Below are 57,671 nucleotides of genomic sequence, written 5' to 3'. Positions count from 1 at the left end.
TTTCTGATACCGCCGCAACAGGACGTCCTGAGACATCTTGCACCGTTTGATAACTTGAATTGGCTCGAACCACAAGCGCCGAACCAATGCCGTAATTCGAGTTTTGTGGTGCTCTGCTGGTTAGCGTTGCCATCCACGACAGCGCGTATTGCCTGCCCAACCGCACTGCCTGACCTGGGTTGGTTAAGATGAAATCCATGGTCTGAAACTTCACCGCTTCGCCCATTTCATCCAAGTTAACGGGATGAAGGACAAAATGCACATCGGAAATTTGCTGATTGAGCCAATCAATGGTCGGTTGCCATCTCTGCTCAGCATAAAGATGGCCGCGTATCGCTAACACGCCCACTTCGACTTTTTGCTTGGCCTGTGGCTGCTCTGCTTTTTGCTCTTGCAGATCTGCTTGTTCAGAAACTGCGCCGTGAGCCAAAGATGCAAAGGCAACTAAGCAAAGAACCCAAAACTGAAGCAACCGTGGCGTTTTGTTCATGATGAGTAGAATCGTTCCTTCGAAAGTAATGGAGCAAGAATAACAGCTACCCTTGGTAAACCACATTTGTTTTAGATCAAGTTTGATCTGGGTATGTGGAAATCCACAATATAAGCCTCGCAGTGCATTTCTCACAATGGAATCAGTCAATTCAAATACAACAAAAAAAGCAGGTGAGTTATGGATTCCACCAAACGTCGCTTTCTCAGCGCGGTCACAGCCGGAGCCGCGTTAATTCCAGTCGCTGGCATTGGCACGGCAACTGCGGGAAACATTATTCGAAATAACCAGTCCGCTGACCGAAAAGGACAAGTCGGGAAGCGTTATGCCATGGTGATAGATTTGCGTAAATGTGTCGGATGCCAGGCTTGCACTGTGGGTTGCAGCATCGAGAACCAAGCGCCTATCGGTCAATTCCGAACCACCGTAAAGCAATACGAAGTTACGTTAGATGATGGCTCTACAGCCACGCGAGAAGCAAAAGCCTTTATGCTACCGCGCCTGTGTAACCACTGCGACAACCCACCTTGCGTGGCAGTGTGTCCGGTTCAAGCAACCTTTCAGCGCAAAGATGGCATTGTCATGGTGGATAACAGCCGCTGCGTCGCCTGCGCGTACTGCGTACAAGCTTGCCCTTACGATGCTCGCTTTATCAATGAAGACACCCTCACCGCAGATAAATGTACCTTCTGTGCTCACCGTCTAGAACAAGGTCTATTGCCTGCCTGCGTGGAAACCTGTGTTGGCGGTGCACGTGTAATTGGTGATTTGAATGATCCATCAAGCGAAGTCCGCCGCTTAATTGCGAAGCACCAAGACGATATCAAAGTGCTAAAACCCAATGAAGGCACCAAGCCACACGTGTTTTACATCGGCATGGATGAACGCTTCACCAGCCACATCGACGGACAACCTGCTATTTACGACCCACAGGGAGAGCGCGCATGAACATCACCGAAGTGTTAGTCCAACCTCAAGCAATGGCTTGGCTCCCGTGGGCAGTGCAGTATTTCTTCTACATCGGCTCAGCTTATGCGGCTGCTGTTTTATTCCTAATCGCCCTATTATTTGAAAAACACACCAGTCACAGACTGCGCGCTGCGCTTGTTCTGACGCTGGCCATCGGCGCCATCGTGGGGCCATTAGCGTTAACTGGCGACCTTCACCAACCGGGACGCGCATGGCATTTCTACGCACACATCACTCCGTGGTCATGGATGTCTTTAGGGTCGCTTTTCTTGCCTGTTTTCTCAGGTTTAGCGGTAGTGACTGCATGGCTGTATCTCCGCGAGGATCTGATCAACTTACGTAATCAGCCAGGGAAAGTACTGCCTCTAATTTCAAAGCTGTCACTGGGTGACTGGGCGCTCTCTCGTAGAGTCATGCTTATGGTGTCTGCCATCACGGTGCTATCAGGCATCACCATTGCAGTCTACACAGGCGCTGAAATTGCGGTCGTTAAATCGCGCTCTTTATGGCACCAACCCGCGTCACCAATTCTTTGGTTTGTCACTGCATTTATGGGCGCTGTCGGATTTTCTCTGCTGATTTGGTTACTGCTGCCTAGTCAGTCAAAGACGCTGACATCTGGCGATACTAATTTACTGAAAAAATCAGTGGTTACCAGCGGTGTATTAACGCTGATACTGCTACCGATTTGGGCATCCAACAATTCCGCATTTTCGCTCTATTCTAGCGAACAATGGATACACAACATTGCCCTGCTCACTTTTGTCGTTTTAGGTTGTGTTTTGCTCGCTTTCATCTTCTTGCGCGATACCAAAAAGTCCGCATCAGCCAGATTTCGTCACGTCATAGGGCTCAGTTTTGTGTCTGCTGCCGCACTGGAAAGTGCATGGCTGATTCGCTGGTTTACCATCATGGAAGTGCAAACCATCGCCAAGTTCGATGCAGGGCTGTATCCATACCAACTCACTATGGATGGAAATGGCTGGATAGGCATTATCGGCATGCTCGGATTATGGCTTGCACTGGCACTGCTCGGTTCGGAGCTGGTTCAGCCAAAACAAAAGATCGAAGTAAAAGCCTCATCACCCACCTTAACTGAACGCTAATCAAAGGGGATTTCATCATGGATAACAAACGCCGTCAGTTTTTGAAATCAGGCATTGCAGTGGGTGGGCTTGGCGCATTCGCTGCGGGTTACGCCACCACCACCAAACACATGGTCGAGGGTGCGCTCGAAGGCACTGCGGGAGAAAAAACGCGTGATATTCACCACGGTAACTCGCTTGAACCAGAGTACACGGTCAACAGCAAAGGCAACCTAATCCCTAATCCAAATCAGCGCGTTGCACCATCGATGTGCTTTGGTTGTTGGTCACTGTGCGGATTGCGTGTACGCATTGATAACCGCAACGACGAGATTTTGCGTATTACTGGCAACCCATATCACCCACTCTCTCATCAGCAACACATTCCGTTCGAAACGCCAGTCAAAGGTGCTTATTTAAGTTTGGCAGGAGAAGCGGGCCTTGACGGTCGTTCAACAGCATGCGCACGTGGCAATGGGATGCTAGAAATTCGCAACAGCCCGTACCGCATTACTCAGCCACTGAAACGAGTTGGAAAACGCGGCGAAGGAAAATGGATTCCGATCAGTTACGAACAACTGATAGAAGAAGTCGTCGAGGGCGGTGATTTATTTGGTGAAGGTCATGTGGATGGCTTACGCGACATTCGCGATTTAGCAACGCCCGTTGATCCTGAAAACCCAGAATATGGACCGAAAGCCAACCAACTGTTAATGACCAACGCCGGTAACGAAGGCCGAGACGACATATTCAAACGCTTCGCGTTCAACAGCTATGGTACGCGTAACTTTGGGCATCATGGCTCTTACTGCGGCTACGCATTTCGTGCTGGCAGCGGCGCATTCATGAACGATTTAGATAAGAACGCGCACTTGAAGCCAGACTTTGATAACGCGGAATACATCATCTTCATCGGTATGTCACCAGCTCAAGCGGGTAACCCTTTTAAGCGTCAGGCGCGCCAACTCGCCAATGCGCGAACAGAAGGTAGCTTGGAATACACCATCATCACACCAAGTTTGCCTGCTGGTTCATCGAGCTTGGCTGCCGGTGACAACAACCGCTGGGTACCAATCAAACCAGGCACCGACTCTGCCCTCGTGCTTGGCATGATCCAGTGGATCATCGAAAACCAACGCTACAACAAAACCTTCTTGGCGCAGCCGGGGGCAAACGCGATGAAGCGAGCCGGCACCGCGCACTGGTGTAATGCTACGCATCTCGTGATAAGCGATAATCAGCACCCGAGAAACGGCACGTTTTTACGCGCGTCGGACTTGAATCTGCCATTCGAGGGCGAAGCGTTGTCTGACTCCGACCCATACGTCATCGTGGATGAGCAAAGCGGCGAATTTGGTGTTCATACCCAAGAAGAGGAAGCGGCACTGTTTGTCGATAAAACGGTTTCGCTTGCATCGGGCGAAGTGCGCGTAAAATCGTCTCTACAAAGACTCAAAGAAGAGGCGTTCAAATACAGCCTTGCGTTCTACAGCCAACAATGTGAAATCCCTGTCGAACAAATTGTTGAACTAGCAAAGCGCTTCACCAGTCACGGAACAAAAGCGGTGGTCGATACCCACGGTGGCAACATGCACACCAATGGGTTCTATAACTCGTTTACCATCATGATGCTCAATGCGTTGATTGGTAACATAAATATGAAAGGCGGCGCGATGGCCAAAGCGGGTGGCTACCCAACTTCCGCTGCGGGTCCTCGTTACGACTTCACCAAATTTGCTGGCAAAGTCGGCCCGAAAGGCGTCTTTTTGTCGCGCAGTAAATTCCCCTACCACAAAACAAGCGAATACAAACGTCGCGTTGAAGCTGGTGAATCCCCTTATCCAACTCGCGCGCCTTGGTATCCGTTTGCCGCGCCACTGCTGACAGAGCACCTATCTGCGGCTATTGATGGTTATCCATACCGCGTTAAAGCGTGGATCAATCACATGGCGAACCCAATGTATGGTGTACCCGGTTTGAAAGCGCTGCTGGAAGACAAGCTTAAAGATCCAAAAAAACTCGGTTTGATTGTGTCTGTTGATGCGTTCATTAACGAAACCACCGCATTGTCGGACTATATTGTGCCGGACACGGTCACCTACGAAAGCTGGGGTATGGCAACGCCTTGGCACGACGTTCCGGTGAAAACCGTCACCGCTCGTTGGCCGATTGTGGGAGCGCGAACAGAGAAAACCGCCGATGGTCGTTCAATTTGCTTAGAAAACTTTTTGATTGATGTCGCCAAGAAAATGCAACTGGGCGGCTTTGGTGACAACGCGATTCAAGATGCGCAAGGGAATTGGCACGCTCTCCACAGCGCTGAAGATTTCTACTTACGTTCCGCGGCAAACTTGGCTTATGTGAAAGGCGGGGTGCCTGAAGTTTCGGCAGAAGACATTGCGTGGTCCGGCCTAGAGCGTTTAATGCCAGCCATGCAGAAGACGCTGACAGCGGATGAGATGAAACGTGTGGCGTTTATTTTTGCTCGCGGTGGACGTTTTGAAAATGCAACCGAAGCGTATCAAGGTGAGCAAATGAAGCACAAATGGACACGACCTGTCGCGATATGGAATGAACGTGTCGGCAGCGCAAGAAACACCATGACCGGTGATTTCTACACGGGTTGCCCAACATGGCATCCACAAAAACTGGCCGATGGCACATCAATGGAAGACCAGTTCCCAAGCTCAGAATGGCCTTTCAGCCTGACGAACTTTAAATCCAACATTCACAGTGCGGTATCCAATCTATCGCCAAGGTTGAACTCGATTAAAGGCGTAAACCCAGTGTACATCCATCCAATCGATGCCGAGCGCGCAGGCATTAAAACGGGTGATGAGTTTGTTATCGAGACACCATCTGCAAGCACCAAAGCACTTGCGATGATAGTCAACGGGATTCGCCCTGGCACACTCGGATTTGAACATGGGTTTGGTCATACCGAGCTAGGACAACGCTCGCACTGGATCGGCGATAAACAACAACCCGTAAAAACGCGCAGCCAAGATGGCGTCAACATTAACGACATTGGCTTAATTGATCCTACCCGAGAAGGTAAAGGTGTATTGTTGGATTGGGTAGTGGGCGCGGCGGCACGTCAGTCCTTGCCGGCCAAAATCCGCAAAGCGTAACGCCGCACGTTAAGACGTCTCTACCACTTAGAGCTGCCGATTTGTGCAGCTCTTCACCACTTTGTTTTTATCGCTTATAGAACAACCAATAAAAACAAATACGGCCATTTACACTTATTAAATATGTGGAAATCCACAATACCTTTCATTATTGACAAGGCCGACAATATCGTCCGAGTGACTACCAAGTAGCACTTAGACATATTAATAAAAATTAAAGTGAGTCAGCATGTCAAAAATTCTTCCAGTGGTGGTGGCCTGTTTGTTAGCAACCACTATGGGCGCAAGCGCCTCGTCTATTCCGGAAAAAGCCAGCGTATGTAGCGGTTGTCACGGCCAAGATGGCATGGGACAGCCAAATATCGCGCCGATGATCGCTGGTTTAAACGCGAATTATCTCAACACTCAAATCGAACTATTCCTTAGTGGCGAACGCCAAAATGTGGTCATGCAAGGCATGGCGAAGGAACTCAGCGATCCCGCAGGCCGTAAGGAAGTTATGGAGTACTTTGCTAACCTCCCGAGCTATGAGTTCACGAATCCAGAACAACGCGGCGACCAAGCTGATATTCGTAACCCGTATCGTAAGTTAATTTTCCAAGGCGATTGGGATAGAAATATTCCAGCTTGCGCAACTTGTCATGGAGCCAGCGGTATGGGCGTCGACAAGTTCCCTCGCCTCGCAAGCCAACATGCTGATTACTTAAAAACGCAATTGATGGCATGGAAAAACGGCACTCGCAGTGGCGACCCGCTCAATATGATGGGGACCATCGCAAAAAATCTCACTGACAAAGAGATCGAAAATCTTGCTTACTACTTTGCCTCATTACGTTACTAGGAGCAGTCATGAAACGTTTCTATTCTTTGTTCGCACTGCCTTTCATTTCTACGCTCGTACTAGCTAACGCTCCATTACCGGACCGCCAGAAAGAGCTACCTGCGATAGAAAAAGAAAAGCACGGTGAATACTTAAAACCGCGTGATCTCAGCACAATCCCAAACACCGCATTTGGTGAGCAAGTAAAACGCGGTTACTCGCTCTTTGTTAACTCACAACAAATGCGCGGAAAATACGTTGGCAACGAACAAAACTGTGTGAACTGCCATATGGAGGCAGGACGAAAAGCAAACGCTGCGCCACTGTGGGCAGCTTACATGGCATACCCGGCATATCGTAAGAAAAACGATCGCGTAAACAGCTATGCTGACCGTATCCAGGGTTGTTTCGAGTATTCCATGAACGGTAAAGCGCCCGCTTACGATTCGCCAGAAATTGTTGCCCTTAGTGCTTACGCCTACTGGTTAGCGATGGGCGGTTTGCTTGACAAACATGGTATGGCGGATGAACCCATTCCAGAGCTAGACGCAAAAGCGTTGCAAATTGGTGGAAAAGCAAAAGACTTTCCGTTGCCCGAAGCCATCGCACAAGCATTACCAGTTGAAAAGCGAGGTAATCTCTCTGGGCGTGGCTACCCAAAAATCGCCGCCCCTGAGCAAGAACCATCAATAGAGCGAGGCGCATTGGTCTACGAAAAGAACTGTGAAACTTGCCATCGCGCCGACGGTTCAGGCATCAAAGACACCAACGACCATTCATACATTCCACCACTTTGGGGCGAATATGCGTATAACTGGGGCGCAGGTATGCACCGGATTAACACTGCAGCCTATTTTATTTACGAAAACATGCCGCTTGGGAAAAGTGTGCAGCTGACAGAGCAAGAAGCATGGGATGTCGCAGCATACGTCAACAGCCATGAGCGTCCACAAGATCCTCGATTCAAAGGCAATGTCACCGCAAACGCGGAGAAATATCACCAGCACCAAGGCTATTACGGCAAAACGCTCAACGGTACGCAAGTCGGCTCCAATGCCTTTAAGAGCGGAACGGTCAAGTAAAGTACAACTAAGCACCTTAAATAAAATGCTCTTTTTCCCTGCTCAGATTATCTGGGCAGGGTTACTTACCCTTAAAAACAAGTAATTACCCCTCCACAGACAAGCAATATCACATTATTTTCGGCTTCCAACATACTCATCTTCGCCGTAAAATCTTGTACCAAACGCGACTTCGTTTATGTCTTAGATCTCCCATATCCTCTAATGCCAAAAGTAAGAAACTCGTAAACTCCTGAATCAAAACAAGCGTGCCTAGTGAAAAAAGAGTATTCTTAAAGCAAATGAATCTAAAACCTACCCGATGAGTATTCAACCTAATTCCCGTCAGTTAATTTCATGCGAAGAGTGCGGCCTTGTTGTTCGCATTCCCGATATCGAACAGGGGCAAAAAGCACAATGTCCTCGATGTTCGCATTCGCTGACTAAAGTGAATGCCAAGCCTTACCAAAGCGTGATCGCCATATCATCGGCATGTTTGATCATGTTAGTGCTAAGCATTTCTTTCCCTTTTATGTCGTTCAGCGTGCAAGGGTTGTCGCAAGAAATCACCTTGTTGCACGCTGCCAAAATGCTGGCTGAGTTTCAAAATGTGCTTTTGGGTGTGCTGCTACTCGCAACAGTTATCGTTTTGCCTGCAATCTATGTTGGTCTCATTCTCTTTCTTCACCTTGAAGCATTAAAAGCACGTAAACATACCCCCTCTAGAAAGCAGCAACGAATGGCAAAAGTTTTATGCCGTCTTCTGTTTCGAGTCGAACCCTGGTTAATGGTGGATGTCTTTTTGATTGGCGTGTTGGTCAGCTTAATTAAAATCGCTTCCCTCGCAGACATAGGAATGGGCACTTCATTCTGGGCGTTTTGTGTATATACCGTTCTGGTAGTCAAATGCATATCAATGGTCGACAAAAGCTGGCTCTGGGGGCACTTTATTCCAGCTATCGAGCTATCTGATGTAAAAGAGGGTGATACGCACCATAACCACAACCATATTGGTTGTCATACGTGTCACCAGCTCAACCCTATTGAAGCTAAAAAACACCAACACTGCATTCGTTGTAAAAGCCCTATTCACAAATACAACCCCGCAGACAATTTACAAAAAGCTTGGGCGCTTTTGTTTGCTTCAGTCATTTTCTATATCCCTGCGAACCTCTACCCTATGATGTACACCGTAAGCCTTGGACATGCAGAAGGTTCAACTATCATGGAGGGGGTAATATTGCTTTGGCATTTAGGTTCTTACCCTATTGCGATGGTAATTTTCTTTGCTAGCGTATTTATTCCAATGGCGAAAATGCTGGCACTCGCGTGGCTGTATTACAATGCGCAAAAAGCGCGATATCTTCCGCACGAAGAGAGTATTTCACGCTTAAAGATCTACCGCATAACTGAGTTTATTGGTCGTTGGTCCATGATCGATATCTTCGTCGTCGCGATCTTAGTTGCACTGGTTCAGCTGCAAAACTTAATGGCGATTTATCCAGGTCCTGCTGCGCTCTCTTTCGCGGCAGTGGTCATTTTTACTATGCTTTCTGCAATGATATTTGACTCACGTTTGTTGTGGCAATTGCCACAAAACGAAGTGCAGGAGCCGATTTCTGACAACTTAAACGAGAAAGCCAAATATGAGTGATGAGAACAACGTAACCGCTCAAATAAAACCGCAAAAGCAGATTTCTGCGATATGGATTGTCCCGATCCTTGCGCTAGCCATGGGAGCGTGGATGCTGTTCCAATATATCAACAGTACAGGCCCACAAATTACTCTCCAACTGCCAACCGCAGATGGGATTGAGGTTGGCAAAACCGAAATCCGAGCATTGAATGTAAAAGTCGGACTGATTACTGAAGTCACTCTCAGTGAAAATTACGATCACATCATCGCTAAGGCACAAATGAACAAGGATGCAGAACGCATGCTGCGAGATGACACCATGTTTTGGGTGGTGAAGCCTCGTATTGGCCGTGATGGCGTTTCAGGTTTAGAGACCTTGCTCTCTGGCGCTTATATCCAACTTCAGCCGGGTAAATCTAAAATAGAGAAAGAGCGCTTTACGGTCTTAGATGTTCCCCCAGTGGCCTCTCCTGATGCAGAGGGGTTACGCCTTGTGTTAACACACCGCGAGGCTGGTAAGCTAGGCGTTGGTGACCCCGTCATTTATAAAGGCTTTACGGTTGGTCGTGTAGAGAAAACTAGCTTTGATGTTGACACTCGCAAAGCGTTATACCAACTCTTTATTTTCAAGCCTTATGACAGCTTAGTGCGCACTCGTACCAAGTTCTGGCTGAATTCTGGCGTAGATTTACAGCTCAATGCTGAAGGGTTCGAAGTCAAGTTTGGCTCATTAGAGAGCATGCTAACGGGTGGTGTTACCTTCGATACCGTTCCAGGTCTTGAATCCGGTGAACAGCTCACTGAAAATATGGTCAACTTCCGCTTGTACGATGATATTAAACAACTTCGAGAAGGCATGTACGATGATTATATTGAATTCGTTATGCTTTTTGATGAATCGGTACGAGGACTTAAACGTAAGGCACCTGTCGAATATCGAGGCTTGAGAATTGGTACTGTGATGCGTGTACCAATGCGACTTCCAACCCCAGAAGAGAACTTTTCTGCGAAAAAAATCCCTGTATTGGTACGTATCGAGCTCGGCCGTGTTTATGGCGATTTCCAATCCCAATCTTTACCAATGTTAAAAGATAAATTGAAGAGTGAGTTTGCTAAAGGCCTACGTGGTACTTTAAAAACAGGTAACTTATTAACAGGCGCACTGTATGTTGACGCCGACTTCTATCCAAACGACGAGCCTTACGTACCGAGTAAGTTTGCTGATTTAGATGTTTTCCCAACCATGCGTGGTGGTTTTGCGCAGGTTCAGCGCCAAGTGAACGACTTCCTAAATAAGATTAATAACTTACCAATGGAAGAAACACTAGACTCTCTCAATTCAACGTTAAAAACGTCTGAAAAAACGTTAGCTTCAGCAGAACGCGTGGCGGACAGTATTGATAAACTTTTGAATCAAAAAGAGACGCAAGAGATCCCAACAGATATTCGCCAAAGCTTACAGCAATTACAAAAAACACTCGATGGTTATGGGCCCAACTCAACCATGTACAGCGAAATGGAAGCCACGCTAAAAGAATTAGAAAGCGTGATGACAGAGTTTAAACCCGTACTTAAACAGCTAAACGAAAAGCCAAACTCTCTCGTGTTTGGAGAAGATGAAATCAGTGACCCAATACCAGTTAAAGGCAAAAACTAATGAAACGAGTATTCTTTCTGTCTATCGCGCTATTTGTCGGTCTAACGGGTTGCAGTAGCGCTCCGCAAACTAAAGGAGCTATGTACCTTCTACCTAAGGCGGAACCAGTGACGCTGAGCTCTTCTGATATCGCTCAGCGCCCAACTTTAGTTGTTCGTCCAGTGACATTGGCGAGTTATTTGAATGATAATGGCATTGTTTATCGAACCTCTGAGACCCAAGTTATTCAGGCGAAGCACAATCAATGGGCGCACAGTATTTCTGAGCAAATCACTCAGAGAGTCGTCGCGGAACTACGTCACAAGCAAAGTCATTACTGGCCGACTGAAATGAATAATCTGTTGGATCAAAGCGGTGAAGCCAAACTCCAGCTTACGTTAAATAAATTTAATGGCAGCTACAAAGGTAATATCGAAATTGAGGGGGAATGGTTACTCATTAATGCCGAAGGTAAGGTAGAAAACAGCGCGCCAATACAAATCTCACAGCCGCTTCAAGATGAGGGCTATGAAGCGCTCGTCAACGCTTTATCCATAGGCTTAGAAAGCCTAACCTCAGACATTGCCAAACAACTCTAAGTCAATGTTAATTACAGGGAAGCAAGTTGCTTCCCTTTTTTATGCAGAGTGTAGCGACTTCTACTAAGCTGAAAGCTGACGAAAAGCCGAAAAGGAAATTGGATGAAACCATGTAACCTGCTATCACTCTCCTCACTCATTCTTGTATTACCTACATCAGTAGCGCTCTCAGCCGAGACACAAGAATCTCGTTGGCGAAATAGCATAGAAGTGTACATGCTAGGACTGAATATCCACGGGGATACCAGTATTGGTCGCTTTTCATCAGAGGTGGATGTCGATCCTAAGTTCATCGTAGACCACCTCGATATTGGGGCGATGTTGCGATTCGAGAGTATTTACCAAAGTAAGTGGGGCTACTACATAGATTATAGTTTCATGAACTTAAGTGGTGATGTTAATAATATCAAGGGCGCTCTGCCTAACGCTCGTTATCGTGCGGACATCGAAATACGGCAAGGTGTTCTAGAAGCAAAGGCATTCCAACGCGAACAATATTCATTTGGTAAACTGGATTATATGTTTGGATTACGTTGGTGGGACAATGACATCACCGGCAAGCTGTATCGTAATGACAACCGGGTACTAGAAGATAGACTGTCATTACAAGAAGATTGGGTCGATTTTTTAGTTGGCTTGCGACTCATTGATGAATTGAGCGAAAACTGGCGATTTCATGCCAGCATCGACGCCGGACTTGGCAACGATACTCACTTCACTTATGCCATTCAAACTGGTGTTCGTTATAGCTTTAACGAATGGTCTGATCTCAACTTAGCTTACAAGTCGACCTGGGTCGATTACAAAAATGAAGAGGTATTTGAATATGATACGGCTTCTCAAGGGCTTTTAGTCGGACTTGGCTTTTACTTTTGATTAGGTTGAACCCTAGCCTATATTCAAGCGTTGTAACTTGTACCAACTCTAGGTACACGTCTAGTGCCACGTTACAGATGCTTAAATAAGGCAAATTGATCTTCATCAGACTATAAATTGCTCTTCGGTGCTACTCTCTGTCACAAAATATAAAACCCCACTCTATGACCTCATATAGGTCTTGTTGATAAGGTTCCCGAATAGCAATGTCGATTAACATTTCCGATTTAACCACCGCCCTAAATAAGGTGGAGCATATTCATAAAGTGCAGCTTGAAAACGTACATCAGTTCTTCAAAGCAAACGAAGCTTTCTCGTTGCAAACATTCAGCCAGCTGATATCAAGCGACTCGCTTGATGATCGATTTAAAACCATCGATAAAGCGTTCTCTTTGCTTGGTGATGCAAAAACCTACCTTTTAGAAGCGTCTTACCTTATTAAGTAAAAAAGAAAGCCCCGATAAAATTCATTACCGGGGCTATCATTTTCTATCTAAACTACTGATTTACAATTTGTAACGATCATCAATTACCGTTAATTCTGGGAAGGTTTTACCCTCGTCCATCGCTTCTTCTGTCTCTTCTTTTACTTGGTTATCAATCCAGAAATTACCGATATCCATTGGATGAAGCACCCATTCTGTCGCTTTTGTCATGCCGTTTTTAGGAATTTTAACCCAGCGCCAATGAGCAACTCGAGAATAAGGCACCATGTAGCCAGGAACGATGATGTTCGCTTTGCTGACATAGTTTTGGATTTGATGCGACAAGTCGTAACGCTTCTCCTGATCAAACTCAGAATCATACGCTTCAATTAACTTGTCTAGCTCAGGGCTGCTGTAGTTGGTGTGAGCATTCGTTTGTGGTCGATTTGCATTATCCGAGTGTAGGTATTCCCAATACGCAGGGATCTCACCAGAGCCCATATTCAAAAACGCTAGCTGATGCTTTTTCTCAAGAATGTATTTAAACGCAGATGAGCCATCCACCAAATTTAACGTGAACTCAAGACCAGCAAGTTTCGCTTGCTCTTTCAGGTATGCAATACGCGGTGTCCAAGAGTTGTATCCATAGGTGATAGCAAAGCTCAAGCGTTGGCCCTTGTCGTTAATACGAATACCATCTGCGCCCACTTTGTCAAAGCCCGCTTTTTCGAAGTGTTTAACCGCCGCATCAGCATCAAACTTTGGCGGTGTATTGTTAGGATCATCGTATTCGCCATGACCAAAGCCGAGTCCATGCGGTTTACGTGAATAATCTCCACGCATGATGTTTTCAATCATGCCGTCATAGTCAGTGGCTGCCATAACACCTTTACGCACTTCTAGGTTATCCAACATCGGCATCGCTGTGTTCATCCAAAGACCACCTGCTCCTTGCGGTGCTTCGTTAAAGCCCCAGTACTTTTGGATATAGCCTTTTTTGTACACATCACTATTGGTTTTGTCATGCCAAAAGCTTGGTAGCACCATCTCAAAGTAGTCTAAGTTGCCTTTCTCAAAGTGCTTCATGGCAATATCAGGATCGCGAATCACCTTAATGCGAACCTTTTCAACGTTATAACGGTTTTTATAGTAGCGGTTGTTGTATCCCCACCAATCTTCACCGACATGTTTGAATGTCACGCTCTTACCTTTCTTCACTTGATCAATGTAGTAAGGCGCTGCGGTTGGCTCAGATTTAAAGTTAAACTTTCTGACGAAGTTATCAGGCATGCCATCGTTATTTGCGTCCTTTTCTCCTTCAAAGAAGTGTTCAGGACGAGGCTGAAAACCATTACTTGGCATGTTAATCATAACCATAAGTGAGTCATGACTTTGAGCTACAGCAAGATTGACTTTGATCGTGTAGTCATCAATTTTTTCAACACTCACAATACTGTTTGTGAAGAAGTCGTTATACCACGGGTCGATAATGTCTTTTGACGTGTAGTACTTCATCATAAAGACGTAATCATCTGCTGTAATTTTTTCACCATCTGACCACTCGGCCGTTTCGTCGAGTTTAAAGAATACGGTTTTGTTGTCCTCTCCAAATGCCCATGACTTAGCAAGTTGAGGGATCCATTTGCCAGTATTTGGATGACGCTGAGCCAGTTTTGGTGAACCATCCATTAAGTATTGGCGCAAACCTGAGTTCGCATCTGGACCAACACTTCGTAATGTTTGCGGAAAGCTCTGAATGTAAGTGCGATAGGTGCCACCTCGTACCGCTTCTTCAGAGGCAAATAGAGGTTCGTTGTTGTTTGAAATCCATTCGATATCAGCTGGCAATTCTGCCGCACTCAGTTGAAAACTGGCAGCGGTCAGTGTTGCTAGTACTGAAAATGGCAGTTTTTTAGTCATGTTTCTTCCTTGTTGTGTTTGCGCACTAAGGTCGTAACAAGGAAGACAGCGTGTGAAAGCTCACAGAAAGCTGCGATTTAAAATACGCAGATAGGAAATAATAGGAACGTAATATGAAGTGACGTCCTGCCAGCTTCTATATTAATTTCAAAGAGTTTCACTAGGTCATCCTAGACCTTACAACGCAGTGAATGCATCTTCGCCATAGTATTCTTTAGATATTTGTAACGCAAGCCATCAATAACACATGATTGCATTTTCGAGGCATCACAGTGAGTTATGTTACAAAAGTGTGATCAGCATAGTACCAAGCCCTACTTTACTCAGAATAAACCGCAGAACCTTTATCTCAATTGGCCCCGATATACCAGTTACAGCGAGTAAATGATCAGACATAGCTGGTTAAAAGGAATGGTTGTTTACCGCGATCAGTATTTTCATTCGATATAAAAAGTGAGGCATCTTAGCCTCACTTTTCTCCATACAATCGAGACAGTGCTTACATTTTAGATAAGCTCTCATTGATCGACTTCAGCACTTCTGCAGGATTTGACGCTTGAGTGATAGGGCGACCAATCACAAGATAATCTGAACCTGATTGGATAGCGTCTACTGGCGTCATGATACGGCGTTGGTCACCTTGTTCTGAACCAGCAGGTCGAATACCAGGGGTCACTAATTTAAATTCTTGGCCTAGTTCGCTCTTCAGTAGTGAGGACTCTTGCGCTGAACATACGACACCATCTAAGCCCGCGTTTTTGGTCAAGGTTGCTAGACGAATCACTTGCTCCTGAGGCGCAACATTCAAACCAATACCAGCTAAATCACTTTGTTCCATACTGGTTAGTACCGTTACACCGATAAGAAGTGGACGATCTTTACCATATGGCTCAAGAATTTCACGTGATGCCGTCATCATACGCTCACCACCGCTCGCGTGTACGTTCACCATCCATACACCCATTTCAGCCGCAGCGCGAACTGCTTTCGAACAGGTGTTTGGAATATCGTGAAATTTTAAATCTAGGAATACCGAGAAACCACGTTTATGGAGTTCACGTACAAAATCAGGACCAAATAGCGTAAACATCTCCTTGCCAACTTTTAGTCGGCATGACGCAGGATCAATTCTATCTACAAACGCAAGTGCATCTGCTTGGTTATCATAATCCAGTGCGACAATAACTTTTTGGTCGATCATTTCATCTCCTAACTGTTTTGGTTCTTATTAAATAAAAAGTTAAAAAAATGCAGCGGACAGAAACTCTGCCAGCTGCATTAAGAATTATTCACCATCCAATCCGCGGATTGGCTTGATCGTCCCCCATCCTTTACAGGACGGACAATGCCAATAAAGGGAATGGGTAGAAAATCCACACTTCCGGCATCGGTAATGTGGTTTCACTTTTAACTGTTCACCCACCATCGCTTGTAGTGTTGATAGGCTGTCTTTCGCTCGACCATCTTCTGCTTCTGCAATGTGGTAGTCAATTAAACGGTAGAAGCCCTTCATGGTTGGGTTTTTCAGCAATTGTTTCGTCAGTAACTCTTGAGCAGCCCCAACGTTCTCGTGATGAGCAACTAATTGAGCCAACATCAACTCGGCTGATACGCCAGCTTTCTTATCAATACAAGCTCGCAGAAACTCGACAAGTTCATCTTCCTGACCCAGATGATGATAGCATTCTGCAATAGTTGGCAAGACATCACTGATAAAGTCTTTATCTTGCTCAAGTACCCCTGTCAGATATTTGATGGTGTGCTTATAGTCTTCAGACTCTAGATAAATTCGTCCCAAAGCAATACTTGCTCGAACACACTTCGGGTCTTCCGCTAACGCTTTTTTAAAATGCTGTATTGCCTTATTAGTATTCCCATCAGCTTGGTCGAGCATGGCTATTTCACACCAAAAATGGGCAATATTTGCACGCATCCTTGAGCGTTTATTACCTAACTTAGCCAATTGGTTCGCGTAATAAATCGCCTTTTCCCATTCTCGTGTTTGCTGATAAATGGTCACTAATTGTTGAAGAGCCGCCTCTTTGTAATCTGGCTCTTCGACTAACTGTTCGAAGATTTTCTCTGCACGATCAAGAAAACCTGAGACCATGTAGTCTTTCGCTAACTGTTGAAGGGCGAGGTTCTTTTGGTCCAGTGTTAAGCCTGAACGAGAAATAAGATTTTGGTGAATTCTGATTGCGCGGTCGACTTCACCACGAGACCGGAACAGGTTACCCAACGCAAGGTGAGTATCGATGGTCTCGTTATCAACTTGGAGCAATTCAATAAAGTGATCGACAGCCTTATCTGATTGGTCAGAGAGCAACAGATTAAGACCCGTCATATACTGACGAGAGATTTGATGAGATTGCTTCTGCTTGTCTTGCTGAGCGCTGCGATGCCCCATATACCAGCCATACGCAGCAGCTATAGGCAACAACAAGAAGAGTAGTTCAAGCATTAAAGTTAAGCCTTATCCTTATGCCTGTTTTTCAATGGCTGGCTTATCAGCAGCGTTGTTTGATTCAGTTGGTTCGTACTTTTTCAGTTTTTTCTTTAAACGACGGACCTGTAGCTGAGTTTTCAGTTGGATGCTACCAAAGGTAACCCACGCTAAAGCAAAGCCAACCACAAATACTACACCTAATAGCGTAGATAAGTGGAACTCTCCTTTTGCTAGAAGATAGTTAAAAGTCACGAGCTCTTGGTTTTGGGAACCTAACGCCAATGCAATTAAAAAGAGAGCTAAAACAGCAACGATTTTTATAATTTTCATGTTACATCACCCTTCTAGGAGTAAGTCGGTAAGATTATGCAGGAAAATGCTTCTTCAGACTACGTATATTAGCAATAATCTATACCCAAGTAACCTCAAGATGCTTAGTTTGTAGACATGCTTAGAAGTTAAAGTTATTTGGGTATAGAAAACAGCTGAATCCACAATTAGATTAGTAAACGATCTTGGATGTATGACTAACTTGGATACATTACAAAAAAGCGGCATACACAAACGTATGCCGCTTTTTTCAAACTAATAAGAGTGCATTAACCAATATTTACACGCTCACGAAGTTCTTTACCAGGTTTGAAATGTGGAACGTATTTACCTTCCAATTCCACTTTATCGCCCGTTTTAGGGTTACGACCTACGCGAGGCTCGCGGTAATGAAGAGAAAAACTACCAAAGCCACGGATCTCGATACGGTCACCGCTCTCTAGTGTAGAGGCCATGTGCTCTAAAATATCTTTTACAGCATCCTCTACCTCTTTCGCTGATAAGTGTGTTTGCTCAGCGCAGAGTCTTTCAATCAGTTCAGACTTAGTCATAGTTGCCCTCTTTGAGTATCTTTATCACTTATTATAGTAAGTAATACTAATTCCAACAAACACTTGCTGACAATTCTAGACAAATTTTATGCAAAATGCGCAATGAAGAAATGCCTTTTATTAAGATAGTTTACTGTCATTAGTATTACTACTTAAATATGACCAAATATAAAAAAGGAGCCTTGCGGCTCCTTTTTTGCTTAAGCGAGTATATTATTCGCCTTTAGCAGCTTTGAAAGCGTCAGCCATTGCGTTACCGAATGCATTGTCATCTTGCTTGTTGATAGATGCCATTGCTTCTTGCTCGTCAGCTTCGTCTTTAGCTTTGATAGATAGGTTGATTACGCGGTTCTTACGGTCTACACCTGTGAACTTCGCTTCAACAACATCACCAGCGCTTAGGATTAGAGAAGCATCTTCTACGCGATCGCGTGATACTTCAGAAGCACGGATGTAACCTTCAACGCCTTCTGCGATTTCAACAGTAGCGCCTTTAGCGTCAACAGCAGTTACAGTAGCGTTAACTAGAACACCTTTCTTGTTGTCAGCAACGTAAGCATTGAATGGGTCATTTTCCATTTGCTTGATGCCTAGAGAGATGCGCTCACGCTCAGCGTCTACTGCTAGAACAACTGCAGAGATCTCGTCGCCTTTCTTGTACTCACGTACAGCTTCTTCGCCAGCAACATTCCAAGAAATGTCAGATAGGTGAACTAGACCGTCGATGCCGCCTTCTAGACCGATGAAGATACCGAAGTCAGTGATAGACTTGATCTTACCAGTAACTTTGTCGCCTTTAGCTTGTGCTTCAGCGAATGACTGCCATGGGTTAGCTTTACACTGTTTCAGACCTAGAGAGATACGACGACGTTCTTCGTCGATTTCAAGAACCATAACCTCAACTTCGTCGCCAACATTAACAACTTTAGAAGGGTGGATGTTCTTGTTAGTCCAATCCATTTCTGAAACGTGAACTAGACCTTCAACGCCTTCTTCGATTTCAACGAAGCAGCCGTAGTCAGTTAGGTTAGTTACGCGACCAGTTAGTTTGTGACCTTCTGGGTAACGCTTAGCGATTGCTACCCATGGATCTTCGCCTAGTTGCTTAAGACCTAGTGATACGCGAGTACGCTCACGGTCGAACTTAAGAACTTTAACTTGGATCTCGTCACCAACGTTAACGATTTCAGATGGGTGCTTAACGCGCTTCCAAGCCATATCAGTGATATGTAGAAGACCGTCAACGCCACCTAGGTCAACGAACGCACCGTAGTCAGTAAGGTTCTTAACGATACCTTTAACTTCAGAACCTTCTTGTAGAGTTTCTAGAAGCTCGTCACGCTCAACGCTGTTCTCTGATTCGATAACTGCACGACGTGAAACAACTACGTTGTTACGTTTTTGGTCAAGTTTGATAACTTTGAACTCTAGCTCTTTGTTTTCTAGGTGAGCAGTGTCGCGGATTGGACGTACGTCTACTAGAGAGCCAGGAAGGAAAGCACGGATACCGTTTAGTTCAACAGTGAAACCGCCTTTAACTTTACCGTTGATGATACCAACAACAGTTTCAGCTTCTTCGTAAGCTTTCTCAAGTACGATCCAAGCTTCGTGACGCTTAGCTTTCTCACGAGAAAGTTGAGTTTCACCGAAACCATCTTCAACAGCGTCTAGAGCTACGTCTACTTCAGCGCCAACTTCAACTTCAAGTTCGCCAGCAGCGTTCTTGAACTGTTCAGCAGGGATAGCAGATTCAGACTTAAGACCAGCGTCAACAAGAACGAAACCGTTCTCGATAGCTACTACAGTACCTTTAACGATGCTGCCTTGTTGGAATTCTGTTTCGTTTAGAAACTCTTCAAAGAGTTGAGCAAAAGATTCAGTCATTTAATTAATCTTCAATAAATTAAACTTCCACGGGTATCCTACCGCATGGGGTTATTAAATTCGCCAGTCATCATCCTTGCGACCAACGCTCTTAGCCTAGTCGAGTATTATTACTCAGCTAGCTTCGATTCGATATATTGTAGTGCCTTTTCTACTACTTCGTCGATAGTCATCGACGTAGAATCTAGCACAAGCGCATCCTCAGCAGGGCGTAATGGCGCCACTGGGCGGTTACGATCTCGGTCGTCACGCTCTTGGATCTCGCTTAAAAGGTCAGCAAATCTAACATCTAACCCTTTCTCTTGCAACTGTTTAAGGCGTCGATTTGCACGCTCTTCAGCACTCGCATCAAGGAAGATTTTTGCTTGCGCACTCGGGAATACAATTGTGCCCATATCACGACCATCAGCAACCAGACCCGGAGCGGTCTCAAATGCACGCTGACGACGTAGTAATGCTTCACGAACACGTGGCAAAGCCGCAACTTTAGATGCTGCCATACCCGTTTCTTCTTTACGAAGCTCCCCTGACACATCTTCGCCTTCTAGAATGACCTTAACTAAGTCACCTTCCGCGATAAATTGAACGTCTAGGTGTGTTGCTAGTGGGACAAGAGCATCTTCTGACTCGGTGTCGACACCGTGGTGAATCGCAGCGAGTGCAAGTACACGATAAATTGCGCCAGAATCTAAGAGTTGGAAACCCAACTTTTTCGCCAGCAACATACATAAAGTGCCTTTACCTGCACCACTAGGTCCATCTACGGTTACAACCGGAGTTTGAGAGGACATGTTCTTCTCCACCAATAGTTTCTTTTCAGCAATTTGCTCGGTTTTCGAGGCGCACATTATACGGGTAATCAGTCTTTGGAGCGAGGAAAAATGTCGTGTAAAGCATTACACCTAATGCGTAATTGGATTCATCAATAAACATAAAGTTCAACAAAAACGGCGAGAGCTTCCGCCCTCGCCGTTTTAAATGTCATGAACTTAAGCTCGATTAAACAATCGGCTTTTGACCACGCTCAGCTAACTTTAAAATCACACTATCAGCGACTTTACCCGCCACACCTGCTAGCTTGTCGGCCAGTTTTTTCTTTTGTACATAATGCACAGAAAGTACAGTTTTATCTTTGCATGCCGCAACAACGATATCATCAGATGTACTAATGTCATCCACCAAACCAAGCTCTTTCGCTTGTGTGCCGAACCAGTGCTCACCAGTGGCTACTTTGTCTAGGTCCAAACTAGGACGACGCTCACGGATGAAGTCTTTAAACAAGACATGTGTTTCTTCAAGTTCTTGCTTAAACTTATCGCGCGCTTTATCGGTATTCTCACCGAACATCGTTAGCGTGCGTTTATATTCACCCGCTGTTAGTTGTTCGTACTCAATGTCATGTTTCTTCAACAGTTTGTTGAAGTTAGGAATCTGTGCGATAACGCCAATAGAACCCACAATTGCAAATGGTGCAGAAACAATTTTATCTGCTACACATGCCATCATGTAACCGCCACTTGCCGCAACTTTGTCAACAGAGATGGTCAGAGGAAGACCCGCAGCTTTGATTCGGTCCAGTTGAGAAGAGGCAAGGCCGTAACCATGAACCATACCACCGCCAGACTCTAAGCGAAGTAACACTTCATCACCTTCACGTGCGACAGCCAAAATAGCGGTGATTTCTTCACGTAGAGACGCGACTTCTTTTGCGTCTATGCTACCGTTGAAATCAAGAACAAATAGGTGTGGTTCACGCTTGCTATCTAATGAACCGTCTTTGCTCGCTTGTTTGATTTCTTTCTCGCGAGATTTGTTCTTCTCTTTTTCTTCTTTCTTGACGGCTTTATCTCGAGCCTTGATGAAAGCATCGTCATGCAAATGATGCTCTAACTGCTCAACAGATTGTTTGTGTTGCTCTGAAAGGTTGGTAATCTCTAACTCCCCTTTCGCCGCACCCGATTTGCCACCAGCCGATTTTGCAATAATGAGCAGAACAATTATCGCAGCAACCACCGTGATAATTTTGGCCAGAAACAGACCATAATCTAATAAAAATTCCAACGAGAGCTCCTTTATCTCATTTCAGATGACGTTAGTATGTTACGCAGAAACATCAGCGAGAAGGCAGCGCGGTTTGTAACCACTTGTTCTGATTGATAGCATACCTAACGAAAGTTCTGGAATTGGTATAACACATGAATTGGTGTATTGTAACCATCTTGTCACGATTACCAAGATTTTCCATTGAGAAACAGGCGTTTTTTAGCGTCAATTAACTATCATGGACCCTCTTACAATAATAAGGATTTATCGCCGTGAACTACTCCGTTTCAGCTGATGCTCTAAAAGGTAAAGTCATTCTTGTTACTGGCGCTGGTAATGGCATCGGCCGTCAAGCCGCGCTTTCTTATGCCGAGCACGGTGCAACTGTTATTCTCTTGGGTAGAAATGTGCAAAACCTTGAATCTATCTATGATGAGATTGAAGCTGCTGGCTATCCACAAGCTGCTATCATTCCATTGGATCTCAAGGGTGCAACTCAGCAGAATTACATTGATATGGCAGAGACAATCGAAGGACAGTTTGGTCGCTTGGATGGTCTATTACACAACGCAGGTGTCTTGAGTTCGCTGTGTCCATTTGATCAAATCAAAGAGGAAGACTTCGACGATATCATGCAGATCAACGTGAAAGCCGAAGTGCTAATGACTCAAGCATTACTGCCTGTGATGCGTAAATCAGAAGCTGGGCGTATTATCTTTACCTCTTCAACCGTCGGCCACTCTGGCCGCGCATTCTGGGGGCCATACGCTATCTCTAAATTTGCCGTAGAAGGCATGATGCAAGTTTTAGCTGACGAGCTGAGTGATACACCGATCCGCGTTAACGCAATTAACCCTGGTGCCACTCGTACTCGCATGCGTGAAAAAGCATATCCGGGTGAAGATGCGAATACTCTCAAAACGCCACTGGATATCATGCCGCTATATTTGCACTTAATGGATCCTGCGGTTACCGATGTGAACGGTCAGTGCATCGACGCTCAACCGAAGCGTAAATAACTCATTCAGGTTACCTCACATAATCGATTGAAAAGGCAGCAAACGCTGCCTTTTTTCATTTCTCTCTTCATAAAAATCTTGCGACTTTCTCCCACAGAAATATACTGTACATATATACAGGTATTTATTATGCAAGATATTATTCAGAACTTAAAAAGCCAACACCTTGTTTGGCAAGCAAATTTAACGAAAGCAGATCCTCAGCAGTTGCAGACTAGTTCCGGTTTTTCTGAATTAGATGATTTGCTCGGCGGAGGCTTTCCACCTCATGGCGTAGTGGAGATGGAATCTATTGGTAGTATTGGTGAATTGCGTTTGCTCGCTCCCTATTTAAAAGCCACTCAGACCAATGGTATGACCGCATTTATTCAACCACCTGCGCTAGTGAATTCTCTGTTTTTACACTACATCGGGTTGGATATAAACCAAGTGTGGGTTGTTACTCCAACTCACCCCAAAGATGCTCTTTGGGCTGCAGAGCAATGTCTGAAAAGTGGGGTATGCAGTAATGTTTTGTTATGGCAAGAAGAGCTTGAAATACATCAAGTGAAACGCTTACAGGTAGCAAGTGAACAAGGGAGTTGCCCTCTCTTTATGCTTAAAACAGATACTATCAACCGCTTGTCTTTGCCTGTGTCACTCAGTTTAAAACTGAAAGGCGACGAGCAAGGGATTAATGTTGAAGTGCTGAAAAGGAAAGGAGGCTGGAATAGAGGTAGCGTTAGTATCGGCTTCCAACACCATTACCCGCAACTGGTGAAACCATCATCTGAAACTGTGCACTCGACTGTGGTCAATTTCCCACTGGCGAACCAAGGTTAGTGATATGGCTCTGTGGATTTACTTGCACTTCCCTCGCCTGCAGCTAGACGCACTCTTTGGTGATAACCAAGAACAACCCGTGGTGATTGTCGAAAGCCAACGTTGCCAGATTCTTCAATACAACGAGATTGCCGAACAACAAGGCATTAAGCCTGGTATGGGCCTAGGCAGTGCTGCGTCCTTGTGTCGAGATTTACAAGTGCATCCTTATCATCCGCACACCGAATTGAGCAAGTTACAAGAAATTGCTCAATGGCTGTATTTGATCACATCTGACGTTGTGTTGATGCCAAACCAAGGTATTTTGCTGCGTGCTACTCCAATGCTCGCTCTGTATGAAGGGCTTGAAAACTATTGGAATAAAGTCAGAGCTCACTTATCGGAGCTGAAACTGAGTTTTCAATTCGGATGTGGTTTTTCGCCTTTTGCTGCCAAATTGATGGCAATATCAGGAGCGAACGTCATCAGTGAAGACAAATCTGCCATACAAAAAGCTTTATCACCACTACCGTTAAAACTGACAGATTTATCAAACGCTACCGTAGAGAAGTTACAACGTGTAGGCGTCACCACATTGCAAAACCTGCTTGAACTGCCATTGCAAGACATCGCACGACGCTTTGATATCGATTTGGTGAACTACGTTGGTCGACTGACTGGGCAGTTTAAACACCCTGTCGACTTTTATCACCCTACCGAATCCTTCCAAGTTTATTTAGAGCTCTTGTTTGAGATCGAAAACGTTCAGTGGATTAAAAAGCCGTTGACCAAATTACTTCGTCAACTCGAAACCTTTCTAAAATTAAGAGATAAGGTCGCTTTTGAACTGTGTTTAACACTCCACCAGCGTGAGAAACAAGAGCAACACCTTCAACTCACTTCTGCGCAAGGTGATTACCTATGTCAACGTTGGCAACAGTTAGCGAGTTTAAGCTTAGAATCACTCTCGCTTAATGGCCCAGTCACAGGGCTAACGTTAAAAGTCATCCGTCAAGGTGAGCCTCTTAGTGCATCACGCGATCTCTTTGCTGGGCAGAAAGGAAACATGAATGCTTTAGAGCTGCTCTCTTTACTGCAAGCTAAATTGGGAAAAAGTGCCGTTTTAAAACCCAATATTGCTTGCGATCCTAGACCAGAAAAGGCCAGTCAGTATCGCCCTGCTGATGCTCCGGATGAAAAGGGGCACGCCATACCATCCATACTACGCCCAGCAATGCAATTACCGACTCCCATTGTATTGCAAGAGCAAGTTTCTTTGGTCCACGGACCTGAGCGAATAGTTTCTGGGTGGTGGGATGGTGATGAGATCATGCGTGATTACTACATTGCACACACCAAGCAAGGCCGCTGGTTATGGATATTTCGCGATCAGCACAAGCACTGGTTTCTTCATGGCTATTTTTGTTAAATCGACAGTTATTTTTGTTGGGTCATTATGAGTTACGCGGAACTATTTTGTCAGTCTAACTTCTCTTTTTTGACTGGGGCTTCTCATGCAGAAGAGCTGGTACTCCAAGCTGCTTTCTATCGCTATCAAGCTCTAGCTATAACGGATGAATGTTCAGTCGCGGGCGTTGTCAAAGCCCATACGACCATCGAACAACATAAACTCGATATCAAACAAATCGTTGGAAGTATGTTTTGGTTAAATGATGAATGCCAAATCGTACTGCTTTGCCCTTGTCGCAAGGCTTATGCCGAGTTGTGTCGTATCATCACAAACGCAAGGAGACGCAGTGAAAAAGGCAACTATCAACTGTTCGAATGGGATTTGATGTCGGTTCGACATTGTTTGGTATTGTGGCTGCCCACACATCAAGAGAGTGATCACTATTGGGGGCGCTGGCTCAATCAACACCACGCTAATCGTTTGTGGGTAGCGATTCAGCGCCATTTGAGTAACAACGATACTGAGTACATTGCGCACTGCGAGCAGTTAGCACATGAATTTCAATTACCTATAACTGCCTGCGGAGGCGTTCTCATGCATGACGTTGAACGCTTGCCATTACAGCATGTACTTACTGCTATAAAACATGGGTGTAGCGTCGATAAACTCGGTTTTGACCGTATTTCGAATACTGAGCGAGCGCTTCGTCCTTTTAAAAAGTTGATTCGGATTTACAAACCAGAATGGCTGGAAGAAAGTACTTACATCGCCGATTTATGCGAGTTTAAGCTCTCCGATTTAAAATACGAATATCCTACCGAGCTGATCCCAGATGGTTATACACCCGACTCTTACTTACGTATGTTGGTCGAACGTGGTAAAAAGCTGCGTTTTCCTGAAGGCGTGCCAGCAGAAGTCAATCAAACCATCGAGAATGAACTGGCGCTTATTCAAGAGCTTAAATACCACTACTACTTCCTTACTATTCACGACATCGTAATGTTTGCGAAACAGCAAGGTATTCTTTACCAAGGGCGAGGTTCCGCTGCAAACTCTGTAGTGTGTTATTGCCTGGAAATTACCGCCGTCGATCCTCGACAAATCGCTGTCTTATTCGAACGATTTATCAGTAAAGAACGTAAGGAACCGCCGGATATTGATGTGGACTTTGAACACGAGCGCCGTGAAGAAGTTATCCAGTATATTTACAAAAAATATGGTCGTGAGCGTGCAGCACTTGCTGCAACAGTGATCAGCTATCGCTTTAAAAGTGCCGTGCGTGAAGTCGGTAAAGCACTAGGGATTGAAGAGACCCAATTAGATTTTTTCATTAAGAACGTTAATCGCCGAGATCGCAGCCAAGGCTGGCAAGCTCAAATTATTGAACTTGGCTTACAACCAGAATCTCTCAAAGGGCAGCAGTTTATCCAATTGGTCAACGAGATCATTGGCTTCCCACGCCATTTATCTCAGCACGTAGGTGGCTTTGTAATTTCATCTGGCCCTTTATATGAGTTGGTACCTGTTGAAAATGCCTCGATGGAAGATCGCACTATCATTCAATGGGATAAAGACGATTTAGAAAGCTTGAAGCTACTAAAAGTCGATGTACTCGCACTCGGCATGTTAAACGCCATCAAAAAGTGCTTTCAACTGGTCGAGAAACATCACCAGCGATCCCTCTCGATTTCCGAGATCACTCGCCGACAAGATGATCCACACGTGTACCGCATGATCCAAAAAGCCGACACGATAGGCGTATTCCAAATTGAATCTCGTGCACAAATGAGCATGCTTCCTCGCCTAAAGCCTGCTTGTTATTACGACTTAGTGATTCAAATTGCAATTGTTCGTCCAGGCCCTATTCAGGGTGATATGGTGCATCCTTTTTTAAAACGACGAGATCACAAAGAGCCTGTCAGTTATCCATCGGAAGAAGTAAAAAGCGTTCTGGAGCGGACTATGGGCGTCCCTATTTTCCAAGAGCAAGTCATCAAGCTAGCCATGGTAGCCGCAGGGTTTAGCGGCGGCGAGGCCGATCAACTCCGTCGAGCGATGGCATCATGGAAAAAGAATGGCGATCTCGCTAAATTCAGACCAAAACTGATCAATGGTATGCAAGAGAGAGGTTATGACTTAGCGTTTGCTGAGCGCATTTTCGATCAGATTTGCGGCTTTGGTGAGTACGGCTTCCCTGAAAGTCATTCAGCGTCTTTCGCAGTGCTGGCATATTGTTCTGCATGGTTAAAATATTATTACCCAGCCGAATTTTACACTGCATTATTGAACAGCCAACCAATGGGATTTTATAGCCCATCGCAATTAGTACAAGATGCTCGCCGACATGGCGTCGAAGTATTGCCGGTGTGCGTCAATCATTCAAAATATCAACATCATCTCGTCTCACGTCCGAATGGCAGGCTCGGCGTGCAACTTGGTTTTCGCTTGGTGAAAGGCTTTAACGCAGAAAGCGCACAAAGGCTTATTGAGCGCAAACCACTTAATGGTTACCGATCGATTCAAGAAGTAAAGCAGATATTAAGAAGCCGAAGTGACATTGAATTATTGGCTTCAGCCAATGCATTTCAGGCCTTATCGGGAAATCGTTATAACGCTCGCTGGGCAGCAATGGATTCCTTATCTGACCTACCATTGTTTCACAAGGTCGAAGAACCCAATGTTAGCTACCAGACTCAACCCTCTGAATATGAAAATTTAATTGAGGATTACGCAAGCACGGGACTATCTCTTAGCCGCCATCCAATTAAATTATTAGAAGAAACGGGCAAACTCCCTCACTTTACCCGCATGAGGCAACTGACAGAGAAACCGCATAAGTCACTGGTCACAGTGGTAGGTGTGGTAACAGGAAGACAATCTCCAGGCACCGCCGCTGGCGTGACATTTTTTACGTTAGAAGATGACACGGGCAACATTAATGTGGTCGTTTGGCAAGCTACAGCACGAGCCCAAAAGCAAGCGTATTTAGGCGCTAAAGTATTAATGGTGAAAGGCATTCTTGAAAGAGAGGGAGAAGTCACGCACGTCATTGCTGGTAAGTTGATTGATTGCACGCACTACTTGAACAATCTACAAAGTAAATCTCGGGATTTCCATTAGTACAGAGGAATTAAGGAGAGAAATGTTAAAAATCAGAGAGAGGTGCGCTCCCTCTGATTTCACTAGATCTAATCATGCACTTTTAGAAAGCATCTGGCGTAACCGGTCTTGAGCAACTTCAACCAACAGATCTGGTTGGAATTTAGAGATAAAACGATCACAACCTACTTTTTGTACCATGGCTTCATTAAAACTACCGCTCAGAGAAGTGTTCAATGTGATAAACAACTTAGACATACGTGGATCTTGGCGCACTTCATGGGTCAGTTTATAACCGTCCATTTCAGGCATTTCAGCATCCGTAATCATCATCAATAGCTCTTTTTCTACATCTTTACCTTCATCACACCAACGTTTTAAAACCGTTAACGCTTCTAGCCCGTCACGGCACTCGATGATATTCATACCTAATTGAGAAAGCGTATCGCGAACTTGATTACGAGCTGTAGAGGAATCATCCACAATCAGAACATTACGCCCGACCATTGCTTGGGCCAATTCTTGATCGAGAATGTCCTCCGAGATAGTCACGTCGTAATGCACGATCTCTGCTAAAACTTTTTCAACGTCAATAATTTCGACAATTTGAGAGGCATCCCCCTCTTTGATTTGCGTGATAGCCGTGAGGTAATTCGAGCGACCAGACGTGGAAGGAGGCGGCTGAATTTCAGTCCATGCCGTATTAATAATGTTTTTAACCGGACCGACTAAGAAGCCCTGCACCGTGCGGTTGTACTCTGTCACGATCAAATTTTCTTCTTCCGCTTCACCACGTAAAGCAGGAAAACCAATTGCGCCTCGTAAATCAATCACTGGTACCGCTTCACCTCGTAGAGAAGCAACCCCACGAATATTGTAGTGCGATCCTGGGAGCTTGGTTAACGGCGGAAGCTTGATGACCTCTTTCACTTTGAACACATTAATCGCAAATAATTGGCGACTATTTAAAGTGAACAGCAGAAGCTCTAGTCGATTTTCACCAACCAAGTTTGTACGCTGGTCAACCGTATTTAACACTCCGGACATACTACTACCTAAATTATGGATAATTCTTATTTTACTCGAAATCAGTACAGACACAGCAAGGTTATATAACCAAATAACCTTAAAATATTTGGCTTTTCGAGCACAGCTTTAAAGTACAACAGTTTTAGCGTATTACTTCTCTTTGCATCAGACGCAAAGTCACGCAGCACATTGAAAGCCATTTTGTTTATTTACTTGAGCTTTTTAGGAAATTACATGAATGGCGCAGATATAGCAATGCAACATAACTCAAATTCCCTTTCTAGTAATAGGCGATCAAAAAGGGTGAGCCGTTAAGTCTCACCCTAAATCACCTACAAATGCAGTCTCAACAGCCAGGCACATCATCATGTTAAAAAGTACTTAACCTTCCACAACCTTCATCAATAGTTGACCATCGTACAACGCTTGCTTAATCAACGCGGCACCAGGCATTGTGGCTTGCTTATAGAAACGAGACTCCACCAGCTCAAGATCTTGGTGATAAACAGGTAAACTCTGCTCTTCGATACAGCGACGAACCGCAGGATAAAGCACATCTTTTGCTTGGTTAATCACACCACCGATCAAGATTTTCTCAGGGTTAAATAAGTTGATCACAATAGCAATTGCAGAGCCTAAGTAGCCTCCAAGTTTTTCAATCACATCGACGGCCAAAGGATCACCGTTTGCAGCGGCTTCACAAATGCTCTCAATACTCATTTCTTCTTGTTTAGCAAGAATAGAGTCTTCGCCATCAGCGATTCGTCTTACGACTTCTTCACGAATTGCCTGAGAACTGGCAACGGTTTCCAAACAGCCAATATTGCCGCAATGACAACGTTTTCCATTTGGGTCAATTTGAATATGCCCGAGTTCACCAATGTTACCGTGACGGCCTTGCAAAACGCGCCCATCCAGAATGATGCCCGCACCTAAACCGTGGTGGATAGAGATAAGAACGGAGTTGTCATTATCTTGAGAATGACCAAAAAGCTTTTCTGCTAATGCCCAAGCTCGCGTGTCATTGGCAATGAAAACTGGCAAGCCTGTTGCTTTGTATATCTCTGGTCCAAGAGCAAGATTTTCGACATTGTAATGAGGCATCTGCAAAACGACACCTTGCTCTGAGTTCACGAGACCAGGCAGTGTAAGGGCAATACTGGTAACCCGATCCAGTTGATCCGCGTAAGTCTGAAAAAATTCATCAATTTCGTAAAGCAGGCGCTCAAGCACATCGTCTTGGTCAAGCTCGTGTATCTCGATTTTAGTATCGATCAGTACATCACCGCCTAACTCATGCAAAGCAATGGTTAAATAACCCCGCCCCAAACGCATTGACAAAAATTGCCAGCCTTCATTATTGACCTGCAAACCGACAGCAGGTCGACCACGACTCGTCGCTTCTTGTACTGTCGTTTCATGAATCAAGTGCGCTTCAATTAATTCTCGAGTGATTTTGGTGATACTAGCAGGAGCAAGCTCACTCTGCTTGGACAAATCAATTCGAGAAATAGGACCTTTTAGGTCAATTAGTTTATATACACGACCAGCATTGACCTGTTTGATATGATCAATATGGCCCGGTTGAGCCATGTACATCTTGCACTCCGAAATTCTATAACGGGACAATTTTTTTACTTTGCGAACTAATTGTGAAGTGAATTAATAAATCCCCGTGACAAGCATCACGTATAAACCTGTTTGTTTGTGTATTCAATCAAATAACGAAGAATCTACTCCTGTTAAATTGTTTGAAAAATAACTTATTTTTATTCACTAAATTATGAAGTAGTGCCTTTAAAGCAGCGCATTTTTATCAATAAGGCCATTGCCTGTCGAATATCTGTCTGTTTTACCGGGGTTACTCTTAATGTAAACATTCTGTGCATATACTTATATTCAAGTAGCTTTAAGGTGTGGGCTCAGCAACGAGGCTAACCTTGAGAGCGATTGCGTAAAGTAAGGATAGAGTTCAAGTTACCTTTACACACACATTCATCGGAGAATCTATGACTTCCAAATTAAGACGAACAAAAATTGTCACTACGCTGGGTCCTTCAACGGATAAGGACAATATACTTGAGGAGATCATCAAAGCCGGTGCAAACGTTGTCCGTATGAATTTTTCACATGGAACCAGTGAAGACCACATTCAACGTGCGAACAAAGTCCGTACCATTGCAGCAAGACTTGGGCGTCAGGTTGCAATTCTTGGTGACTTACAAGGCCCTAAAATCCGTGTATCAACGTTTAAAGACGGCCAAGTCATTTTGAATGTGGGCGATAAATTCACATTAGATAGTGATTTACCAAAAGGTGAAGGCAATCAAGAATCTGTAGGGTTAGATTATAAAGAACTACCGCAAGATGTTTCACCAAATGACATTTTATTACTCGATGATGGACGCGTTCAGCTGCAAGTTACTACAGTAGAGGGTAATAAAGTTCATACCCGTGTGATTGTCGGTGGCCCACTGTCCAACAATAAAGGGATCAACAAAAAAGGCGGCGGATTGTCAGCGGATGCGCTCACAGAGAAAGATAAAGCCGACATTCTTACCGCCGCAGCAATTCAAGTAGACTACCTTGCTATTTCATTCCCGCGTAACGGCGAAGACATGCATTACGCTCGACGCTTAGCCAGAGATGCAGGCCTTGAAGCCATGTTAGTGGCTAAAGTCGAACGAGCAGAAACCGTCGCGACCAATGAGTCTATTGACGACATTATTCTCGCATCCGATGTAGTGATGGTTGCACGTGGTGACCTTGGTGTAGAAATCGGTGACCCTGAGCTCATTGGTGTCCAGAAAAAACTGATTCGCCGCGCACGCAGTTTAAACCGTATCGTGATTACTGCGACACAAATGATGGAATCCATGATTACTAGCCCAATGCCAACGCGTGCTGAAGTGATGGATGTAGCCAATGCGGTTCTAGACGGCACTGACGCGGTGATGCTGTCTGGAGAGACTGCTGCAGGTAAATATCCTGTAGAAACGGTCAAATCCATGGCCGAAGTATGTGTGGGGGCAGAAAAAATGTCGGAGGCAAGTCTATCAACCTATCGCTTAGATAGAACCTTCGAAACCGCTGAAGAAACCATCGCAATGGCAACCATGTACTCTGCGAATCACATGGAAGGAATTAAAGCGATGATCTCGTTAACTGAGTCCGGCAGGACTGCGTTGATGATGTCTCGCTTAAGCTCTGGCTTGCCAATATTTGCCTTATCACGGAATGAATCGACACTAAATCGAGCAGCATTATACCGAGGCGTGACACCTGTATATTTCGAGTCAAAAAGTGATGCGGGTTTACCAACGGCTCAAGCAGCTATTACTAGCCTTAAAGAGCAAGGGTTCTTGCACAAAGGTGATTTAGTCATTATTACTCAAGGCGATGTAATGGATGTTGTTGGCTCAACCAACTGCATGCGCATTCTACAAGCGTAGTAGTTATACCTAACCGGAGTTAACCACAAGAACCCGCAAATAAGGCTCCGAAAATGGAGCCTTATTTATATGCTTTGTATATTGCGCACATCGTGAACGTAAGAAGGTTTATGCACTCTCTCTACCATCAATTTCAACATCCAGCTGGTCATAGAGTTGAACTAGGTTAAACCCAGCTTGAAGCCCAAGTTGATAGTCATGCTCTAGTGACTCTTGGTCACTTAACAAAGAAGAAGAACGAAGTCCCTCTTTAGGCGCAACTTGTAAAATAAAAGTGTCGTCAGGTGGAGCAGATATAAAGGCCTGAGTGAGCTCAAATGTTTGATAATGAATCATCAGCATGTCGGCTAAACCTGAATCAAAATTCTCACCAATCAAATGACTTAAACGATACAAGTTATCGGCACCGAACAACCAACGGCCTCCATTTAACAGCATTTTCCCTGCAAGCTTCGATTGATGTGCTGCATTAATTTTTTGTTGGAAGAACGACGCCCAATCCAGCTTCCACTGATTCACTTTTTGCTGCCATGATTGCTGTACTGAGTTGATAGACTCTCGATACCATTCGACAGGCACATCCCCCACTTCACTTTGGGCTCTCGCTTCAATCTCTGAAAACGGCTCTGTGCGAATGACAATAATGTTGCGAGCATTCTGACGCCACGCTTCTTGTACAGGGATAGAGGCAGACACGCCGCCATCAACAAATTTATTGCCATTTACGTCGACAGGTCCGTGGTACAACTTGGGAATCGCACATGTCGCTAGCATAGTGTTAAACCACGAGTCATCCAAGATTGGTAGATATTGATCTGATAGCGTCTCTATATTCGTTACCGCAGCAAACGCTCCTCGTTTTCCCAATGCGCTGCGACCTAAATCAAGGTCAAGCTTGTATGGGAAATCTTGAATCCGTTCTAATGCCCACTCTAAACCTAAGTACTGCTGCTTTCGGATATAGCGAAACAGATTAAAAAATTCAGGAGACGTTGTCAGCTCGGTAATAAAAGCTTTGCCCATGCCATGTTGACGACACAAGTAAGAACATAAGTTAAGTGCTCCGGCAGAGGTGCCATAGAATTCATCGAAAGGATCGAAGTTGGAAAGTAAAAAGGCGTCTAAAACGCCAGCGGTAAAAATCCCTCTCTGCCCTCCACCTTGCGTGACTAAAGCAGTTTTACCATGCCTAAAGTGCTCATAAACTTTTACATCAAGCTCTGCATGGCTTTCTGTGATTATACCGCTGTTACGTATCATAGGCTCACGCCGTTTTGTTAAAACGTTTGGTAAAAGTGGTTATCTTAAGCTGTTGTAATAGCAATGATGCCAAATGACAAAAGCACTGCAAAAACAGTCACCACAATGATTAATGCGGATTTTAGATCGTGTTCCATAAACACCTCCTTAATATGTAACAAATTAATAACACCGGTGTGAAATATGTTCAAGATTTGCTTAATTTAGTCGCGCAATTTTGACTAACCCATCACAATTAGCTTAGTCATAATAAGGAGATAGGGCATGAACCAAAAACTCAGCTGGCTAGTAGGAATCATGATGATGAGTACTGCTATCAATGCACAAGCGAATATCATCGTTACGCCATACATAGGCTATACAGGAGGCGGCCAAGTAGAGGATGAAAGTGGTAATACATACGCTCTCGACCCCGCAGTGAATTACGCTCTTTCAGTCGAGACTCCCTTAGAAAAAGGAAGGATCGGATTGTTTTACTCCAATCAATCGACGGAACTTGAAAAGCTGTCCAACTCGGCAGATATACATTATCTGCACTTCCAAAGCAGCATGTACTATCCTGTCGCAGAAAATTGGCAAACCTATATCGGTGTAGGTTTGGGCGCTTCTTATGCCGATGTGGATTGGGTAGACAAAAAATACGGATTTTCGGCTAGCGCTTTTGCAGGGCTGGAATATGAATTTTCAAAGAACTTTGCATTAACGGCCCAACTGAGATGGTTAGGAACGGTCGTTGATAACGATACATCTGGCGCCTGTACTCTACCTAATGACGGCTCAAACTGTATCATTAAGTTCGATACTGATTGGATGAACCAATTCCAATCAAATGTCGGTTTTAGTTTCCGCTTCTAATTTTTATGCATGTTCCTTTGTAGGACTCGTCACAAAGAACGCTGAACGAGTCCTGCACAGAGCCGATAAAGGATATCGTCTAAACACCATTGTTTGGCAAAGTAACGAAGCATCATCTAGATAGGTGCACAAAAGATAGCCGTACGCCCTAATTCATCAAAATAGTCTTAAACACCAAAGCAATTATTAGATCCCAGTTATTTATTCCAGACAAACAACCAACCACCCACACAAAACCACAATCAAACTCAAATTTAACAAGATTAAAACCAGACAACGCATCTGAATTAACATTTAGATTCTATTGCGCTAAGTATTATTAGAAGTTAGTCTGATCAGTGAAAACAGATAAATATTTCAGTTTTATCAAACACACATCAAAATTTTAAGATTAATAATCTACTTTCTCTTACAGTAGCCAGAATATAGCTCTATAAAATTATAAAAAGTTAGAATTAAGGATAGAAAAGCTGATGGATAACAGCGGTCCTTTCTTCCAACTGTTTGCGCAATTATTACTGTGTTACGTAGAGAGCTTCATTCCTCAGGGAGTCTTATAGGAGTCAAATATGAAGCGAGAACAATGGGGATCCCGGGCGGGATTCATCTTAGCAGCAGTTGGGTCTGCTATCGGTTTGGGAAACATTTGGCGTTTCCCATACATGGCCTATGAAAACGGTGGCGGCGCATTTTTTATTCCTTACATTTTTGCCATGATCACTGCCGGTATTCCATTTATGATCCTTGAGTTCAGTATGGGACAAAAATACCGAGGCTCGGCACCAAAAACACTAGCGAAAATTCATTCTAAATTTGAATGGCTTGGCTGGTTCCAAGTTGGTGTGGCTGCAGTTATTGCCGTTTACTATGTGGCTGTTATCGGTTGGTCGATTTCTTACTTTGGGTTGTCGTTCACTCAAGGTTGGGGAACCGATACCAACGCATTTTTCTTTAGTGAATACCTAAAGCTAGGTGACAACTCACCAACAGACTTAGGCAGTATTCAATGGAAGATTGCTTTATCCATGGTAATTGCTTGGGCAATTACTTACACCGCTATTGCCAAAGGCGTGAAATCAGGAATTGAACGAGCATCTAAAATTATGATGCCAATCCTATTCTTGATGGTGATTTTCTTAATCGGACGTATGATTTTCTTGCCAGGAGCTCTAGATGGCGTGAACTACATGTTCGAACCCGATTTCAGCAAAATTTGGGATGTGAAAGTATGGGCAGCGGCATATGGTCAGATCTTCTTTACGTTAAGTATCGGCTTCGCCATCATGCTAGCTTACTCTAGCTACCTACCAGAAAAGTCGGACATAACGAATAACGCGTTTATGACCGTGTTGATCAACTGTGGCTTCTCGATCCTAGCCGGCATCATGATCTTCTCAGTATTGGGTTACATGGCTCAAGAGCAAGGTAAGCCGTTAACAGAGGTGGTATCTGCAGGCGTTGGCTTGGCTTTTGTTACTTTACCTGCGGCAATTAACCTACTACCTGCCCCATATATTCTTGGTCCACTGTTCTTCTTTGCACTGGTGGTTGCTGGTCTAAGTTCGCATATTTCAATTATGGAAGCCGTAACTTCAGCCATTATCGACAAGCTGAAGTGGAGCCGTAAAAAAGCTGCAAATGTTGTGATTGGTATTGGCTTCGTTGTCTCTATGGCGTTTGCTACCAATGGCGGTCTGCTGCTACTCGATCTAGTAGACCACTTTGCAAACAACGTTGGCATCATGGTTGGTGGTCTGGTTGAGATTGTCTTGATGGCGTGGCTATTGAAGCGCGTGCCAGAAGTACGTAATTACGTTAACGAGCGCTCTGATTTCTCTGTTGGTCAATGGTTCGAGATCTGCTTACGCTTCGTTACACCAATCATGCTCGCCATTATCTTAGCGACCAAGCTATACGCCCTAATTACTGAAGGCTACGGTGGCTATGATCTAACTTTAGGCTGGGCACTTATCGCCGCACTCTTTATCTTTGGTCTAGTGATCAACGCAGTGAACCGCAAGGAGACAGCAAAATGACAATCAGCGCAATTATTATGATGGTTATTGGTTTAGGTATCACTTGGGGCGGCGCTGCCGTTTGCATCAAGCGAGCCATGGATAAACAATAACAGTATTGCATTCCAAACAAAAAACGCCGGTATTTACCGGCGTTTTTTTATGTTTCTTTTATTCTAGAAACTGTACTTGATGCCAACGGCGCCGCCAAGTTGCAAGTCAGCACCTTTGTAAAGATCTAGCTCTGGGTGTATTTGACCATAAAGGTCCCAGCCGCGTGATAAATCCCAGTTCACGCCAAGTGGTACTCTCACACCAAACTCGTCATCCCATTCATACCAGCCACCAACGCCGACATACCAAGTCACAGGCATGTTTTGATCGAATGTTCCACGCTTAGCGATGTAATCAAACGCCATACCATCGTTTCCGATAATGCCACGATATTTGTTATCTAACTCTACAACAACACTTAATTGTTGATCGACAGCCATACCAACTGATAGATCCGTTGGTTCGCTTGCCGCCATTGCCGTACTAGAAACTAGTCCCAAAAATAAAATGAATTTGTTCTTCATACACGTTATCAATTATTCAAAAAAACATTATTCGCTATTCAAACATAATGGCGTATCAATATGTCAACGATGGGTAAGCTCGATGTATGAAAAAGCTGACAAAAGTAAAGATGAGTTTAGGATCACACTAAAAAAGGAACTGTCAGTTAATAAAATAGGAACTAAAAAAGGAGGCCGAAGCCTCCTTTTATGCATTACTATGAATGACTGCGATTAACCGTGGTTACGAATCCACTCATCCATTTCAGTTTTTAGGTTATCAGACTTAGTACCGAAGATAGCCTGTACACCACCAGCTACAACTACAACACCAGCAGCGCCTAGTTGTTTTAGCTTGTCTTGGTCAACAGCAGCTGTATCTGCAACTGCTACACGTAGACGTGTGATACATGCATCTAGACCAGTAATGTTAGCTTTACCGCCAAACGCTGCAACCAGTTCACCGCCCATATCAGAGCCAGAAGTTACAGCTGCACTTTCCGTTTCATCTTCACGGCCAGGTGTTTTTAGGTCAAGCGCTGTGATTACACCACGGAACACTACGTAGTAAATTACTGCGTAAACTAGACCAACGGCAATCATTAGCACCATCTTCTGAGCGTTACCAGATAGAACTAGGAAGTCGATCAGACCGTGAGAGAAAGAAGTACCGTGTACAAAGCCTAGAGTGTTCGAAACGATGTATGCAGAACCAGCTAGTAGAGCGTGGATACCGTATAGTAGTGGAGCAACGAATAGGAATGAGAATTCGATTGGCTCAGTAATACCAGTTAGGAATGAAGTCAGTGCAGCTGACGCCATGATACCCATTACTTTTGCACGGTTTTCTGGTTTAGCACAATGAGCAATTGCGATTGCTGCAGCTGGTAGACCGAACATCTTGAACATGTAACCACCCGCTAGCTGACCGAAGCCATTACCAGCAGCACGAGATGCTTCATCAGCAACTAGGTAACAAGTTAGTACACCATTTTGAGCTTCACCGGCAGCGTTAACACAAGAACCTGCTTCGAAGAAGAACGGTACGTTCCATACGTGGTGTAGACCGAATGGGATTAGAGAACGCTCAACAACACCGTAGATACCGAATGCTAGCTGTGGGTTTTGGTGTGCAGCCCAATCAGAGAATGCAGAAATTGCACCGCCAATTGGTGGCCAGATAACAGATAGGATAACACCTAGGATGATCGCAGCAAAACCAGTGATGATTGGCACTGCGCGCTTACCAGCGAAGAAGCCAAGGTACTCTGGAAGTTGGATTTTGAAGAAACGGTTGAATGCCCAAGCAGCCACACCACCGACAAGGATACCACCTAGTACACCTGTATCGATTTTCTCAACACCCATAACGCCCGCCATTACACCTAGCGTTGCCGTCATGATGCCGTAACCAACGATAGCTGCAAGACCTGCAACACCGTCGTTGTTAGTGAAGCCTAGCGCTACACCTACTGCAAATAGAAGTGCCATTTGGCCGAATACTGAACCACCAGCTTGTTCCATAAGATTAGAAACGATCTCTGGAATAAAGCTTAGATGGGCAGCACCCACACCTAATAAAATACCTGCAACTGGTAAAACTGATACTGGAAGCATCAGAGCCTTACCAACTTTTTGCAGGTTAGCAAAAAGGTTCTTAAACATGTTTATGCTCCTGATAAATTTATAAGTATTATTTGGGCACTAACGGCACACCCCCGTAGCCTAAAGGTTAGCACCCAATGAAAATGTAACCACAACTGCATTATATTTTCCGGCTCTAAATATATATTGATGACCCTCAAACTTTCCACACAGTTACGAAATTTAGTTTCAAAACAAGTCTTGGATCACACCCAAAAACAGCCGATGAAAAGGTTTGCATTGCACTTATATTACTGTTTTATAAAGAATTAATTATTTATATAATTAATTTTAAGGCGTAAATAAAATACGCCCCAATGTTATTTTTAGTAACAAAATTACATTTGTGATTTTTGAATGTTATTAAATCAACATTTTTAGTAAACATTAAACTCGTGAGCGTATCTGTTGTTTTTATCAACAAAAAAGGAGCCTAAGCTCCTTTTTTATGCTCTTATTATTTTTTCATCGCAAAAAAAGATTTCGGAAGTTTTCGGTGGTTTTTTGTGCCACTTCAGAAAGAGAGCACGATTTGAGTTGCGCAATATAAGAAGCGACTTCGACAACGTAAGCGGGTTGATTCTCTTTGCCACGATGGGGAACAGGAGCCAAGTAAGGAGAATCTGTCTCAATAAGAAGCTTCTCTAAAGGTAGAGTCTTCACCACTTCTTTTAACTCTGTAGCTTGACGGAAAGTAACAATCCCCGAGATAGAAATATAAAACCCCAGCTCCAGTGCAGCTTCAGCAAATGGAAGATCTTCTGTAAAACAGTGGATAACACCACCACATTTCTCTGCCCCACCCTTACGCAAAATATCTAGAGTATCCGCACGTGCGTTTCTGGTATGGATAATTAAAGGTTTGTTGAGCTCCACTGCAAGATCAACGTGTTGCTCAAAGCGCTCTTTCTGTAACGCGGCCGTTTCGGGCTTGTAATGATAATCTAAACCCGTTTCGCCAATAGCGACGACTTTTGCATTCGACGCATGGTGGCGCAATACGTCCATCGAGAAGTCGCTTTCAACATCAAGTGGGTGCACACCGCACGAAGCATAAACATTGTCATAAGGCTCGATCATTTCCATCATTTTCGGGAAAGAATCCAGCGTTACTCCAACAGAAAGTAGCTCAGTTACGTTTGCTTGTTTAGCTTTGTTAATAACGTCTTCCACATTGATGTGGAGATCGTCGTAATTCAATTTGTCTAAATGACAATGAGAATCTACGAACATAATGCCTCTCGTGATTCAATTAACCAATTCATTGATAGTAGCTCAAGGTTCAGGCCAGGAAAGGCTTGCACCTGAGCTTTCAGGTTCATCAGCGCCTTCGCTGATGAGTACAAACCGTTATAGTTGTCCGGTTGAAACTTTGTCGCGCCCGGAAGCATTTGAGCTTCTGATACACCAAACTGCGCTTTCTGAGCATCTGTCAGTAAATACCATGCCCAGTCTAGTGATTGCTCTGAGTGTTTAGCGATTAAAGAAGCACACTCAGAAACGTCTGAAACAGGCGAAGACATTGCCTTAATAAAACTGCGTTCAAAAGCCAAGTAAGCTTCGAGATCACCATTATTTAACGCATCCAATGTTTTTATTGGAGAGCCCATATTCAGTTTTAAGGCATAAGCAGGAACTTGCTTCGCCCCTTGTTCGTGCATCCATTGCATTGCTTGTTCCGCTGACGGAGGCGCAACAACCCAGTGTTGGCAACGGCTACGAATCGTTGGGAGCAGACGCTCCTGATTGTGGGTAACGAGCAAAAACAAGCACTTTGCCCCAGGCTCTTCTAGCGTCTTTAACAGCGCATTCGATGCCGACTCGTTCATAGAGTCCGCCGGTTCTATTACAAATAGGCGGTAACCATTAAGCTGAGATGATTCCTGAGCAAGACGGTTACAAGCGCGAATTTGGTCCACCGTTATCGCCTTTCCTTCTTTCTCTGGCTTGATCCAGTGTAAATCAGGGTGGTTTTGAGATTGATTTAGCTGGCAGCTATGACAAAAACCGCATGCTTCACTCGCGTAATTTTGGCAAAGAAGTGCTTGGCTAAAAAACTCGATAAGTTTTTCGATGCCCAAGCCCTGCTCGCTTTGTAATAAAAGCGCACCTGGTATTCTGTCCGACTCTAACCCTACTTTGAGGTTATCCCATATTGGCTGTAGCCATGGATAATCATTTAACATGAGTCACCTAAATTTACGTTTCACTTATTGACGAGCTAGCCACTCGTTTAGAGCGTCCCGAATATCACGCGACACGCCTTCAATCGTCTGTTCTGCGTTAATGATAACGATGGAAGGATCGGCATGAGCAATCTCCAAATAACGCTCACGTGTACGCTCGAAGAAACTAATATCCATCTTCTCTATACGATCTAACTCACCACGCCCACGTGCACGCTCAAGCCCAACACGAGGGTCAATATCCATATAGAGAGTGAGAGCAGGTTTAAAATCACCAAGCGTTGTATCCCGGAGATTTTTCATTAACGATGCGTCAATCTGACGGCCACCACCTTGATAAGCTTGCGACGACATATCGTGTCGGTCACCAACCACCCACTGACCGTTTTCCAAAGCTGGTTTGATCACGTTCTCAACCAACTGAACACGTGCAGCGTACAGAAGAAGCAACTCCGTCATGTCCTTAAGTTCTTCGCCTTCGTGCTCTTCTTTCACCAGAGCGCGCATTTTTTCTGCTAGCGGTGTGCCTCCTGGCTCACGGGTATTTACGATATCCTCAATACCGGCCGCTTTTAGCGTATCTAAAACGGTTTTAATCGCAGTGCTTTTACCCGCGCCTTCTAGGCCTTCAACGACAATAAAGTTTGCTTTCATCATTTGTTCTTTCTTAGTTCTCTTAAATAGGCACGAACAGCACGGTTGTGCTCAGCAAGGGATTTCGAGAATACATGTCCGCCCTTTCCACTTGCTACAAAATATAAATAGTTGCTGCTTTCTGGATTCAAAGCCGCTTCAATGGAAGCTTCACCAGCCATCGCAATCGGTGTTGGTGGCAAACCATTGATGGTATAGGTGTTATATGGTGTCGGCGTACGCAAATCTTTCTTACGAATGTTGCCATCGTAGGCGTCACCCATACCATAAATAACTGTCGGATCAGTTTGTAACCGCATACGTTTGTTCAATCGGTTGATAAACACAGAAGCGACGCGCTCACGCTCAGAATCAATAGCCGTCTCTTTCTCGATGATAGACGCGAGAATCAAGGCTTCATATTTATCCTGTAATGGCAGCTTTTCTTGACGAGCTTCCCAGCTAGCGTCCAGTATTTTATTGAGTTTTCGATGCGCTCGTTTTAATAACTGGCTTTCACTCGCACCCGCTGTGTAATGGTAGGTTTCTGCTAAAAACAACCCTTCTAGCTTTTCTCTCTCAATTCCGAGCTTCGCAGCCATTTCTTTTTCTGAAAGATCGGTTAAATCATGCTTTAAATAAGGAGCACTTTTTAGTTGATCTACCCATTCAGAAAAGCGGCTGCCTTCAACAAAAGTGATCGCAAACTGGTATTCTTTTCCAGTATTCAGATGCTCCAATGTTTGCGAAAGTGACATACCAGGCTCAAGTTGGTAAGTACCCGCTCGCACTTGCAACAATTCTGGATATAAGTGAGGAATTAAACGGATGTACTCCGATGTTTCAATCACCTCATCTTCAACTAAGGCGCGCATGACATGATGAAAGCTTGTACCACTTTCTACAGTAAACAGCTGAGGTTGTTCCAATAGAATAGGCTTTTCAACGTATTGTTTAGCCTGTGAAATTATATAAAAAACAGCTGCTGCGCCTATCACTGCGATCAGCACAACAAAAGCCAACAGTTTTTTAATCACGTAGTTAAATTCCCTTGCAGTCGTTGAGTCAATTTTCCTATCGGAAATATAGTCTTAGAGTTCGATGTCACTATGCTGCGAATAGGTGCGACACCTAATATTGAGTTACACATGAAAGCCTCGTCAGCACTCAGCAAATCTGGAAGTATAAAACGCCCCTCGATGACTTCAATATGACTTACTTTAAGTAACTCAAGCACCTTACGACGCATTACGCCCGTAACACCTGATAAGGTTAGCTCCGGCGTAAATACTTTATTACCTTTAACCCAAAAAAGGTTGGCCATTGTAGTTTCAATGACATGGTTTTGCACATTTAACGTTATTGCATCTGCAAACTCTGTATTGTCGATTTCAGCCTTGGCGAGAATCTGCTCTAAACGGTTGTTGTGCTTATGTCCCGCAAGTAAAGGTTGAATCCCTAGACGAGTATTACAAACGCCCAAGTCCACACCTTGTTCTTGCCAAGATGAATAATGAGAAGGAAATGCAAAATTGGAAATCGTCACGATAGGGCCTTTAATCCCATTAGGGCTATACCCTCGCCCGCCAATACCGCGGCTAACGTGAATCTTCACCCCCGCTCGTGCGTCAGATAAAACCGCTTTGCTTGCCCAATCATGCACAACTTTCCAGTCAGGTGAAGAGATCTTCAAAGCGTCAAGGCAAGCACTCATGCGCTCAGTATGTTCTTGCCAGTAAACCAACTCTCCATTTTGGGTCAGGATGGTGGTAAAGCCTCCATCACCGTATTGGAATGAGCGATCACCTAGCTCTACATGCGTTTGCGGAACTCCATTTACCCAAAACATTCACGTACCTTCAAATTAGCAGACAACAAATAAAACAAAACGGCTCAATGCTAAGCATCGAGCCGTTAGAATACAAGTTTCGCTTATCTAAATTAGGTTAGATAGTGTTACTCAGCGAACTTCTTGAAGATCAAAGAACCGTTTGTACCACCAAAGCCAAACGAGTTACAGATAGCGTACTCCATACCTTCAACTTTGCGCGCTGTATGCGGCACAAGGTCGATGTCTAGACCTTCTTCTGGATCATCAAGGTTAATGGTTGGCGGAACAATTTGGTCAACCAAAGACATAACCGTGATAATTGCTTCAACAGAGCCAGCAGCACCTAATAGGTGACCCGTCATCGACTTAGTTGAAGACACAAGAACTTGCTTCGCACCTTCTTCACCAAGAGCACGTTTCACGCCCTTGATTTCTGCAACATCACCAGCAGGAGTAGAAGTACCGTGAGCATTCACATAACCTACTTGAGTACCTGTGATGTTAGCGTCACGCATCGCCGCTTCCATCGCAAGTGCACCACCAGAGCCGTCTTCGCTTGGAGATGTCATGTGGTAAGCATCACCAGACATACCAAAACCAACCAGTTCTGCGTAAATCTTCGCGCCACGTGCTTTTGCGTGTTCGTACTCTTCAAGCACCATCATGCCAGCACCATCACCTAGAACAAAACCATCACGGCCTTTATCCCATGGGCGAGACGCTTTTTGAGGCTCTTCATTACGAGTAGATAGTGCTTTAGCTGCACCGAAGCCAGCCATGCCAAGAGGCGTAGAAGCTTTTTCTGCACCACCAGCAACCATCGCATCTGCATCGCCGTAGGCAATCATACGTGCTGCATGGCCGATATTATGCAGGCCAGTAGTACATGCGGTAGAAATCGCGATATTTGGACCACGAAGACCACGCATGATAGATAGGTTACCTGCAACCATGTTTACAATGGTCGAAGGAACAAAAAATGGGCTAACTTTGCGAGGGCCTTTGTCTACTAATGCAGTATGGCCAGTTTCGATAAGGTCAAGACCGCCAATGCCTGAGCCGATAGCAACACCAACTCGAGCCGCATTTTCTTCGGTAATTTGTAAGCCAGAGTTATCAAGAGCTTGAATACCCGCTGCAATGCCGTACTGGATGAAAAGGTCCATCTTACGAGCATCTTTTTTAGACATGTACTCTGTGCAATCGAAATCTTTAACAAGACCTGCAAAACGAGTTGAGAAGTTCGTAGTATCAAAGTGCTCGATATTTACGATACCACTTTGACCTTCTAGCAGGGCTTTCCAAGATGATTCTACTGTGTTGCCTACCGGTGACAACATACCCATGCCAGTGACAACTACACGACGCTTGGACACGATATAATTCTCCGGGAATTGAATATTTCTATGAGAGGATAGAAGAAGTTAGAAAGAACACAGGCGGTCTAGGAGACCGCCTGGGAGAGCTAATTACTGAGCGCTGTTTACGTAGTCGATTGCAGCTTGAACAGTAGTGATCTTCTCAGCTTCTTCGTCAGGAATCTCAGTGTCGAATTCCTCTTCTAGAGCCATAACTAGTTCTACAGTGTCTAGAGAATCAGCACCTAGATCGTCAACGAAAGAAGCTTCGTTTTTAACTTCTGCTTCGTCTACACCTAGCTGTTCAACAATGATTTTCTTTACGCGTTCTTCGATGTTGCTCATTTTTCTTTTCCTTTACAGATTTCGCCTAATGCGATGATTCCGTAGTTTATTCGAACTATTGAAAGTTGCAAGGGGGTCCTTGCTGGTCAAACCACAAAATTAGCGAATTTAACCGAATTTCAATACATTTTTGACTTAAATCATGCACAAATCTTGCGCATAAGCATGACAAGTTCATGACAGTTAACTGCAACTATAGGCTATTTTTCACAATGTAAAATAGCTTATTTTGCATAAACTGTCGCATTAAACCATGTACATGCCACCATTTACATGCAAAGTTTCACCAGTAATGTACGCTGCTTCAGGAGAAGCAAGGAAAACTACTGCTGATGCAATTTCACGTGGGTCACCTAAACGACCTGCTGGCACGTTCGACAAAGTTGCCGCACGTTGGTCATCATTTAGCGCCTTAGTCATGTCAGTTTCGATGAAACCAGGAGCAACAGTGTTCACTGTTACACCACGAGACGCAACTTCACGAGCCATTGATTTAGTAAAACCAATCACGCCCGCTTTCGCTGCTGCGTAGTTAGTTTGACCAGCATTACCCATGGTACCAACAACAGAGCCTACGTTGATGATACGACCCGCACGTTTTTTCATCATACCGCGTAAAACCGCTTTAGACATGCGGTAGATTGGCGTTAGGTTGGTATCGATGATGTCGTTCCACTCATCATCTTTCATGCGCATCAATAGGTTGTCACGAGTAATACCAGCGTTATTCACCAGAATATCGATCACACCAAATTCTTCGTTGATCGTTTTTAATGTCGCTTCGATAGACTCGACATCAGTCACGTTAAGCGCTAAGCCTTTACCGTTATCACCAAGATACTCGCTGATAGCAGCCGCACCACTTTCAGAAGTAGCAGTACCGATAACCGTAGCACCTCGCTCGACAAGAAGTTCCGCGATCGCGCGGCCAATACCACGGCTTGCGCCGGTAACTAGCGCGATCTTACCTTCTAGATTCATCATGTTGTGTTTCCTTTTCTTATCGCAAATTTATCGCTTGATGGATTACTTCGCAGCGTCTAGCGATGCGATATCATTCACTGCGGCTGCAGTTAGCGTTTTCACGATACGTTTTGTTAGACCTGTTAAAACTTTACCAGGACCAAGCTCAAGAAGATTTTCTACGCCTTGTTCGTGCATCAGTTCAACTGTCTCAGTCCAACGAACTGGGCTATGTAGCTGACGAACAAGCGCATCTTTGATTTTTGCAGGATCTGTCTCAGCAACCACATCAACGTTGTTGATAACTGGCAGCTGTGGTGAGTTAAATTCGATAGACTCGAGAGCTACAGCAAGTTTTTCCGCTGCTGGCTTCATAAGTGCACAGTGTGAAGGTACTGAAACAGGAAGAGGAAGCGCACGCTTCGCACCAGCTTCTTTACATAGCGCACCAGCTCGCTCTACTGCGTCTTTGCTACCAGCGATAACGACTTGACCAGGCGAGTTAAAGTTTACTGGAGAGACCACTTCGCCTTGCGCTGCGTCTTCACACGCTTTTGCAATCGCATCATCAGCCAAACCGATAATCGCGTACATTGCGCCAGTACCAGCTGGTACTGCTTCTTGCATAAGTTGACCACGTAATTCAACCAGCTTGATGGCTTCTTTAAAGTCAATAACACCCGCACATACAAGTGCTGAGTACTCACCTAGGCTGTGACCGGCTAGGTTTGCTGGTTGCTCTAAGCCAAGTTCCTGCCATACACGCCAGATTGCAACAGATGAAGCTAGCAAAGCTGGTTGAGTACGGAAAGTCTCGTTTAAATCTTCTGCAGGTCCATTTTGAACAAGCGCCCATAGATCGTAACCTAGTGCGTCAGATGCTTCTGCAAATGTTTGTTTTACTACGTCATATTGTTCGCCTAGTTCTGCAAGCATACCTACAGCTTGAGAACCTTGACCTGGAAATACGATAGCAAACTTGCTCATGTTGTTTTCCTTTAAGCAAAGTAAAAAGAAATAAGATGCACCAAGTGCACCTTAAATTTTGAATTCTTGTGAAACTTAGAACTTCACAAGGGCCGAGCCCCAAGTGAATCCGCCGCCAAACGCTTCAAGAAGCAGAGTTTGACCGCGTTTAATACGACCATCACGTACCGCTTCATCTAGTGCTGTTGGCACCGTCGCAGCTGATGTGTTGCCGTGTTTATCAAGTGTAATCACGACTTGGTCTAGTGACATCGAAAGTTTCTTCGCTGTCGCTGAAATAATGCGGTAGTTCGCTTGGTGCGGCACTAGCCAGTCTAGTTCAGACTTATGCATGTTGTTGGCTTCAAGCGTATCTTTTACTAGTTTCGATAACTGAGTGACAGCGACTTTGAATACTTCGTTCCCAGCCATATGAAGCCATTTATCCGCATCTTGCCCCCGCACAGGTACAGGTAGGCTTAGAAGCTCTCCGAATTGACCATCCGAGTATATGTGGGTAGAGATAATGCCAGGCTCTTGGCTAGCGCCTACGACAACGGCTCCGGCACCATCACCAAATAGGATAATGGTTGAACGGTCTGTCGGATCACACGTTTTAGACAAAGCATCTGAACCAATCACAAGTACGTTTTTGCACATACCAGATTTGATATGTTGGTCTGCAACAGATAATGCGTACACAAAACCAGAACAAGCAGCGGCTAAGTCAAAAGCTGGACAACCTTTAATGCCAAGCTTTGCCTGCACCTGACACGCAGATGAAGGGAAAGTATGGCTACTGCTCGTTGTGGCTACGATAATCAGGTCGATATCGTTTTTATCAATACCCGCCATATCGATAGCGTTTTCAGCTGCGTAGAATGCCATGTCTGCTACAGTTTCGTTTTCTGCAGCAATTCGACGCTCTTTAATACCCGTGCGAGCAACGATCCACTCATCACTTGTATCTACCATTTTCTCTAGATCTGCGTTTGTACGCACCTGAGATGGCAGGTAGCTGCCAGTACCTAAAATTTTGCTATACATGAAGACTAATAATGCCTCTCGAGTAAAACCGCTTCCAAACGATCGCTAATACGGCTTGGTACTTGTCGTTTGACCTCGTGTACTGCCTCGCCAAGTGCATTGACAATCGCAGATACATCCGCACTTCCATGGCTTTTTATGACAATGCCGCGCAATCCTAGCAAACTTGCGCCGTTATACTGGTCGGGGTTCAGTGTTTTTAGTTCATTAAACAGCCTAGAAAACAACTTTCTAGCTATCCAACCCTTTATCGTTGATGCCATTATGCTGGTTTTAATTTTTTCGATAAAAAGTTGAGCTGTTCCCTCACTGGCTTTTAAGCATACGTTGCCGACAAATCCATCACAAACAATGACGTCAGCAACATCATGCAAAATTTGATTACCTTCAATATAACCGACAAAGTTAATCGCATCGGTCTGAGAAAGCATTTCTGCGCAACGTTTGACTAAATCGTTACCTTTAATCTCTTCTGCGCCAATATTGAGTACAGCAACGCGAGGAGGACGACCCAAGTGTTCTTCAGCTAATGCACTGCCCATTACAGCAAATTGGAACAAGCTATCAGCATCGCACGATACATTCGCCCCCAGATCTAGCATCCAAGTGCGCTTTCCGGTAATCGTCGGTAAAGCGGAAACTAAAGCAGGACGTTCAATGCCAGGAAGTAACTTAAGAATGAAACGCGATAGTGCCATTAATGCACCGGTGTTGCCACCACTAACACAAGCATCCGCTTTCTGCTCAGAAACCAAATCGATAGCCATACGCATAGAACTATTTTGGCTATTACGTAACGCCAATGAAGGTTTTTCTGAGTTCGAGATAACTTTCTCGCTGTGAAGAATAGTCAAGCGGGAACTGGTCGAGGTACCGAGTTGAGATAATTGAGACGTGATCAGAGATTGATCACCAATAAGAATCACTTTTAGCTCTGGGAAATGAGACAGTGCCTGCACGGCGGCAGGCACTGTTACGCGTGGACCGAAATCCCCGCCCATTGCATCAAGTGCAACGGTAATACTTTGCAAAGGTTCAACCTTACTTGTTGATAACCTTTTGACCACGGTAGTAACCTTCAGCAGTTACATTGTGGCGTAGGTGAGTTTCACCAGAAGTCGCGTCTACAGATAGAGCAGCTGTAGTTAGCGCATCGTGTGAACGACGCATACCGCGCTTAGAACGAGTTTTACGGTTTTTCTGTACGGCCATTGACCCTACTCCTATACTATTGGGTTAAAAACCTGAAGAAGAATCGGCTACCACACCTATTACTTTTTCAGACTTTTCAAAACGTCGAATGGATTCGGTTTTTCTTCCTCAATTTCTTCAGGAATCTCACCAAAAACCATGTTATTTGAATCAACGCTACAATCCGCTTCATCGTGCATCGCAATTTGAGGTAATGCTAAGATGAACTCGTCTTCAACAAGTTGTATGAGGTCTAATTCACCATATTCATTTAGATCTACCAAATCATAAATTTCTGGTGCTTCCTGTTCTGTTTTCTCACCGTAGTAAGGAGTAGAAAGGAATTCAACTTCGCACTCATGTGCGAATACCTCATTACAACGCTGACACTCTAAATCGACTTCGATGTTAGCTTTACCAGAGATAACAACGAGTCGCTGTTCATCCATCCCAAATGACAATGAGACTTCTGCGTCGCGTTTTACGCCTTCAGTTGTTTCCACTAAGCGCTTGAAAAGACTAGCTTGGATGATGCCATCGTAATCCAATCGTTTCTGTGCAGCTTTAGCTGGGTCAACCGTTCGCGGTATTTTTACCTTTTGCATAGGGCGCGAATATTATCTTCCAAATCAAAATTAGTCAAAGAAAAAGGCAAAAAAGTTGTACTTTTTTACGCTTAACATACAGAGCATTAGCCAGAATCATTTTTGATCGATTATCCTATTGGAAATGCTCCCACGAATTGTAATTCAAAATGAAAAATTACCAACTGGTTTTAGCCTCAACTTCCCCTTTTCGTAAACAACTGCTTGAAAAGCTCTCACTACCATTCGTTTGTTTATCACCTGATTGCGATGAAACACCTTTTGACCAAGAAACGCCAACTGAACTTGTGCAGAGACTGGCCCAAGAGAAAGCAATATCTTGCCAGACGGATACAGCAAGTTTAGTTATCGGCAGTGACCAAGTTTGTGTCATTAATGGTGAAATCGTTGGCAAGCCTTTAAATAGAGATAACGCGATAAATCAACTTTTGGCTCAAAGTGGAAAAGTCATCACTTTCTATACTGGTCTTGCAGTACATAACACCGTCACAAACCATACAGAAGTCGGCTTTGATTCTTTCGAGGTGCACTTTAGAGATTTAACGCTTGAACAAATCGAACGCTACGTCGACAGGGAAGAACCTTTTTACTGCGCAGGCAGCTTTAAAGCCGAAGGCATGGGAATTTGTTTGTTTACGAAATTAGTTGGTAAAGACCCGAACACACTTGTCGGACTACCATTGATTGATTTGATTGATATGTTGCATGTTCAAGGACTCGATGTCCTTTAACCCAAATACGATAAAAGGGAGCCTGTGGCTCCCTTTTGCATCCTCGAGGAAAACATGGTTACGCGTTTCTTAAACCCGCCAACACTTTTTCTAGTTTCGGTTCCATCGGTGCGTTGATTTCCATCCACTCATCATTTGATGGGTGTTGGAACTTAATGTTTGCCGCGTGTAGGAACAAACGATCTAAACCAACTTGACCTGTATAAGCATCAAAGCGGCGATCACCGTAGCGATCATCCCAAGCGATTGGGTGACCAGTGTATTGCGTATGAACTCGGATTTGGTGAGTTCGACCAGTAATCGGACTCGCCTGAATCAATGTAGCTTGTTCGAACTTTTCCAAAATCTTAAAACGCGTTTCTGACGGCTTACCATTAGGGTTAACACGAACAATACTGTTCACTTCGTTTTTGAGCAGTGGCGCGTTCACAACCTTACAACTACTTTTCCATTGCCCCATGACAAGAGCTAAGTAAAACTTCTTTACTGTCTTTTCACGAAACTGGGCTTGCAAGTGACGAAGTGCAGAACGCTTCTTAGCAACCAGCAAAATCCCTGAAGTATCACGGTCAATACGATGCACAAGTTCAAGAAAGCGAGCTTGAGGTCGCAGAGCCCTAAGCGCTTCAATCGCACCAAACTTTAAACCACTGCCACCATGCACAGCGGTGCCAGATGGTTTGTTTAGAATCAACATATGATCATCTTCGAAGATAATCATATTTTCCAACTCAGCGACTTTGTTAAGTTTCGTACTTGGTGCGACATCGTCATCTTTTTTCTCGACGGTCACCGGTGGAATACGAACGAGATCGCCTGCTTTTAACTTGTACTCTGCTTTTATACGCTTTTTATTTACGCGCACTTCGCCCTTACGCACAATTCGATAAATCATGCTTTTAGGAATGTCTTTTAATTGGTTGCGCAAAAAATTATCAATGCGCTGACCCGCCATATCTTCGTCGATGTCGACGAACTGGACTTTTGTTCTTATTTCGTTCATGGGCGGTATTGTAAACTCAATTTCGTGCGACTTCACATTATTCTTGTCGTAAAAGAAACTCTCGGTGGCACATACTGGTCTAAATTTCGCCAAGCTTTTGTTTAAATTATTAAAACTCTCAATCAAGTTCTCAATTTGTTTTCTGTCTTGAACAGTTTGCACATCTCAATTGCTTATGAAACAGCCAGTTATAAAATAGAAATTTTGAGTTTAGCGGCAAATTTTCTATCGTTTGCGTGAAAGCAGATTGCTGATAGCCACGCGCACTGCTATAGTTCACAGCTGCTAAGGAAGGTTTGGTTACATTTTATTCATTACCAATCATTTATCCTCAAGCAATGTGAGTAGATCGTTGAAGGTCGAGTGCAGCATTGGCGTGAGACACATCGAATTCAACACTCTTGCCACCCTACTCCTCGCATATTCACGTTGAGTACCTACCGCCCAAATAGCGGGTCACAAGTCTACGTTTCCAACAGAAACCACAAGAGGCTTGTGATGACTGAAGTGCCCGAGAGCATCCCCTTCCAGCCGGGAGGCTGCAAAATACAAGCCATGGGATCAGGCACCGTGAAAGAGCGAAAAAACAGTGGCAAGTCGACAAGAAAGATATAAAAGAAAAGACAACGAGAATTTTCAATGAAAAGAATGTTAATTAACGCAACTCAAAAAGAAGAGTTGCGTGTCGCTCTGGTTGATGGCCAGCGACTTTTCGATCTTGATATCGAGAGTCCAGGTCATGAATCTAAAAAAGCGAATATCTACAAAGGACGTATCACACGTATCGAACCAAGCTTAGAAGCCGCATTTGTTGATTACGGCGCCGAGCGTCACGGTTTCCTCCCTCTCAAAGAAATTGCCCGCGAATATTTCCCTGAAGGTTACACCTACCAAGGTCGTCCAAGCATCAAAGAAGTGCTAACGGAAGGCCAAGAAGTTATCGTTCAAGTGGAAAAAGAAGAACGTGGAAGCAAGGGCGCAGCTCTTACTACTTTCATTTCTCTTGCTGGTAGTTACCTTGTTCTGATGCCTAACAACCCTCGTGCTGGCGGTATTTCTCGTCGAATCGAAGGTGACGAGCGTACTCAACTAAAAGCCGCATTAAGTACTTTGGAACTGCCTCAGGGCATGGGCCTAATCGTACGTACTGCTGGCGTTGGCAAGAGTGCTGAAGAGCTTGAGTGGGATTTGAATGTACTACTTAACCACTGGGGTGCAATCAAAGGTGCAGCGGACTCTAACCCTGCTCCATTCTTAATCCACCAAGAAAGTAACGTTATCGTTCGTGCAATCCGTGACTATTTGCGTCGTGATATTGGCGAAATCTTAATTGATAGCAACACCATCTACGAACGTGCAAAAGAGCACATTCAATTGGTGCGCCCTGATTTCCTTAACCGCGTTAAGAAATATGAAGGCGAAGTTCCACTATTCAGCCACTACCAAATCGAAAGCCAAATTGAATCGGCTTTCCAACGTGAAGTGCGTCTGCCATCTGGTGGTTCTATTGTTATTGACCCGACTGAAGCACTAACGTCTATCGATATCAACTCTGCTCGTGCAACCAAGGGCGGCGATATTGAAGAAACAGCTCTAAACACGAACCTAGAAGCAGCCGACGAAATTGCTCGCCAATTGCGTCTACGTGACTTAGGTGGCTTAGTGGTTATCGACTTTATTGATATGACCCCAGTTCGTCACCAACGAGAAGTAGAAAACCGTCTACGTGAAGCCGTTCGCCTTGACCGCGCTCGTGTACAAATCGGTCGTATTTCTCGCTTTGGTTTGTTGGAGATGTCACGCCAGCGCTTGAGCCCTTCTCTTGCAGAAGCAAGCCATCACATCTGTCCTCGCTGTAGCGGAACTGGTGTCGTTCGCGACAACGAATCTCTAGCACTTTCTGTACTTCGTTTAATTGAAGAGGAAGCGCTAAAAGACAACACAGCACAAGTACTTGCAGTCGTACCTGTGCCAATCGCCTCTTACTTATTGAACGAAAAACGTCGTTCAGTAAACCATATCGAACGCATTCAAGAAGTGAAAATTACGGTTGTTCCTAACTCTGATATGGAAACACCGCACTTTGAAGTTATCCGTGTTCGTGAAGGCGAAGAGTTCGATCTGATTTCTTACTTACTTCCTAAGAAACTGGAAGCAATGAAAGAAGCAGAAGGTAAAGAGCCAGCGGAAGTTGACGTAAAACCAAAACGAATTGAAGAGCCAGTTCTTAAAGGCTTTGCGGCTCCGTCTCAAACCGCACCTGCACCAGCAGCTAAACCAGCTCCTGAGGCGAAGAAGAAAGAACAAAACGTTGAACAAGAAGAGAAACCTGGATTGTTCAGCCGTCTGTTTAAAGCACTTGGTAGCTTCCTATTCGGTGGTTCTGAAGAAACAAAAGAAGAACAGAAACCTCAGGAAGAGAAAAAACCAAATCGCGATAATCGACGTAACAAACGTGATCGTAACGATCGTCGTCGCAATAGCAACCAGCGCGATAATCGTGATAACCGCGACAATCGCGATAACCGACGTCGTCGTAAGCCTCGTGATGAGCAGGCTAATGAGCAAAACGAAGCTCAACAACAAACAAATAAACCGCAAAACCGTAACCAAAAGCGTAAACCTAAAGCTCAACAGGCAGATAAAGCCCAAGAGCAGAAAGCAAACGCAAAAGTAGCGGAAAAAGGTCTGCAGCTAGCAGCGGAAGCTCGTACTGAAACAAAACCAGAAGAGAGCAAACCGAAGCAGCAAAATGCGAAAGCAGAAAAAGTGAAAGAGCGCCGCCAACGTCGCAAATTGAACAAGTCTGTACGCGTTAAGGACCAAGAAGCTATTGAGAAGAAAGCCGAAGAAACAGCGGTTAAGACTCAAGAAACGGTTGAAGCTAAAGTTGAAAAGCCAACAGAAGCAGCGGTAGAGGCACAGCAAGACAACAAGCAAGCAGAGTCTAAGCAACGTCGTAATCGTCGTTCGCCACGTCACCTGCGTGCAAGCGGCCAGCGTCGTCGCCGTGGCCGTGATCGCCGCCCTAACCCGTTCCGCCTACGTAAGGGAGGTGTCGCTTCTCCTGAAATGGCTATGGGTAAAGTAATGCCACGTTACATTCCGAAACCAGCACCTAAGAAGGAAGAGCGAGTTAAGGAAGAAGCTGTAGCAGCAGTACCTACAATCCAAGGTGGCTTTGCGTGTCCAGAAATGGCAATGGGTAAAGTGATTATTCGTCGCGAGCAACCTGTCGTAACAGATGCGCCAGTTGTTGAACACAAGGTTCAAGAAACCGTTGAAGCGAAAGTGGAAGCTCCAGTAGTAGAAGCACCTGTTGTTGAAACAGTAATCGCAGAAAAAGCTGAATCGGCAGTAGTAGAAACAGCATCGGTAGAGCCTATCGTTGAAACTCCTGTAACTGAACATGCTGAACCGGTTGATGCCATTGTAGAAACGGCACCTACTGAAGAGCCTATCGTTGAAGCAGCAAAAGAGATTGTAGCCGAAGCGCCAGTAGATAAACCAGAGCCTAAAGTCGAAGCCATTAAAGTTGCTGCTAAGCTAAACGCTAGCGCACCGATGACGAAAGCACCTGGCCCTCAAGAGCTACGCGAAATCACGGTTGCAGCAGCACCGTTCAAAACCGAACGTTACCAAGCTAAAGGTGCGGGTAGCCAAGTGGCTAAAAACCGCGCATCAGCAGAGATGACAAAGCCTAACTTTAACTAGGCTAAATCATTACGTTCAACGGCTTAACGGCATAAATAAATTAAAGGCTACCATCTGGTAGCCTTTTTTATCTTCATATTTGCCCAATAAATTGTTCATATAAATACCAATTCGTGATCACATTTGTACGCCATTATTCGTATCATTCTTGAACTTAATCACACTTTTCGGTAGCATGCGCCGACTCAAGTTTTCGACACCATTCTGATGCTGCTCTTTTAATACTACGGTTTACACTGCAATGTTTGATTAGAAATCAACCACTCAGTGGCTTGTGCAAATACGAATATGTGTCGGGTTTAACTCATTGCAAAGAGAACTTAAAAACAAACATGTTCGAATTTCCCCAATTTTCTAAGCACTCCGTAAAAAATGATGTGCTATCAGGCTTAACCGTTGCGCTAGCATTGGTTCCTGAAGCTGTCGCATTTGCGTTCGTCGCAGGCGTAGATCCGATGGTCGGTCTTTACGCTGCATTCATCGTTGGTCTTATTACTTCCATTTTCGGTGGTCGTCCCGGCATGATCTCTGGTGCAACAGGTGCCATGGCAGTCGTAATGGTTTCGCTTGTCGCGACTCACGGTGTCCAGTACCTATTCGCAGCCATCATGCTCGCTGGTATACTTCAAATTGCCGCTGGTATGTTTAAATTGGGTAAGTTCATCCGTATCGTGCCTCACCCTGTGATGATTGGTTTTGTGAACGGTCTGGCTATTGTTATCTTCCTAGCTCAGTTGGGTCAGTTTAAAGCGCCAGATATCAACGGCATGCTTACTTGGCTACCACAAGACCAAATGCTACTAATGCTTGGTTTGGTTGCGCTAACTATGGCAATCATTCACTTTCTACCAAAAATCACAACGGCTGTACCCTCTTCACTTGTTGCAATCGTAACGGTGACTGCTTTAGTGGTTGGTTTGGATCTGGAAACTCGTACTGTTGTTGACTTCCTGCGTACAATGTCTGGTGATGAAGCGGCAACACTCGCAGGTTCACTGCCGACCTTCTCTATTCCGGCGGTGCCATTTACGCTAGAAACTCTACAAATCATTCTTCCATACGCGATCATTCTAGCGGCCATTGGTCTAATTGAATCTCTACTAACACTGACAGTTTTAGATGAGATGACGAATACTCGTGGTCAATCTAACCGCGAATGTATCGGTCAAGGTATGGCAAACATGACGTGTTCTGTGTTTGGCGCAATGGGTGGTTGTGCGATGATTGGTCAGTCGATGATCAACGTAAACTCAGGTGGTCGCGGCCGTCTATCTGGTATCGTTGCGGCTATCGCTCTATTGATGTTTATCTTATTCGCTTCTTCGCTAATTGAAATGATCCCACTCGCTGCTCTGGTTGGTGTGATGTTCATGGTTGTCATTGGTACATTCGAATGGGCAACATTTAAGCTAGCACGCCGCGTACCGAAGCAAGACTTCTTCGTTATTGTTCTTGTGACCGTTGTTACTGTTCTTACTGACCTTGCTGTTGCCGTAGCGGTTGGTGTTATCGTTTCTGCATTAATGTTTGCATGGCAACACGCTAAGCACATCTATGCCGACACGTGCTTAAACGAGGAAGGTTCAAAAGAGTACAAGATTCACGGCCCTATTTTCTTTGGCTCTGCGGCTAACTTCCTGGAGTTGTTTAACGCGCCTGAAGATCCAAAAGATGTGATTGTCGATTTTGCAGACTCTCGCGTGACAGATCACTCTGCAATTGAAGCCATTGAAACACTGGCTGAGCGTTACAATGCTCAAGGTAAAACGCTACACCTTCGTCACCTAAGCCCAGATTGTCGTAAACTTTTGGACAAAGCTGGCAGCTTGGTTGAAATTAACGTGAAGGAAGACCCAAGCTACAAAGTCGCAACCGACATACTAGCGGGTTAACACGAATAAAAAGGGATGAGCTGAGCTCATCCCTTTTTCTATTGTCTTTGTGCCGTCCTAAATAAGGTTGACACTTTCCACCCCCAAAATTGGAGAGTGTTATGAAATCAACAACTAAAAGAACTCAGCGCGATTACTCCCTCGCTTTTAAACTCACTGTAG

General features: G+C 44.6%; 50 protein-coding genes (1 of these 50 running past the window's edge). 21 read left to right on the top strand and 29 right to left on the bottom strand.

Annotation, left to right across the window (positions count from 1 at the left end):
- On the bottom strand, window positions 1-490 hold the 5' end (the start) of the coding sequence (locus R7P80_RS19890; RefSeq protein ID WP_225491865.1) for a sensor histidine kinase. Its footprint begins 1,337 nt before the window's first position; only the first 490 of its 1,827 coding nucleotides appear in the window; its start codon is at window positions 488-490; its stop codon lies beyond the left edge, outside the window.
- 180 nt (window positions 491-670) lie between these two features.
- Between R7P80_RS19890 and dsrO the strand changes: the two genes are divergently transcribed.
- The 10 genes from dsrO (at window position 671) to R7P80_RS19840 (ending at window position 12,749) form a co-directional block, all read left to right on the top strand.
- Entirely contained in the window at window positions 671-1,438 is a 768-nt protein-coding gene (dsrO, locus tag R7P80_RS19885) for a sulfate reduction electron transfer complex DsrMKJOP subunit DsrO (protein ID WP_017821650.1), read from the top strand.
- Window positions 1,435-2,565, top strand: a complete 1,131-nt coding sequence (gene nrfD, locus R7P80_RS19880) for an NrfD/PsrC family molybdoenzyme membrane anchor subunit (RefSeq protein ID WP_225491864.1) — start codon at window positions 1,435-1,437, stop codon at window positions 2,563-2,565. The genes dsrO and nrfD overlap by 4 nt, the downstream gene beginning before the upstream one ends.
- Before the next feature lie 17 nt (window positions 2,566-2,582).
- Window positions 2,583-5,675: a tetrathionate reductase subunit A gene (locus tag R7P80_RS19875; protein ID WP_225491863.1), complete on the top strand. Its 3,093-nt coding sequence runs from the start codon at window positions 2,583-2,585 to the stop codon at window positions 5,673-5,675.
- 277 nt (window positions 5,676-5,952) lie between these two features.
- Entirely contained in the window at window positions 5,953-6,516 is a 564-nt protein-coding gene (locus R7P80_RS19870) for a c-type cytochrome (protein WP_372059261.1), read from the top strand.
- A gap of 8 nt (window positions 6,517-6,524) precedes the next feature.
- Window positions 6,525-7,577, top strand: a complete 1,053-nt coding sequence (locus tag R7P80_RS19865) for a c-type cytochrome (protein WP_115386187.1) — start codon at window positions 6,525-6,527, stop codon at window positions 7,575-7,577.
- A gap of 301 nt (window positions 7,578-7,878) precedes the next feature.
- The gene (locus R7P80_RS19860; protein ID WP_005385807.1) at window positions 7,879-9,210 is read left to right on the top strand and encodes a paraquat-inducible protein A; all 1,332 of its coding nucleotides are present in this window, start codon (window positions 7,879-7,881) and stop codon (window positions 9,208-9,210) included.
- Complete coding sequence (gene pqiB, locus R7P80_RS19855) at window positions 9,203-10,849, top strand: intermembrane transport protein PqiB (RefSeq protein ID WP_017821656.1); 1,647 nt, start codon at window positions 9,203-9,205, stop codon at window positions 10,847-10,849. Before R7P80_RS19860 ends, pqiB begins: the two co-directional genes overlap by 8 nt.
- Complete coding sequence (locus R7P80_RS19850) at window positions 10,849-11,427, top strand: membrane integrity-associated transporter subunit PqiC (RefSeq protein WP_017821657.1); 579 nt, start codon at window positions 10,849-10,851, stop codon at window positions 11,425-11,427. The genes pqiB and R7P80_RS19850 overlap by 1 nt, the downstream gene beginning before the upstream one ends.
- Window positions 11,428-11,529: 102 nt before the next feature.
- Window positions 11,530-12,303: a hypothetical protein gene (locus R7P80_RS19845; RefSeq protein ID WP_031778929.1), complete on the top strand. Its 774-nt coding sequence runs from the start codon at window positions 11,530-11,532 to the stop codon at window positions 12,301-12,303.
- A gap of 206 nt (window positions 12,304-12,509) precedes the next feature.
- Window positions 12,510-12,749 carry a hypothetical protein gene (locus R7P80_RS19840; protein ID WP_005376679.1) on the top strand — a complete coding sequence of 80 codons (240 nt, stop codon included), beginning with the start codon at window positions 12,510-12,512 and terminating at the stop codon, window positions 12,747-12,749.
- A gap of 60 nt (window positions 12,750-12,809) precedes the next feature.
- On the opposite strand, the gene R7P80_RS19835 is transcribed toward R7P80_RS19840, so the two are convergent.
- From R7P80_RS19835 to sohB, 8 genes are all read right to left on the bottom strand, one after another.
- On the bottom strand, window positions 12,810-14,648 hold the full coding sequence (locus R7P80_RS19835; protein WP_005376669.1) for an extracellular solute-binding protein: 1,839 nt from the start codon (window positions 14,646-14,648) through the stop codon (window positions 12,810-12,812).
- A gap of 499 nt (window positions 14,649-15,147) precedes the next feature.
- Entirely contained in the window at window positions 15,148-15,849 is a 702-nt protein-coding gene (gene pyrF / locus R7P80_RS19830) for an orotidine-5'-phosphate decarboxylase (protein WP_017821659.1), read from the bottom strand.
- Between the two features lie 84 nt (window positions 15,850-15,933).
- A complete protein-coding gene (gene lapB, locus R7P80_RS19825) occupies window positions 15,934-17,109 on the bottom strand; it encodes a lipopolysaccharide assembly protein LapB (RefSeq protein WP_005376665.1) in 1,176 nt (391 codons plus the stop codon).
- An 18-nt stretch (window positions 17,110-17,127) separates the two neighbouring features.
- Window positions 17,128-17,424, bottom strand: coding sequence for a LapA family protein (locus R7P80_RS19820; RefSeq protein WP_053304243.1), 297 nt, complete (start codon window positions 17,422-17,424; stop codon window positions 17,128-17,130).
- Window positions 17,425-17,693: 269 nt separating this feature from the next.
- The gene (gene ihfB, locus R7P80_RS19815; RefSeq protein WP_005385816.1) at window positions 17,694-17,975 is read right to left on the bottom strand and encodes an integration host factor subunit beta; all 282 of its coding nucleotides are present in this window, start codon (window positions 17,973-17,975) and stop codon (window positions 17,694-17,696) included.
- A 213-nt stretch (window positions 17,976-18,188) separates the two neighbouring features.
- On the bottom strand, window positions 18,189-19,859 hold the full coding sequence (gene rpsA, locus R7P80_RS19810) for a 30S ribosomal protein S1 (RefSeq protein ID WP_005385817.1): 1,671 nt from the start codon (window positions 19,857-19,859) through the stop codon (window positions 18,189-18,191).
- 110 nt (window positions 19,860-19,969) lie between these two features.
- Window positions 19,970-20,650, bottom strand: a complete 681-nt coding sequence (cmk, locus tag R7P80_RS19805) for a (d)CMP kinase (protein WP_021033981.1) — start codon at window positions 20,648-20,650, stop codon at window positions 19,970-19,972.
- A 208-nt stretch (window positions 20,651-20,858) separates the two neighbouring features.
- The gene (sohB, locus tag R7P80_RS19800) at window positions 20,859-21,920 is read right to left on the bottom strand and encodes a protease SohB (protein WP_005385819.1); all 1,062 of its coding nucleotides are present in this window, start codon (window positions 21,918-21,920) and stop codon (window positions 20,859-20,861) included.
- A 254-nt stretch (window positions 21,921-22,174) separates the two neighbouring features.
- Here sohB and R7P80_RS19795 point away from each other — a divergent pair, with 254 nt between their 5' ends.
- The 4 genes from R7P80_RS19795 (at window position 22,175) to R7P80_RS19780 (ending at window position 28,253) form a co-directional block, all read left to right on the top strand.
- A complete protein-coding gene (locus R7P80_RS19795) occupies window positions 22,175-22,921 on the top strand; it encodes a YciK family oxidoreductase (RefSeq protein ID WP_005372980.1) in 747 nt (248 codons plus the stop codon).
- A 129-nt stretch (window positions 22,922-23,050) separates the two neighbouring features.
- Window positions 23,051-23,743, top strand: coding sequence for a translesion DNA synthesis-associated protein ImuA (gene imuA, locus R7P80_RS19790; protein WP_186584799.1), 693 nt, complete (start codon window positions 23,051-23,053; stop codon window positions 23,741-23,743).
- Window positions 23,744-23,747: 4 nt separating this feature from the next.
- Window positions 23,748-25,151 carry a Y-family DNA polymerase gene (locus R7P80_RS19785; protein WP_033905737.1) on the top strand — a complete coding sequence of 468 codons (1,404 nt, stop codon included), beginning with the start codon at window positions 23,748-23,750 and terminating at the stop codon, window positions 25,149-25,151.
- A gap of 27 nt (window positions 25,152-25,178) precedes the next feature.
- Window positions 25,179-28,253, top strand: a complete 3,075-nt coding sequence (locus R7P80_RS19780; protein ID WP_065274706.1) for an error-prone DNA polymerase — start codon at window positions 25,179-25,181, stop codon at window positions 28,251-28,253.
- Window positions 28,254-28,325: 72 nt separating this feature from the next.
- Here R7P80_RS19780 and R7P80_RS19775 read toward each other — a convergent pair whose 3' ends face one another.
- Entirely contained in the window at window positions 28,326-29,279 is a 954-nt protein-coding gene (locus tag R7P80_RS19775) for a chemotaxis protein CheV (RefSeq protein ID WP_005372976.1), read from the bottom strand.
- A 363-nt stretch (window positions 29,280-29,642) separates the two neighbouring features.
- Complete coding sequence (locus tag R7P80_RS19770; protein WP_005372973.1) at window positions 29,643-30,860, bottom strand: ROK family protein; 1,218 nt, start codon at window positions 30,858-30,860, stop codon at window positions 29,643-29,645.
- 410 nt (window positions 30,861-31,270) lie between these two features.
- On the opposite strand from R7P80_RS19770, the gene pyk reads away from it, so the two are divergent.
- Window positions 31,271-32,713, top strand: coding sequence for a pyruvate kinase (pyk, locus tag R7P80_RS19765; protein ID WP_025767228.1), 1,443 nt, complete (start codon window positions 31,271-31,273; stop codon window positions 32,711-32,713).
- A gap of 108 nt (window positions 32,714-32,821) precedes the next feature.
- On the opposite strand, the gene R7P80_RS19760 is transcribed toward pyk, so the two are convergent.
- Window positions 32,822-33,973, bottom strand: coding sequence for a patatin family protein (locus tag R7P80_RS19760; protein WP_005372971.1), 1,152 nt, complete (start codon window positions 33,971-33,973; stop codon window positions 32,822-32,824).
- A gap of 44 nt (window positions 33,974-34,017) precedes the next feature.
- A complete protein-coding gene (locus R7P80_RS19755) occupies window positions 34,018-34,110 on the bottom strand; it encodes a YnhF family membrane protein (protein ID WP_005372970.1) in 93 nt (30 codons plus the stop codon).
- Between the two features lie 127 nt (window positions 34,111-34,237).
- Here R7P80_RS19755 and R7P80_RS19750 point away from each other — a divergent pair, with 127 nt between their 5' ends.
- From R7P80_RS19750 to R7P80_RS19740, 3 genes are all read left to right on the top strand, one after another.
- The gene (locus tag R7P80_RS19750; RefSeq protein WP_053349626.1) at window positions 34,238-34,828 is read left to right on the top strand and encodes an outer membrane protein; all 591 of its coding nucleotides are present in this window, start codon (window positions 34,238-34,240) and stop codon (window positions 34,826-34,828) included.
- Window positions 34,829-35,397: 569 nt separating this feature from the next.
- Window positions 35,398-36,864 carry a sodium-dependent transporter gene (locus R7P80_RS19745; protein WP_005372966.1) on the top strand — a complete coding sequence of 489 codons (1,467 nt, stop codon included), beginning with the start codon at window positions 35,398-35,400 and terminating at the stop codon, window positions 36,862-36,864.
- Window positions 36,861-36,956, top strand: coding sequence for a MetS family NSS transporter small subunit (locus tag R7P80_RS19740; RefSeq protein ID WP_005372963.1), 96 nt, complete (start codon window positions 36,861-36,863; stop codon window positions 36,954-36,956). The genes R7P80_RS19745 and R7P80_RS19740 overlap by 4 nt, the downstream gene beginning before the upstream one ends.
- Window positions 36,957-37,019: 63 nt before the next feature.
- Here R7P80_RS19740 and R7P80_RS19735 read toward each other — a convergent pair whose 3' ends face one another.
- The 15 genes from R7P80_RS19735 to yceD all read right to left on the bottom strand — a co-directional run bounded on the left by R7P80_RS19735 (window position 37,020) and on the right by yceD (window position 50,169).
- A complete protein-coding gene (locus R7P80_RS19735; protein ID WP_053349624.1) occupies window positions 37,020-37,421 on the bottom strand; it encodes a hypothetical protein in 402 nt (133 codons plus the stop codon).
- Between the two features lie 213 nt (window positions 37,422-37,634).
- A complete protein-coding gene (ptsG, locus tag R7P80_RS19730; protein ID WP_005372959.1) occupies window positions 37,635-39,065 on the bottom strand; it encodes a PTS glucose transporter subunit IIBC in 1,431 nt (476 codons plus the stop codon).
- Window positions 39,066-39,509: 444 nt separating this feature from the next.
- A complete protein-coding gene (locus R7P80_RS19725; protein WP_005372957.1) occupies window positions 39,510-40,277 on the bottom strand; it encodes a TatD family hydrolase in 768 nt (255 codons plus the stop codon).
- Window positions 40,268-41,230, bottom strand: coding sequence for a DNA polymerase III subunit delta' (locus R7P80_RS19720; protein WP_005372955.1), 963 nt, complete (start codon window positions 41,228-41,230; stop codon window positions 40,268-40,270). The genes R7P80_RS19725 and R7P80_RS19720 overlap by 10 nt, the downstream gene beginning before the upstream one ends.
- Window positions 41,231-41,254: 24 nt before the next feature.
- A complete protein-coding gene (gene tmk / locus R7P80_RS19715; RefSeq protein WP_005387350.1) occupies window positions 41,255-41,887 on the bottom strand; it encodes a dTMP kinase in 633 nt (210 codons plus the stop codon).
- Window positions 41,884-42,900, bottom strand: a complete 1,017-nt coding sequence (gene mltG / locus R7P80_RS19710) for an endolytic transglycosylase MltG (RefSeq protein ID WP_005372950.1) — start codon at window positions 42,898-42,900, stop codon at window positions 41,884-41,886. The genes tmk and mltG overlap by 4 nt, the downstream gene beginning before the upstream one ends.
- Window positions 42,897-43,712, bottom strand: coding sequence for an aminodeoxychorismate lyase (gene pabC, locus R7P80_RS19705; protein WP_005372949.1), 816 nt, complete (start codon window positions 43,710-43,712; stop codon window positions 42,897-42,899). The genes mltG and pabC overlap by 4 nt, the downstream gene beginning before the upstream one ends.
- A gap of 107 nt (window positions 43,713-43,819) precedes the next feature.
- Window positions 43,820-45,070 carry a beta-ketoacyl-ACP synthase II gene (gene fabF / locus R7P80_RS19700; protein ID WP_005372948.1) on the bottom strand — a complete coding sequence of 417 codons (1,251 nt, stop codon included), beginning with the start codon at window positions 45,068-45,070 and terminating at the stop codon, window positions 43,820-43,822.
- A gap of 93 nt (window positions 45,071-45,163) precedes the next feature.
- On the bottom strand, window positions 45,164-45,397 hold the full coding sequence (gene acpP / locus R7P80_RS19695) for an acyl carrier protein (protein ID WP_004406112.1): 234 nt from the start codon (window positions 45,395-45,397) through the stop codon (window positions 45,164-45,166).
- Between the two features lie 246 nt (window positions 45,398-45,643).
- Window positions 45,644-46,378 carry a 3-oxoacyl-ACP reductase FabG gene (gene fabG / locus R7P80_RS19690; RefSeq protein ID WP_031781117.1) on the bottom strand — a complete coding sequence of 245 codons (735 nt, stop codon included), beginning with the start codon at window positions 46,376-46,378 and terminating at the stop codon, window positions 45,644-45,646.
- A 45-nt stretch (window positions 46,379-46,423) separates the two neighbouring features.
- Window positions 46,424-47,347 (bottom strand): ACP S-malonyltransferase, encoded by a 924-nt coding sequence (gene fabD / locus R7P80_RS19685; RefSeq protein WP_005387313.1) that lies wholly within the window; start codon window positions 47,345-47,347, stop codon window positions 46,424-46,426.
- Between the two features lie 75 nt (window positions 47,348-47,422).
- Window positions 47,423-48,373: a beta-ketoacyl-ACP synthase III gene (locus tag R7P80_RS19680; protein ID WP_017821385.1), complete on the bottom strand. Its 951-nt coding sequence runs from the start codon at window positions 48,371-48,373 to the stop codon at window positions 47,423-47,425.
- Window positions 48,374-48,378: 5 nt separating this feature from the next.
- Entirely contained in the window at window positions 48,379-49,404 is a 1,026-nt protein-coding gene (gene plsX / locus R7P80_RS19675) for a phosphate acyltransferase PlsX (RefSeq protein ID WP_017633846.1), read from the bottom strand.
- Between the two features lie 10 nt (window positions 49,405-49,414).
- Complete coding sequence (gene rpmF / locus R7P80_RS19670) at window positions 49,415-49,585, bottom strand: 50S ribosomal protein L32 (protein ID WP_005396978.1); 171 nt, start codon at window positions 49,583-49,585, stop codon at window positions 49,415-49,417.
- Between the two features lie 59 nt (window positions 49,586-49,644).
- Entirely contained in the window at window positions 49,645-50,169 is a 525-nt protein-coding gene (gene yceD / locus R7P80_RS19665) for a 23S rRNA accumulation protein YceD (protein ID WP_005387307.1), read from the bottom strand.
- A 149-nt stretch (window positions 50,170-50,318) separates the two neighbouring features.
- On the opposite strand from yceD, the gene R7P80_RS19660 reads away from it, so the two are divergent.
- On the top strand, window positions 50,319-50,900 hold the full coding sequence (locus R7P80_RS19660) for a Maf family protein (protein ID WP_170893526.1): 582 nt from the start codon (window positions 50,319-50,321) through the stop codon (window positions 50,898-50,900).
- A 58-nt stretch (window positions 50,901-50,958) separates the two neighbouring features.
- On the opposite strand, the gene rluC is transcribed toward R7P80_RS19660, so the two are convergent.
- On the bottom strand, window positions 50,959-51,903 hold the full coding sequence (rluC, locus tag R7P80_RS19655) for a 23S rRNA pseudouridine(955/2504/2580) synthase RluC (RefSeq protein ID WP_021033985.1): 945 nt from the start codon (window positions 51,901-51,903) through the stop codon (window positions 50,959-50,961).
- Between the two features lie 639 nt (window positions 51,904-52,542).
- On the opposite strand from rluC, the gene rne reads away from it, so the two are divergent.
- Both rne and R7P80_RS19645 read left to right on the top strand, forming a co-directional pair.
- Window positions 52,543-55,617: a ribonuclease E gene (gene rne / locus R7P80_RS19650; RefSeq protein ID WP_171345878.1), complete on the top strand. Its 3,075-nt coding sequence runs from the start codon at window positions 52,543-52,545 to the stop codon at window positions 55,615-55,617.
- Between the two features lie 332 nt (window positions 55,618-55,949).
- Entirely contained in the window at window positions 55,950-57,509 is a 1,560-nt protein-coding gene (locus R7P80_RS19645) for a SulP family inorganic anion transporter (protein ID WP_005380840.1), read from the top strand.
- Window positions 57,510-57,671 lie beyond the last annotated feature (162 nt).

It is taken from the genome of Vibrio sp. 2092, from assembly GCF_033339635.1.
In the GTDB taxonomy this organism is placed as follows: Bacteria; Pseudomonadota; Gammaproteobacteria; order Enterobacterales; family Vibrionaceae; genus Vibrio; species Vibrio alginolyticus.
Note: the sequence above shows the minus strand (reverse complement) of the source record. Positions and strands in the feature narration are given on the sequence as shown.

Bases quoted from the DNA above. Each gene is read 5' to 3' on its own strand.
- ptsG (WP_005372959.1), bottom strand. From the start codon at position 39,065: ATGTTTAAGAACCTTTTTGCTAACCTGCAAAAAGTTGGTAAGGCTCTG.
- rpsA (WP_005385817.1), bottom strand. From the start codon at position 19,859: ATGACTGAATCTTTTGCTCAACTCTTTGAAGAGTTTCTAAACGAAACA.
- rne (WP_171345878.1), top strand. From the start codon at position 52,543: ATGAAAAGAATGTTAATTAACGCAACTCAAAAAGAAGAGTTGCGTGTC.
- R7P80_RS19745 (WP_005372966.1), top strand. From the start codon at position 35,398: ATGAAGCGAGAACAATGGGGATCCCGGGCGGGATTCATCTTAGCAGCA.
- R7P80_RS19780 (WP_065274706.1), top strand. From the start codon at position 25,179: ATGAGTTACGCGGAACTATTTTGTCAGTCTAACTTCTCTTTTTTGACT.
- R7P80_RS19755 (WP_005372970.1), bottom strand. From the start codon at position 34,110: ATGGAACACGATCTAAAATCCGCATTAATCATTGTGGTGACTGTTTTT.
- fabD (WP_005387313.1), bottom strand. From the start codon at position 47,347: ATGAGCAAGTTTGCTATCGTATTTCCAGGTCAAGGTTCTCAAGCTGTA.
- dsrO (WP_017821650.1), top strand. From the start codon at position 671: ATGGATTCCACCAAACGTCGCTTTCTCAGCGCGGTCACAGCCGGAGCC.
- pqiB (WP_017821656.1), top strand. From the start codon at position 9,203: ATGAGTGATGAGAACAACGTAACCGCTCAAATAAAACCGCAAAAGCAG.
- acpP (WP_004406112.1), bottom strand. From the start codon at position 45,397: ATGAGCAACATCGAAGAACGCGTAAAGAAAATCATTGTTGAACAGCTA.
- pabC (WP_005372949.1), bottom strand. From the start codon at position 43,712: ATGTTTTGGGTAAATGGAGTTCCGCAAACGCATGTAGAGCTAGGTGAT.
- R7P80_RS19735 (WP_053349624.1), bottom strand. From the start codon at position 37,421: ATGAAGAACAAATTCATTTTATTTTTGGGACTAGTTTCTAGTACGGCA.
- tmk (WP_005387350.1), bottom strand. From the start codon at position 41,887: ATGATGAAAGCAAACTTTATTGTCGTTGAAGGCCTAGAAGGCGCGGGT.
- fabG (WP_031781117.1), bottom strand. From the start codon at position 46,378: ATGAATCTAGAAGGTAAGATCGCGCTAGTTACCGGCGCAAGCCGTGGT.
- R7P80_RS19720 (WP_005372955.1), bottom strand. From the start codon at position 41,230: ATGTTAAATGATTATCCATGGCTACAGCCAATATGGGATAACCTCAAA.
- R7P80_RS19845 (WP_031778929.1), top strand. From the start codon at position 11,530: ATGAAACCATGTAACCTGCTATCACTCTCCTCACTCATTCTTGTATTA.
- nrfD (WP_225491864.1), top strand. From the start codon at position 1,435: ATGAACATCACCGAAGTGTTAGTCCAACCTCAAGCAATGGCTTGGCTC.
- R7P80_RS19770 (WP_005372973.1), bottom strand. From the start codon at position 30,860: ATGTACATGGCTCAACCGGGCCATATTGATCATATCAAACAGGTCAAT.
- R7P80_RS19725 (WP_005372957.1), bottom strand. From the start codon at position 40,277: ATGTTCGTAGATTCTCATTGTCATTTAGACAAATTGAATTACGACGAT.
- lapB (WP_005376665.1), bottom strand. From the start codon at position 17,109: ATGCTTGAACTACTCTTCTTGTTGTTGCCTATAGCTGCTGCGTATGGC.
- R7P80_RS19860 (WP_005385807.1), top strand. From the start codon at position 7,879: ATGAGTATTCAACCTAATTCCCGTCAGTTAATTTCATGCGAAGAGTGC.
- R7P80_RS19820 (WP_053304243.1), bottom strand. From the start codon at position 17,424: ATGAAAATTATAAAAATCGTTGCTGTTTTAGCTCTCTTTTTAATTGCA.
- R7P80_RS19870 (WP_372059261.1), top strand. From the start codon at position 5,953: ATGGGCGCAAGCGCCTCGTCTATTCCGGAAAAAGCCAGCGTATGTAGC.
- R7P80_RS19850 (WP_017821657.1), top strand. From the start codon at position 10,849: ATGAAACGAGTATTCTTTCTGTCTATCGCGCTATTTGTCGGTCTAACG.
- R7P80_RS19865 (WP_115386187.1), top strand. From the start codon at position 6,525: ATGAAACGTTTCTATTCTTTGTTCGCACTGCCTTTCATTTCTACGCTC.
- R7P80_RS19875 (WP_225491863.1), top strand. From the start codon at position 2,583: ATGGATAACAAACGCCGTCAGTTTTTGAAATCAGGCATTGCAGTGGGT.
- R7P80_RS19775 (WP_005372976.1), bottom strand. From the start codon at position 29,279: ATGTCCGGAGTGTTAAATACGGTTGACCAGCGTACAAACTTGGTTGGT.
- ihfB (WP_005385816.1), bottom strand. From the start codon at position 17,975: ATGACTAAGTCTGAACTGATTGAAAGACTCTGCGCTGAGCAAACACAC.
- rpmF (WP_005396978.1), bottom strand. From the start codon at position 49,585: ATGGCCGTACAGAAAAACCGTAAAACTCGTTCTAAGCGCGGTATGCGT.
- R7P80_RS19785 (WP_033905737.1), top strand. From the start codon at position 23,748: ATGGCTCTGTGGATTTACTTGCACTTCCCTCGCCTGCAGCTAGACGCA.
- pyk (WP_025767228.1), top strand. From the start codon at position 31,271: ATGACTTCCAAATTAAGACGAACAAAAATTGTCACTACGCTGGGTCCT.
- yceD (WP_005387307.1), bottom strand. From the start codon at position 50,169: ATGCAAAAGGTAAAAATACCGCGAACGGTTGACCCAGCTAAAGCTGCA.
- R7P80_RS19645 (WP_005380840.1), top strand. From the start codon at position 55,950: ATGTTCGAATTTCCCCAATTTTCTAAGCACTCCGTAAAAAATGATGTG.
- cmk (WP_021033981.1), bottom strand. From the start codon at position 20,650: ATGTCCTCTCAAACTCCGGTTGTAACCGTAGATGGACCTAGTGGTGCA.
- R7P80_RS19740 (WP_005372963.1), top strand. From the start codon at position 36,861: ATGACAATCAGCGCAATTATTATGATGGTTATTGGTTTAGGTATCACT.
- R7P80_RS19835 (WP_005376669.1), bottom strand. From the start codon at position 14,648: ATGACTAAAAAACTGCCATTTTCAGTACTAGCAACACTGACCGCTGCC.
- pyrF (WP_017821659.1), bottom strand. From the start codon at position 15,849: ATGATCGACCAAAAAGTTATTGTCGCACTGGATTATGATAACCAAGCA.
- rluC (WP_021033985.1), bottom strand. From the start codon at position 51,903: ATGAACGAAATAAGAACAAAAGTCCAGTTCGTCGACATCGACGAAGAT.
- imuA (WP_186584799.1), top strand. From the start codon at position 23,051: ATGCAAGATATTATTCAGAACTTAAAAAGCCAACACCTTGTTTGGCAA.
- R7P80_RS19680 (WP_017821385.1), bottom strand. From the start codon at position 48,373: ATGTATAGCAAAATTTTAGGTACTGGCAGCTACCTGCCATCTCAGGTG.
- R7P80_RS19660 (WP_170893526.1), top strand. From the start codon at position 50,319: ATGAAAAATTACCAACTGGTTTTAGCCTCAACTTCCCCTTTTCGTAAA.
- R7P80_RS19840 (WP_005376679.1), top strand. From the start codon at position 12,510: ATGTCGATTAACATTTCCGATTTAACCACCGCCCTAAATAAGGTGGAG.
- R7P80_RS19760 (WP_005372971.1), bottom strand. From the start codon at position 33,973: ATGATACGTAACAGCGGTATAATCACAGAAAGCCATGCAGAGCTTGAT.
- R7P80_RS19750 (WP_053349626.1), top strand. From the start codon at position 34,238: ATGAACCAAAAACTCAGCTGGCTAGTAGGAATCATGATGATGAGTACT.